Consider the following 40,518-nt stretch of genomic DNA (forward strand, 5'->3'; position numbering starts at 1 on the left):
AGGCCCTCACCGACCCGAACGGTAGCCCCGAACACCCGAAGACCACCCGAAGACTTGCTCCGGAACCCGAAGCGTCGCGCCGGACAGGACACATAGCCTCCTCTTAACCGCGGCCCTGGCCGCGACGATACGTCACAACGAAACCTGCGTCATTGCGATGCAAGAGGTGCTGTGCTTGTTGATCTTGGGAAGCGTGGGAGAGGCCGGTAGGCGCGGGCGGCGGTGGAGACCGCGGCGAGGACAGGGCGAGGCGGCCCGGGTAAGTGTGCAGGTGGGAGGCGGTGCGTGGCGACCGGGCGGGAAGTGGAAGCGGATAGTCGCTCCGTTGCCCGGCGGCGCGGCGACGGCCCAACGGCCCCCCTGGGACCGGAATTTCGTGACGATACCTTAGTTCATTGTTGTTGATCTTCTCGCAACCGGACCAACGTTCCGTTTCGCGTCGGCGGATTCCCCGCGTCGACCGTCAGGCCGATCTCGCTCTTTGCTGCCGTCTCGTGACGACGCGGGCTCCCTCTCGTCAGTGGGTGGCCATGTTGTCGACGTCGACGGAGACGAGCAGGTCGGCGATCTGGGCGTTGATGGCGGCGAGCCGGGCGCTGGTGTCGCCGATTTCGGCGTCGAGGTTGTCCTGGTATTCGGCGGCTTCGTGTTGCATGGCCAGGAAGCGTTTGTGCAGTTTCGCTACCCGGTAGGGGGCGGCGCCGTCGGTCTTCTCCCGGGTGATGTCGCGGGAGAGCGAGTCGAGGTCTGCGGCGATCTTCGCGTCGAAGGCCTCGGCGACCATCTCGCGTTGTTCGCTGGTGTCGGGCAGCGGGACCCGTGTGATCGATGCTCCGCAGCGTCCGGCCAGTTCGCGTAGCGCGCCGAGTTTCTCGGCGTGTTTGGCGGGGACGAAGTAGACGCCGTTCTGGATGCGGATCGCGCCGAGGCTGGACTCGAGGTAGTCGCGGAGGCATTTCGCGATGCGGGTGCCGGTGATGTGGCTGACGCCGCTCGCGTAGTCGGTTTCGATCTGGGTGATCAGCTCGGTGATCGCGGTTCGCTCCGCCGCCTCCAGCGCCTCGATCTCGGCGTCTTCGGTGGTCAGTTCCATGTCGCCGGAGCCTTCGGGCAGGTCCGCCCGGACCTGCCGGAGGAATTCCGCTTCGGCGAGTTTCACCTCGTAGGAGAGGGTGACGTCGGCGTGGTCCGCCATCTCGCGCACGAGGTGGCGGACGATGCGGGTCTCGTCACGCAGGACGTGGCGCATCATCAGCGTGACGGTCTTGCCGGTGGCGTCGAACTTCTGCTTCTTGCGGCCGGAGGCCGTGGTGCCGCCGAGCGGGTATTTGACCTTGGCGCGGCCGGGGCTGGTGGCGCGCTCGTAGGCGTCGACCTGCCGTGGCGGTTTCGGCAGGAACCTGGTGGCCAGGTTGAGTTCGGTGAACCAGCCGGAGAGTTCGTCGTGGGTGACCGGTTCGACGGTGCCGACCGACAACAGTGCGAGGGCGCCGAGGACGCCCTCGCCGGCGGCGTGTTCGGCGAGGTAGCTGTTGAGTACCCGGGATCGGGTGTGGACGTCCGGCTGCGCGGGCGGTGTCTGGCTGGTGGCCATCGTTCTCTCCTGGTGAAGGTTCGTGTGGCGCGTCAGATCGCGCGGAACAGGTCGGCGGTGGCGTGGGTGTTGGCGAGGTCCTCGATGCCGCGGGCGTCATCGCAGAAGTCGTCCAGCACGGAGTCCGCGACGTCATTTGCCTCGTAGGTCCCGGTCTTCCAGTTCCAGGTGCGGGCGTCTGCTTCGACCCGGAGGCCGAAGCAGCGGAAGCCGAGACGTTTTTTCTCGGTGCGCCACCACTGCAGCCAGTCCTCAGCGAGCATGGCCTCACCGTCGGTGATGAACACGATGTCGCCGCGGGAGCGTCCGACGGTGTTGTATTCCGCGGCCAGCAGTTCGATGGCACGTTCCAGCGGCGGTTCGAAGTCGGTGCCGCCGGCCAGGGGATCTTCGGCCAGCCGGATTCGTTCCAGCAGGTCCACTGGGTGATCGGCTGGAAACCGGAACACTTCGCGGACCGTCTTGGCGAAGGTGATGACCACGCAGTCGCGGACCGGCCGAGCAGCGCGGGCCTGATCCAGCAGCGCCAATGCCATCGCCTTGGCGTACGCCTCGCGGGTAAAGCCGGAGCTGTCACGGTGTTTCATGGAGCCGGAAACGTCGACGCAGGCGATGATCGCGCCTTGCCCTTCGTGTTCCTCGCCGCGCTGTTCGTAGACCATCAGCTGCTTCTCGGCGTAGCGGACAGCGAAGTCGGCGCGCAGTGCCGGAACGGCGAGGTTGACCAGTTCCGCCGGAATGAGGCTGGTCAAGTCGTCGCCGATGGTGACTCCGACGTACTCGCCGCGGGCATGTTCGACCCGGTTCGCCCGCTGGGCGCGGGCCATTTGCGCGAAGCGGCCGATCAGTTCGGCGAACTTCTTCATCTTGTCCGAGCGCAGTTTCTCGGCCAGCCGCAGTCGAGTGTCGGCGTCGAGTCGTTCCTGGACCTGGGTTCCCAGTCCCCATGAGGTCATCGCCGTGGCCTGGTCGGCGATCTCTTCGGCCGCGTCCGCGCAGGCCTGCCGCAACACCGTCCTCGCCTCGAGCGCGGCCTCTTCCCCGGCTGGGTCGTCCTCGCCCGCTTCGGCCAGCGCCGCTGCGGCTGCGGCTTCCTCCTGTTCGGCGGCCTCCGCCTCGGTGATCGCGCGTTGCACATCGACCGTTTCTGGGCGTGGCACCGGCAGTTCGTCGCCAGGTTTCGGCCCGTCGATGTCGACGTCCGCCTCGTTCCCGATTTCCTCGATCTCGTCAGCCTCGTCGGTGCCGCCGTTGCCCGGTTCTTGGCTGTCACCACCGTCCTCAGCATCGTCACTGTCGTCGACATCGTCGTCGGTGGATGGCGGGGTCTCGCCGGGCTCGGCCTGTTCGTCGTCATCGGAGTCGCCGTCGGCGGCTGCCTGCTCGGCGGCGTCCATGGCGTCGCGGACCTGCTGGGTACGCTGGTCGGTCTCGGCTTGGGCTTGTTGCTCGGCTCGTCCCGCTCCGGAGTCATCCAGGCGGGACAGGATCGTCTCGACCTCCGACTGCATCGACAGCACCGACAGCGCCGCCGAGTAGGCGTCACCGGTGGTGGCTTCGCGCAGTTCCCGATGTTCCGGGGTGCCGAGTACCGCGGCCGCAGTCGCGCGCCGGGACCGTTGCCTCGGGGTCACCTCGTCCGGGTCCAGCAGCTGCGGATCGCGGGCGTAGGCGGCCATCCACAGATCCCCGACCAGTCCGGTGACGCCGTAGGCGTCGGTCAGGCGCTGGTCCAGCTTGCGCAGCGTCGCGGATTCGGAGAAGACCTTGTCCCAGACCGCGACATCGGCGCGGTCCGGACTGTCGACTACCGCCCCGACGGGTTCGCGGGCAGGCCGTGACACCCAGGGCTCGGCTTGGGCACGCAGCTGCCCCAGCATGGTGTGCCCGGTCATCAGCGACCCGCCCCGACCGTGGGGACCTGGTCGGCGCCGATTCCCAATGCACCGGTCATCAGCTGCTCGAAGACCTTCTGGGTGCGGGTCAGCGCACGCTCGTGCTCGCCGGTGTTGCGGTTCTCCGCTTCGGCGGTGGCGATGCCGCGCCGCAGCGTCCGGCCGATCTTCGCCAGCTTGACGTTTGTCCGCATTCCCCACTCCTGCAGTGCCTCGGCTATCGGCAAGTCGGGGTCGGCGTGGTGCGCCGCGTTCTCCATGCGTTTGGCCAGGTCGGCGGCGATCTTGTCGACCTCGTCGACCAGGTCGCCGACCTGACGTTGGCCTTCGGAGAGGTAGCCGCGGATCATCCGGGTCACGGTGTGGCGGTTGGCCGGGACGTCCCACAGCACGTGGCCGAGCACCGCGAGGTCGTCGACCACCACCTCGCGCCGGCCGTCCAGCCAGGCGGAGGCCTGCAGGACCCGCACCGCGGCCTTCCACCGGCGGTCCGAGGAGATGATCTCCTTGCCACGCAGGTCCGAACGCAGATCCCGCATCGAGGCGATCACCGCCATCGGCAGCTCAACCGCCGGAACCTCCATGGTGATCGCCTGCTGCAGATCCGCCAGGGTCACCATCGTCCGCGCCGGCGCCTCGTCCCCGGCCGCGACGACGGCCGAGCGCAGCAGCGCGTCGAACGAGTCTGGCTCGGCGAGATAGTCGACCTCCATCCGGATCAGCAGCCGGTCATACAGTGCCGCGGTGGCCTCGTCCTCCCCCAGCTCGTTCGACGCGCACACCGCGCTGATCAGCGGGCACGGCACCGGCGCCCCGCCGGACTCCGGGTGGTAGACCCGCTCGTTGAGGTAGGCCAGCATCGAGTTCAGCGCCGCGCTGGAGCACTTGAAGATCTCGTCCAGGAAAGCGATGTTGGCCTGCGTGGCGTGGCCGTCGTAGACCTGCCGGTAGGTGCCCTGGGCCAGCGCGCCGACGTCGATCGGGCCGAAGATCGCCGAGGGCGCGGTGAACTTGCTCAGCAGGATCTCCCAGTTCACCGCCGTCTCGATCCGCGAGGTCAGCTCCCGCACGATCGCCGACTTCCCGGTTCCCGGCGGCCCCAGTAGCAGCGTGTGCTGTGCCGCGAGGATCCCGATCGTGATCATGCGGGCCTCGACATCCCGCTCGTAGTACTTCTCGGTGACCTCGCCGACGACGGCGTTCAGATCCTTGCGCAACGTCGAAGCAGTCATGTTCCTGTTGTCTCCCAACGGATTCAGCCTGTTCGTCGGCTGGCGATCTCATGTCTTCGCTGGTCACGACACTGTGGCCGCGACACTGACCGCACCGCCATCAGCGAAACTAGCCGCTTGCCTTCAGTACGTCAAACGATTGTTTCCGGTAACCAAGTGAAGTGTACACCCGCCCATACACGGGTATGGGCGGGTGTACACGTTCGGTGGAGCGGCGCGTGCTGGGCCGTCAGGCGGTCGCGGACGCCGCGCAGGCGAGGGCGGCGGTGAGGATCTCGTGGTGGTCGAATGCCAGCTGGTCCGCGTCGAGTGTGGCGACGGGGACCCACTCGGCCTCGCTGGCGTCGTCTCCGGCGGTCGGCTGGGCCGGGTAGTCCAGGACGACGACGAAGGCATCGCTGACGTAGCGGCCGCGGGAATCGCGGTCCGGCCGGTCGAAAACGCCGACCTCGATCAGGGCGGCGTCGGCGATGCTGATGCCGGTTTCCTCGACCGCTTCGCGGGCGGCGGCCCGGCGGGCTCGCTCGCCGAGGTCGACGTGGCCGCCGGGCAGGGCCAGGCGGCCGGGGTGGACCTTGCTGTCGGGGCTGCGCCGGATCAGCAGGACGACCTGCTCGCCGTGCTCGTTGTAGCTGAGCGCCACGACGTCGGCGGTGTAGAACGGGCGCTCACCCACGGCCTGGATGTGCCACGGGTACGACGTCGTCCTGCGGCCGCCGGGCCACACGACCCGGTAGCGAGCGCTGTCCTCATCGGCGTGGATGACGATTCCGCGTTCCCAGGCCGCCACGCACCGGCGCAGCAGCCCGCCATGCCTGGTCACGGCTTCCACGCTGGTGCCGAAGGGGTATCGCGGTGCGCCGGCGGTGTCGATGGTGCTGGTCATGGCTCTCCTTGTCCGAAGCTGGGTGGCTGAGGCGGGGTTGGACCCGGCGAGGTCAGTTGGTGGCCGGGTGCAGCTCGTCGGCCAGGTCGGACAGGCTGGTGTGGGCGCACTGCAGGTTGCGTTCGACCTCGGCGATTTCGTTGGTGCCGCCGGTGAACTGGTCGGCCTGGTCGGTGACGACACCGGCCAGGGTGGTCAGCCGGTCGACGGCGTCGGCCAGGACGCTGACGTACTCGGCGACCTCGCGCTTGCGAAGCTGGTCCAGCTCCTGCGCCAGCGCGTGCGGGTCGAGGCCGGTGGCGGCCAGCAGCACGCGGATCGCGGCCTGGACGCGTTCGATCTTGGTTCCGGGCTCGGTGATGCGGCTGGCGGGGACGCGCGGCTGGGCCTGGTCGGCGGCCGGGGTGGTGACGGTCATGGTCGTTGTCCTTTCGGTCGGTGGCGAATGCAGGTGAGCCGGTCGGCTCCGCCAGCACCCGAGCCGTCTGGCCTGCGGGCCGGGTGCTGGAAGGTCGGCCGGGTCAGTCGAGCTGTCCGGCGGCGAGCGCGCGGATCTCGGCGAGCAGCGCCTGGGCGTGCTCGGCGGTCAGGCCCTGTTCGCAGCGGACGGTCCACCGGTCGGCCAGGCCGTTGAGGCGGGTGACGCCGACGGTGGTGGGTTTTCCGCGCAGCCGGTCGTGCCGGGCGCGCCGCGGACGGGGCACCACGACGACGGCGGACGTAACGTCCGGTTCGTCATCGGCCTGGTACCAGCGGCGGATCGTGGCCTCGCTGACGCCGCAACGGGCGGCGACCTCGGCGACCTTGAGGTTCTCGTCGTCGACGAGCACGCGGACCGCGTATGTGCGCTCGGCGGGCGAGAGCGGCTTGGTGTGCACGCCGGTGGTCAGCATCATCGCCATTGCCTCGGCGTCGGTGCAGGCCGGCGCGATCTCGGCGTTCAGGCAGCGGAGTCCGGCGATCGTGGCGGCACCGAAGCGGCGGTGCCCGTCCAGGATCTGGAAGAAGTCACCGCAGCGCTCGACCTTGATGATCTGGTGCTGGCCGTCAGTGGCCAGTGATTCGGCCAGCTCGGCCAGATCTCCCATGTCGCGGCGGATGTGGCGCGGGTGCACGCGCAGTTTCGCCAACGGGATCCGCCGGGTCTGCATCGGCCGGTGGTCGGCGAGTTCGCGGCGTAGCGCCAGCTGAGTCGCGTTGCTCACGTGGTTCTCCGCTCAGATCGGTGTGGTGGTGATCGGTGGTGAGCCGGTCGGCTCCGCCAGCACCCGGGCCGTCCTGGCCAGCCGGGCCAGGTGCTGGAAGTTCGACGGGATCAGCGGGCGTCCAGGGCGGTAACGGCCGAGGTGAACGGAGGTTGCACGGTGAGTGCCAGGACGGGAGCGGTGGCGAGCGTGGTCATCGTGGGTCCTCCTCGGCGAACAGGACGACACGGCTCAGCGGCTGGCCTGTGAGGTCGTGGGTCGGCAGGACCTCGAAGATCAAGGCCTGATGAGGGTCGTCGAACGGGATCTGCTCGATCTCGAACTCGTAGCCGCATTCGTCCACACAGGACTCGAAACGGCGCTGGAAATGGCCGATGGCCCCGCATTCCGGGCAGGTGGCCTGCCAGCAGCGGCACGGCTCCTGGCAGGCCACGCCCGCCACGATGGCGAAGGCGCCGGCGACGGAGAGGACCCAGCCGTAGTCGCTGCGCACGCGGTCGGCGTGGTCGGCTTCGGCGTCCTCGCGGGTCGGGTGGTGGGTGATCTCCCAGCAGTCGCCGCGGTCGATCCACCAGCACGGCGCGGGCAGGGCGACCGCGACCGGCGCGGCCTGGTGCATGGCGAGGTCGTTCATCGCGCCACGACCGTCTCGGGGAACTCGTCCCAGGTCCGGCCGTCCAGGGTCCGCCCGGCGTGCTTCTTGCTGATCCGGCGCATGATCTGCCGGTGGCCCATCTCGTCCAGGGGCGGGCCGATCAGCCGCTCGGGCGAGCGGAACTCCCCGATCCCCCAACCGGCCGGAGCCCAGGCACCCCATTGCTTGAACAGGAACGCCCGTCCTGCACGGGTGGTGTCGTCGCGCAGGGAGCGTGCCCAGTCCGGGTGCATCGGGCGGGCACCTGCTCCGGATTCGCCCCCGGCGATGACCCAGTCCAGGCAGCCGGGCGCGGCCGCGTAGATGGTGCCGTCGTGGTCGCGGACGTCGCCGGACAGCGCGTCGATCAGCGGGCCGCCGGGGCGGCGCTGCAGCGCGGTCAGGTCGACCGGGCCGAGCAGTGGCTCGGCGGAGACGAACCGGATCCTGGCCGGGGTCTCCAGCAGCGCGGGGATCCGCAGGTTCGCGGTGGCCTGGTCCTCGGCGGAAACGCCGAGCCACACGTTCGGCAGCGGCGTGACCGGGCTCTGTTCGATTCCGTCGCCGTGGATCCAGCGCCGGACGTCGGCGAATCGGCTGGCAGGGATCGGCAGGCCGATGCCGGCCAGGTCGGTGAGCGCGGCGCGCAGCAGCTCCCGCCAGCGCGGCCCGTCGCCGAGCAGGGAGCGCATCCGGGCGTGGCGTTTGGTGAGCAGCTGGTAGATGTGTTGCGGGGTCAGGGCCATCACGGTGTACACCGCGGCGATGAACTCGGCGGGGACCTGGTCGTGGAACAGGTCGCCCATGCTGTTGACGAACACTCGTCGCGAGCCGGACCAGCGCAGCGGGTCCATGAGGACATCGGGGTGGGTGGCCACGCCGAAGCCGGGACCGGACGTCGCCGGATCACCGTCCGTCTGGTACTTGGCCTGTTCGGCTGTCAGCAGGCCCTGCGCGATCCGGCCGGTTTCCATCGCGTTGAGGCGGCGGGCCATCGTCAGCGCGTAGCAGTGGGTGCAGCCGTCGGAGACCTTGTCGCAGCCGGTGACGGGGTTCCAGGTCAGGTCGGTCCATTCGATGGTGCTGGTGCCCATCGTTTCCTCCAGTTCACAAGGGTTCGGGTCAGGCGGCGGCTGGGGGCTGGCCGTAGTCGCCGGTCTCGGCCATGCACTCCCAGCAGCGCCAGGTGGACAGCGGCATCCGATAGGGCCGGGGTTCGTGGCAGCGGCGGCAGGTGCGGCGGGCCTGTTCCATCGCCGCGACGGCGGCACGTTTGGCCGGGGTGACGCGGGCGGCCGGGAGCGTGAGGTCGAGCCGGTAGAGCGCGGCGGTGCGTTTGCCGCGCTTCCACACGATCAGCCCGTATGGGTCCTGGCCGCGGGCGAGCCGACGGCCGGCGGCGTGTAACTGCCGCTTCGTCGCCAGCCCGGATGGCGCCCAGTGCCAGCGCCACCAGGGAAGGCCTTCGCGGTAGCCGTGGCACCAGACGTTGCGTCCGTCCCACAGCTGCAGGTCGACCAGCGCCATCGCCGGTCACCGGCTTTCGGTGTCGCGGTCCTCGGGGGTCCAGTTGGCGGGGCGGGCGTGCCGCGCGGCGGCGACCAGGGTCGCCAGGCCCGCGGCGATGGCCGCCAGGCCGGGCGGGATGAGCCCGGCCGCGAAGAACGCGACAGCGGCGACGGACCAGCTGATCAGGCTGATCAGCAGCATCCTGCGGGCGCGGCGATTGGCGCGGCGTCGGCGGGTCATTGGCCGATCACCTGCTCGCCGATGGCGGTGATCTCGGCGGCCAGCTCGTGGCCGTCGCGATGGGCGCGGGCCTTGTCCCCGGCGCGCAGGAAGGTCAGCCGTTCCCAGGCCGTGGTGGCCACGGCGGCGCGGGTGTATTCGGCGTCGGCGACGGCACCGGCGAGCGCGGCCGCCCTCAGGTGGCCGTGGGACGTGGTGATCCCGGCGGCGACGTGCAGGTGGTAGTCGACGGCGCTGTCGAACGCGCGGTCGTCGAAGGCAGGGTTGTGATGAGACACTGGGGTTCCACCCCTTCTCGGTGTTCTGGCGAATGCAGGGGAATTGCGGTGGAAGCCGGGTGACCTGCGCGACTTTGCTTTGGACGGCGGTTGCGCAGGTCACCCGGTGGTCTATGCGCCGATGGCCTCCAGCATGTCGCGGACGCCGGCGGCGCCCTTCTCCCGGAGCACGGTGGCCAGCTCGGGCAGGCCGTGCGCCTCGAACCGGTCGGCGACCTCGGTCACCTTCGCGTCATCGCCGGACGCGATCGCCGCGGCGAGCTCGGCATCCAGCGCGGTCAGGTTCGCGTTCTTCATCGGGTGCTGGTCTCCTTCGGGGTCTGCTGCTGGGCAAGGGGCCGGAGCAGGATCGAGCCGTCGGCGTGCTGGAACACGCTGTAGCGGGTGCCGGGGGTGGCATCGGTCTGGCCGAGCGGGACCCGGCGCCGGTCGTCGACGGTGACCCGGCCGATCGGCTCGAAAGCGTTGAACTCACTCACCAACCCACCGTAACCCACCTCTGCCCACCGACGTTAGCCCCAGACGAGTGAATACACAGCCCATACTTGCCCATACACGCGTAGTACGTTCGTGGATCTTGGGTAAGGACAGGTGCGGACTTAGGCTTCCGTCATGCGCGTGTATGCCATGGCGAACCAGAAAGGCGGGGTCGGCAAGACGACCTCGACCATCAATCTCGGACGAGCGCTCGCCGAACTCGGCCGGCGGGTGCTTGTGGTGGACTTCGACCCTCAAGGGCACCTCACCGAGGCGATCGGAGCACCGGAGGCGCCGACCGAGGGCGCGAACCTGGCGCGGGCGTTGCTGGGCCAGTGGTCCGGCGAGCTGGTCGACCTGCTGCACAAGGTCTCCGACAACCTCTACGTGCTGGGCACCAGCGACGACATGTTTCTTCTCGAACCGCAGATGTATGCCCGGACCGGGCGGGAGTACCTGCTCTCGCGGTTCCTGGACGCGCTGGCCGACGTGTTCGACGACGTCGTGATCGACTGCCCGCCCAGCCTCGGCGCGATCAACGACTCGGCGCTGGTCGCCACCCGCCGCCGCACCGTCGGCGGCACGAACGAAGTCGACGGGCAGATCATCATCCCGGTCGAGGCCGAGGACTCCAGCATCCGCGCGCTGCGCCTGCTGCTGCGCCAGGTCCGCACGCTGTGCGAGGCGCTGGACATCCAGCTCAACATCGCGGGCCTGCTCGTCAGCCTCTACGACGGCCGGCGTGGCAAGGTCGCCACCAGCACCCTCGAAGCGTTCAAGAACCACCAGCTCGGCGTGCTCGAAGTCATCCACGACCGGGCGAAGGTCCGGGACTCCTGGCGTGAGCACAAGACCCTGCTCGACTACGCCCCGGAATCCGAGAACGCCGAGGCGTTCCGCAAACTCGCTCGCCGGTTGGCCGCCAGCGAAGTTCCCGGCACGGCCGCCGGCGCGAACACGGCGGTGTCAGCATGAGCAAGCGGCAGCCACTTCCGCCGCCGAACATGAGCGGCACCGACCCTGACGCGGTGCTGCGGCGACGCATCAGCATTCCCGACCCGTCCACCGCGCCAGCGCCCGAAGCACCCACAGCACAACCATCCGCACCCGTCCATACACAGGTACACACGGGTGAGACACAGGTGCGGGAAGGTAAGGGCGGCACGCGACCTGACCCGGATGGAATGCGACGCACCTCCCTCTACATCACCAAGGATGCGGCCGACAAGCTCGACGCCGCCGCGGACCAGATCCTCACCACACTCGGCGAGGACACACCCCGGCACGTCGCACTCTCGGCCCTGCTCCTGGCCGGCGCCGAGCAGGCGCCGATGGTCGCGCTACAGCTGGCCGAGGAGCAGGCCGCCGAGCTCACCGCTCGCCTGGCCGCCCTCCGGAACGCCAGCAGCAAGTAGTTCGCGGATCAGGAGCAGCACACCTTTGGTGGTGGGCCCTCGAAGTGAAGGCCCGCCAACCCCCCAGGGGCGGGGGCCCACTTCACAGGGGGCCTGTGTCCGCACCTTCCCCAACACCTCTCACACACGGCCGTACCCCGTCCAAGTCAGTTGTATGGACGGGGTACGGCCGTGTATGGGCACAGTGTGCCTCTCGCTCTCTTCCGCTCGACGTGGCGCCGCACGCGCATCGAAGGGGACTCAGAGCCTCTCTGTCGTGACCATCTCGCGAGCCGGACTGTAGATATGTCTCAAGGCGTTCCAGCGCGTCTCAAGCTCCCTCAGCGCCTCTTTCTCGTCTTGATCTTCACTCAGCTGTTGCGACTTATATTTGTACAATATTATGAAGTGTTTTGACTTCTACTTAAATAAAAATCGCCAAGAAGGGTGGCACCTTCTTCTCGTCAGGCCCCAGAGGCTCTGTCGTTCTCACGCGAGGACACCCCTGGCGAGTTTCTCAGCTGATCTGGCGCGGTAAGCGCTGGCGAGAAACAGCAGCTGGCCCCCGGTCCGCGATGGACCGGGGGCCAGCTGCTGTCCTCGAGGACGGGGGCGTCTACTTCGCGTCCTTGCCCTTCATGGCCTCGGTCAGCAGTCCGCGCAGCTGGTCCACCGTCGCCGCGGCCGCTGTCGCTGCGGCCAGCTCCGTCGTCAGCCGCTCAACCTCGGCGCGAGCCCCGGTGACGTCGCTTTGCAGCCGCTTCACCGTGCGGTTCGCCTCTGAGAGCTGCCCGCCGGTCTGCTCGACCTCGGCACGGGCCTCGGTCAGCTCCCGCTCGGCGGTGTCCGCGCGTCCCTTCTCCGCGGCGGTCTCGGCACGGGCCTCGGTGACGTCGCTTTGCAGCCGCTCTACGGTGCCGTTCGCCTCGGTCAGCTCGGCCTGCAGCTCGGCCAGCCGTTCCTCGGCGTGCGTCGCCGACCTGCGGGCCTCGGCTGCGGCCGCGCGCTCCTGCTCCGCCTCGGCCGCCTTCGTCGTCGCCGTGGCCTCGAACTGCTGGCGGGCCTTCTCGGCGGCCGAGGCTGCGGCTTCGGCCGCCGCGGCCTTGCGGTCAAGCTCCTTGTTCCGCTTCTCCAGCTCCTTGGCCTCCTTGGCCAGCGTGTTGAACCGGTCCGTCATCGCCTTGAGGTTCCCGGAGACCGCTTCCGCCTTCGCCTCGGCCGCGGCCCGCTTGCCCTCGTGCTCGACGGTCTTCCGCCAGGCCGCGCTCACCTCCTGCTCCTGCTTGGTCTCGGCCTCGCGCGCCAGCCGCTTGGCGGCCATGACGTCCTCGCGGGCCTGCGTCACCTCGGCCCGGTCCCGCTCTGCCTGGCGGAGCGCCTTGGCCCGCGCCTCCTCGGCTTCCTCGGCCCGCTCGACCGCTCGACCGGTCGTGTCCTCGGCGTCCTTCATTCGGGTCAGTGCCCCGGACTCCACCCCGCGTACCGCGCCGGCGTGCTCGGCCAGTCGCCCGGTCAGCCCGTCCAGCGCCTCCAGCAGCGGCGCCGAGATCTCCCGGTACGTAGCCAGCGGCACCTCCAGCCCGGCCGCCTGCTCAGCCTGTCGCTCCTCGGCCTCCATCTCCCGGCAGGTCTTGCCGCCCGGCCATCGACGGTCCTTGCAGTACTCCAGCGGCCGTCCCCGGCCCTGCTGGGGCGGCAACGGGCGGTCGCACTTGCGGTATCCGCAGGTACGGACGGGGGTCGAATCGGGTTCGGGGGAGGTCACGGCAGGCTCAGTCATAGCCACCACTCTACGGCGACTTTTATTTGAGTGGAAGTCAAAACACTTCATAATATTGCACAAATATAAGTCGCAACAGCTGAGTGAAGATCAAGACGAGAAAGAGGCGCTGAGGGAGCTTGAGACGCGCTGGAGCGCCTTGAGGCATGCCTACCAGTCCGGCTCGCGAGATGGTCACGACAGAGAGGCTCTGAGTCCCCTTCGATGCGCGCGCGGCGCCACGTCGAGCGGAAAAGAGCGAGAGGCACGCTGTGCCCATACACGGCCGTACCCCGTCCATACAACTGACTTGGACGGGGTACGGCCGTGTATGAGAGGTGTTGGGGAAGGTACGGACACCAGGCTGGCTTCCTGAGGGGGGTGCTGGGCCTCGGGTCAGTCGTCGGCCGCCCGTGCTCGACTTCGCGCTGGAGGCGGGGGGGTTGCCCATCCCCGTCAGCATCCTGCAGGGCCTGCACCGCTTCCTGTCGCGCCGTATATGTCGTTATACGAACATTCCGCACATGGTCCATACCGGAGATCACCCGCCCACAGGCCGTCCATACCTGCGAACATCCGTCCCTCACCCAGGTATGGAGACATGAGGTCCATACCCCTCTCTACACACCCCATGTCCGCCCGCACACGACCCGGATTCGGTTGTCGATGGGGCATGGACGGAGCAGTCTCATCTGGGCTTCGGAGCCACCCCATTTCGGCCCCACTGGGCCCCCCAGCAGCCACCCCAGTCGGCACCCCAACTACGCAGGTGGATCCACATATTGGGGTGTCAGAATTGGGGTGGTTTCCAGGGCGAGATACTGCCCCACTCCTGAGACGTGAATGGGTCCGATTTGGGGTGGTCACCACCGCCCCACCGAGAGACCGCGAATTGGGGTGCGGCACCCCAGGCGCCCTCCTGAAACTGGGGTCCTGCGTGTGGCGGGAGGGCACCCCAGTTGCCACCCCAATCGAGGTGATATCGATGGGCCCCGTGTGGCGCCTGGCGCCTTCCGACACGTCTCCCGGCTTCATCGCTGCCTGGTTGACCCGCCCCCCAGCGGGGCCACCGCGGACGGGGTTCATTGCCGACGTCTCCCACACCAGACCGGGCATCCCCCAGCCGGCCTGCCCCGCACCCAGACCGGTAACAAGCGTTTGCCGTACCCGTTGCCCAGCTCCGTCAGCGCCGGTGCATGAGGTCTGGCGCCGAACGCAGACCTGGCGTCCGTCTGGCCGGGTCCGCGCTTCGTCGCCACCGGAAGTCACGCTCCGTGAGAGTCCGGCCCGCTGGACTTTCGACTGGACTTTGGACTTGACAGGGGTTTCTTCAACATGTACGCGTGCGCGCGCCACGCGTTGGGGTCGGGACGGTCTGTCCGGCCAAGATCCGAACTGGACTCCCGGACTATCACCGGGAGTGATCATTCGGGGCTGGTGGACGGTCGTCCTGGTTGAGCCGCAGTCCGGCCAGCAGATCGCGGCTCCAGGTCCGATCGGGGCCGTGGCCGGTGAGCAATCCGCGCTCGGACAGCCAGGCGAGCACCGGGTCGAGCTGGCGGGCCAGGCGCCGGCGGCGGGGCTTGCCGAGGCAGGCCGGGCCGCATCGGCCGGACAGCAGCAGCGCGTCGATCACCGGCGTCAGCAGGCGAAGCTCGTCGTGATCAGGTTGCTGAGCCTGGATCGCTGTGGTGATCCGGGCGCGCAGTTCGGCATGGTCGCCGCCATGGATCTGGTCGGCGGGGTGGATCGGCAAGGTGTCGGTGACCCGGTGCCACGGCCGGCCATTCACGGAGTCCGGGGTCGCACGGCGCCGGACGGGTTTGGCCGGAATGGTGCCGTGAACCGCCCCGGCCGGGGCGACCACGACCAGCGCGGCCGCGCCGGGCACGCCGCGGGCCGCGGCCCGCTGATAGCTGGCCCAGTCCGGAAGGCCGGTGAAGTCCGCGAGGTCAAGGCCTGCGTCGTGGGCGGCCGCGGGCAGGGCGCCGAGGTTGGGCAGCATGTGCAGCTGCTCCACCCGGAGCGACAGGCGCGCGTCGGCCCCGGCAACGATGGCGGTGATCTTCTGGCCGACACGCAGCTGGGCGACCTGAGTGGCGCGCAGGACGGTGGCGCGCTTGGTGCCGTCGGCGAGCCGCCGGAGCCCATCAGGGCTGAACCGGAGCACGAAACCTTTGTTCACCTGCGGAAATACCTTGTCTCTCGTGGGTCTGATCTTCCGGGCCCTGATCTTCGATGGCCGTCTGAGTGCCCCTGAGAGGCCTGCTGGCGCCGTGCCGGGCGGTCGGGGGCGACTTCGGGCTGTTTGCCCGCTGGAGGCGACGCCAGGCCTCTATTCGGCCCCCTGTGGTTCGTGTGGATCATGACCGGGCCAGGTCGACGAAGCGGCTGTAGTGCAGCTGCTGGCCGACCGTGACCGTCGTCGTCGGCCCGCCGCGATGCTTGGCCAAGATCAGGTCAGCCTCACCGGCGCGGGTCGAGTCGTCCTCGTAGACCTCAGGACGGTGCACCAGAATCACCACATCGGCATCCTGCTCCAGCGCGCCGGATTCGCGCAGGTCAGACAGCATGGGGCGCTTGTCCTGACGCTGTTCTGGGCCGCGGTTGAGCTGGGACAGCGCGATCACAGGAACCTCCAGCTCTTTCGCCAGGACCTTCAGTTTCCGGGAGAACTCGCTGACCTCGACCTGGCGATTCTCCGCCCGGCTGCCGGAGGTCATCAGCTGCAAGTAGTCCACGACGACAAGGCCCAGTCCGTGGCGGGCCTTGACCCGTCGGGCCTTGGCGCTGATCTGCGCCACGGTCGACGTCGCGGTGTCGTCGATGATCAGCGGTCCGCCGGTCTTGATGCGGTCCGCCGCATCGGCGATCCGGTCGTAGTCGCTGGGCTGGAGCGCGTGGGGGGTCTTCAGGTCTCGCAGGCGCAGCTTGCCCTCGGCGGAGATGATCCGGTCCCGCAGCTCGGCCTCGGACATCTCCAGCGAGAAGATCATGCTGGTCTTGCCGTGCTTGACCGATGCGGCGCGGGCCATGTCGACGGCCAGGGTCGACTTGCCCAGGCCGGGGCGACCGGCGATCACGATGAGCTGCCCCGGCTTCCAGCCGCCGGTGACCGCGTCCAGGTCGAGAAACCCGCTTGGCAGCCCGGGCTCGACCCGCCCGGCCTGGACGTCATCCAGTGCGGACAGCCAGTCGTCGTGCCCGTCGGCGAACAGGGTGTACCCGGCGCCGGCCATGCGCTTGTCGGTCACGGCGTCGAGGGCCGCCTGGGCACGGTCCATCAGCTCCTCGACCTCGGCACCGTCGCTGGCGCCGTAGCCGTACTGGGTGATCTTGCTCCCGGCCTCGATGTAGCGGCGCTTGACGGCCTTCTCGGCGACGATGTCGGCGTAGTAGGCAGCGTTCGTCGCCGTCGGAACGGTCGCGATCAGGGTGTGCAGGTAGTCAGCGGTGCCGATGCGCTTCAGCTCGCCACGGCGCTCGAGTTCGTCAGCCACCGCGACCGGATCGGTGGGATCGCCCTTGCCGTACAAGGCGAGGATCGCCTCGAAGATCGCGGCATGGGCAGGCCGGTAGAAATCGCCGACGTCCATCGACTCGGTGACCTCGCCGATCGCATCGGCCGAGAGCATCATCCCGCCGAGCACCGACTGCTCGGCCGCCATGTCCTGCGGCGGCATCGGCGCATTCTCGTAGCCGAAACCAGGGTCGGAAATCATCACGTTGGTCATGCTGGTGTCTCCAGTTCGTGCAGGTCAGAGGGGTGATCAGGCGGCAGCAAGCGGAAGGCAGTCCGGGCAGCGCTGCTCCCGACCGTCGACACCGGTCACGGTCCGGGCACTCGGGTACTGCTCGCCTTCCTCGGAGCGACAGGTCGCGCAGGCCGGCAGCACCGGCTTCGCCGCGACGGTCTCGTCCGGCTCGGCGGCCGCGTCCTTGCCCGGCTTCGCGGGCTTCGGGGCGCTGACCTGCGTCACGGGCACACCGGGAAGCGGCAGCGTGTCCTCGGCCAACGGCTCGGCTTCCAAGCGGCGCAGCCACTCGCCGAGCTTCTTCGGCTCGAACGCGCGCACGACGTACACCGGCCCTTTGGCCTCGGCCAGCGCGTGCCGCGCCACCTCGGTGGCCTGCTCGAGCGTGATGCCGTCCCGAGCCATCGCCGCGCACATTGCGTTCTGGACCTGGTCAGCGTCATGCCGCATGAGCTGGTAGTTCGTCACACCCAGCTTGACCTTCGCCCACTTCTTCCACGGCAGTTGCCGCACCTTCTCGCGCACCGCGGCGACCGTGCTCTCCTCCAAGCCCGTGGCGGGCGGCTCCGCCGTCCCGCCCGGCACGGGCTCGATCGATCCTTCGATCTCTCTTCCAGAGATCGAAGATCGATCAATCTGATATGACCCCCCTGGGGGGAGTATGGGCTGACCTGCGGAAACGTGGCCGTCCCCCCTGGCGGGGGGTTGGGTGGCCGAGTCCATCCCCCCCGGGGGGAGTATGGGCTGACCTGCGGAAACGTCGAACAGCTCGCGGCGGCGGATCGGGATGGTGCGTGGCTTGCTCCGCTTCGTACCGGTGCTGGTGTTGCGCTCATGAGCCAGCTCGGCCTCGGCGAGGTCCTCGGCGATCAGGGCGTCGATCTCGGCCAGGGTTCGAGGCCCGCGGTAGTGAGCTGGCGGCGTCGGGAACACAACGAACTCGTTCTCGACCGGTCGTCCCAGCGCGTCACGACGGGCCTGCCGACGTCCCGTCTTCGGGTTGATCCCACCGTCCAGGATCTTGAGGAAGCCGATCTTCTGGAGGTAGTCCGTCAACCACTTCGCCTTCTCCGGGCGCTCGAACCCACATAGCAGCGCCAGACGGGTCGGAGAGAGCTTCACGGCAAGGTCGCCGTGAACGCGCACGATGGAGGCCATGAGGAACGCCACGGCGGTGCTGACCGTGTTGGCGGCAGCCACCGGCGGCGGATCGAACAGGATGCACGCCGTGATCCACAGCGGGACCTCGCCCGCCGTTGGGCTCTCACCCACCGAGGTGCCATGAGGCGAGTCGGCGGTCGGCTCCAGCGGGAGGTCGAGAACGACGGATTCCAGGTGAGATGCCCTCGTCGCGGTCATTCGCCGGCCTCCCGCTGCTCGGCGGCGAACCGGATGTCGGCCTCGGTGAGGTTGCGCGGGCCGGTGTACCCGGCAGGCGGGTGCAGGCTGATCGCGAAGTTGCCGCCCTCGTGGATCGCGAGGAACCCGATCTGCTGCAACTCGTCCAGGTACGGGTCGAGCTGGGCGGCCTGGTCCAGGCCGACGTGGTAAGCGAGGCGCTCCCGGTCCATCGTTACGGCTTGGTCGCCGCGCACCGCCATCGTGGCGAAGTCGACCAACACCAACGCCACCGCGCAGGCGGTCACGGAAACTCCGCTGTACTGCACCCAGCGCGGCGCCAAGCCGATGCTGGTCGCCGCACCCAAGCCGATGGTGAACGGTTGGCGCGCGTCGGGCTGCTGCCCTGGGAAGTCTGCGCTGCCTTGCATGAGTCGTGCTGCTCCTAGTCGATCATGTGGAGCACCACGTCACCGTGATGGCCGTCCCGAAACTTCGAGGATTGTCAGTCGGGTGCGGTACCATCACACAAAGCCGCGGGCCGCGAGGCCCGACGTGGTGGTTCCCGAAAGGGACGGCTGGTGAGTGGTGATCCACTTCTTCACGGAGCCCTCCGCGCTTCCTGGCCAGGAAATGCACGCGGGGGGTTTCGTTCTGTCTTGGGGGAGTTATCCCGGTGGTGAGACGGTCAACTCCGGTCGATAGCTAGGCCGCCACCTCCTCGGCAAGCCCGTGCTTGGAGACCAACTTGCGGAGTCGTTCCAGTTCGGCTTCAAGTTGGCCGATCCGCTCAGGAGTGACGACACGGCCGAATGGCTTGCCTCGGAAGGTGAGGGTGACCTCGGTGCCGTTGCGAAGCGATCGGCGAACTTCGCCGGGGTTGTCGCTCAGGCGCTCGCTGCTGATCGTGGTCATTGCGACTCCTGTGACTCCTGTGGCTCAAGTTGATCTGTGGTGCGGCCACCCTACCTGAACTCCGGAGTTCACCGCCCGTCGGTGGCTCGGCGTGTCGCAAACTCAGGTGGTTTACGGAAAACGATCGTTTGCTGTTTCAGTGTGTGGCCAAGACGAGCCTCGCTGGGATGAGCGCGTGCTCGGCGGGGCACACTTGGCGCGGTGCCCGATACCCGCATGACGCTGGACAACTTCGAGAAGATAGCCGAACGCTCCCGCGACCGGTTCCGGCTGGAGACCCTGCCTACCTACCTGGTGCCGCAGGAGGTCGACGAGTTCGCGAGGTGGAAGGCAGGGGACCGCACGCTGCGCACTGGTACGGACTGGCACCACAACATCCGCAATACAACTGCCGCCGGTGCCCGCTGGTCCCGAGTGCGGATCCTGGACTACCCGCTCACCGAGTACAGCCGGTTCGAGCTGCACGGCTATCAGGGCAACGCCATGTTCGGGGAGCACATCAACGTGGCCGATCGGGCGTGGTCACTGGAGCTGGGCGGTCTGCGGATGGACTTCTGGCAGTTCGACCGCAGTGCCACTGTGCGCATGGTGTATGACGCAGCTGGGCACTTCCTGTGCCCCGAGTTGGTCGATGACCCAGACGAGGTTGCTCACTTACGTGCGGTCCGGGCGATCGCCGAGCATCATGCGGTGCCGCTCACCGAGTTCCTGACCAACTACGAGCCCGGTCTGATCGCGTGACCACCCGCCCGATTGGGGGCCGTTTCCGAATACCCGGCCGTCTGACTCTTGAATAAAACCGGTCGGCGGTTCACACTCGGCGGCACAGAGCGCTCAGCCAGGCGAGAGGGGAACCACCCGATGCTTACGCTCCTGCGTGCCGCGTGCGGCAGCGGTCGAGACTGCCCCAACGTCAACCGTGCCGAGTCTGGCACCTACGCCGGCAGCTACGTCGTGGTTGGCTACACCACCGATCTGCCAGTCACCGTCCTGGTGCCCGCAGCCCTGCTTCCAGAATGGGACTGCCCAGCCCGCCGCGCTGGGGACCTGATCCGTGTGACTGGCTTGCCCGTGACTGACGCCGCGGCGCTTGCCGAGTTGGATATGGACGAGGGTGAGAGCGCCGTGATGGTGCACCCGGCCGACGTCCCGGCCCTGGCAGGGGTGCTGGTCTGATGTCCGGCACCTTCAACGACCGACTGTCAGTGCAGCAGGTCGGCGAGTACATCGACTCCCGGTTCACCAGTGACCTGTTTCGGCTGGAGACCCGCGACGTGCTGGACGTCCCCGGCGACAACGGCTTGGTGCGTGACTACATCGAGGGCCAGCAGATGCCCGAACACCCGTGGGCTGACGTGGTACGTCGCGAGGTCGCGGACGGCAAAATCACCCGTCGGGTGCTGGCCCTAACCGAGCCCCTGACTGACTACCGGCGCATGTCGATCGAATGGCAGTACCTGCGCAACGTCGCCGCTGGCGAACGTTGCCGCCTGATCAACCGTGCCGACCCGGCAGCGACCGCCGTGGGCGAGCTCGACTTCTGGATGATCGAGTACGAGCACGTGCTGGTGATGCACTACGACGAGGCTGGCCGCTTCACCGGCGCGTCCCCGGTCACCAATCCCGACGAGATCCGGCAATGGCAGGATCGGGCCCGGCTGGCCTGGGGCTTGGGCGTCGACCTCGCAACCTGGTGGGACCAGCATCCGCAGTACCGGCGCGACGACGGTTCCACCCACCACGTCCCCACACCACGGAGCCACGATGACTCGCAGAGCGACCGAACCGACGACACCGCTCGGCAAGGCACTGCGCGCGCTTCGTAGCGACTCCGGGCTAACCGGCAAGGAAGCCGCGGCCGCAGCCGACATCTCCCAGTCGATGCTGTCCCGCTACGAGATCGGTGAGCAGGTCCCAACCCCGCACACGATCCGCAACCTGTGCCGCGTCTACCGGGCGCCGGCAGACGAACGGCGGCAACTGCTCGCGCTCGCGACCGCTACCACTGAAGGCAGCGTTGACGCGGCCGCCGTGCGCAAGCGCGGCGGCTGGCAGATGCAGGAGCGGGTGTCACGCGCCGAGCAGGCAGCGGAGACCATCACCACCTGGTGCCCGTCCTGGGTCGACGGCCTTACCCAGACTGCGGACTACGCGCGCGCACTGTTCGGCGACGACTACCTCGACCCCAGCGACGTCGACCGCGCGGTCGCGGCCCGAGTCGAGCGCCAGGAACTGTTGCGACAGTCTGGGCGTCGATTCCGCATTGCGCACACCGAGGGCGCACTGATGTGGTGCATGGGTTCTGCCTCCGTCATGGTCGACCAGCTCGACCGGCTGATCGAGCTGTCGCACCTGCCGGATGTGTCGCTCGGCGTGGTGCCATTCGGAACAGCGGCCACAGTCCCGCCCATGCACCAGTTCACGATTTTCGACAAGTCGTCTGTCCACTTCGGAACCGGGCACCGGACCGAGTTCGTCGCCGATCATCGGCATGTCTCCCGGTACCTCGACTACTGGACCGAGTTCGAGCCGCTGATCAGATGGGGTGACGAGGCGCGCGACGTGTTCGCGCGGGTCAGGGGCTGGTATGCGACGCGATGACCCCTCGCCCTTTTTTCGGCACTTGAATACCCGCAAGAACGTACCAAGGGTATTCAAGTAGCGAGATCTAGCAGACCGCCTGACGGCTCTGCTCGTTCATTGACAACTCCACAGTGGAAACGGTGCACAGCACGACAGCGGGGTGGCGACCAGCTAATCCTGGTCGCCACCCCGCTGCTCAGATGTATAACGCCCTACACGGCTCCGCCCTGGTTCACGGACGTTTACGCAGCTCGGTGAGTTGTTCTAGGTAGGCCCGTGTGGGTGCGGCGTCGGGTGCGGTTCGGGTGATCGCGGTGGTGAGGTCCTGGGCGACCATCAGCAGCGATGGGATGGAGCGGCGGTCGGCGGCCAGTGCGCGTAGTCCGTACTCGGCGGCGCCGTCGATGTCGCCCTGGCGGGCGGCGACGGTGCCGAGGGTGACGCGGGCTTCGGCGTTGCGCATCACTGAGTGTTCGGTGCCGTCCCAGGAGGTGCCGGCGGCGAGGACTTCGCGTGCGAGCTGCTCGGCGGCGGCGTCGTCACCGGCGATGCGGTGGACGTCCATCCGGTAGAAGTCGTATTTTGCCGGGTCGACGACGAAGTGGTGGTTGAGGTTGGTCGGGTACGGCATCGGCTCCAGCACCCGGCGGCCGCGCTCGAGGGCGCGGCGTGCCTCGTCGGCGCGGGCCATCCGGACCAGCGCTTTGGCTTCCTGCCCGGCCAGCTGTACGGCGACGCTGGAGTGCCCGGCGACCGCGGTTCCGGCCTCGGCGGCGGTGAGCACACCGCGGTAGTTGCCGCTGGTGAGGGCCTGCCAGGCCTCGATTTCGTAGGCCCAGCCCTGGATTTCGGCGTGGCCGGCCTCGTGACCGAGGCTCAGCGCGTGGGAGCGGGTCACGCTGGCCGAGGCGGCGTCACCGCTGTCGTATTGCACGCATGCGACCAGCAGCGCCAGCCACCCAGCCTGCACCTGGACTTCCTGTCGCTGCGCGAGCGTCATCGGCTGACGGATCAGCTGCACCAGGCGGCCGAGCCAGGCGCGGCCTTCGGTGAGCAGCTGCCCGGCCGGGACGTACGGATACTCCGAGCACAGTCGGTCCACGGTGATGGCGATGCCGTGCAGGCTGGCGTCGTCGACGCTGGAGGCCTGCAGTTGCTGGAGCAGCTCGCTGACGTCGCCGGACGGCGGCGCGAGCACCGGCCGCGCCGGCGGGAACAGCGCGCCGGGCACCGACTCGAACAGCGTGGCCAGATAGCGCATGTTGTCCGGGCGGATGCCGCCACCGGCCTCCCAGCGCTTCCACGAGCGCAGCAGACTTTCCGGATCGGCCAGCTCGGTGTCGTGATGGGCGCGGGTGCTCGCCCGTAGCTGCGCGACGGCGTCGGCCTGCGACCACCCGCGACGCTCACGTTCGCGGCGGATCCGCTCGCCCCACTCGATCCGGCCCAGTTCGCTCATGTCTTCATCATCCAGGTGCGCGTGGCTCATGCCGTCCACGTTGCTGCACCAGACCCTATTTCCGCAGGTGACAGCGTGGTGACACCGGAGTGTCCCCATCTTGACACTGCCGAGCACCCCCAGGCCCGACGCAACATCAACACCATCGGGTCCTTGACAAATTCACAGTGGAAACAGGCGCATAAAAGGGGTGGTGACCAGCGAATCAGCTGGTCACCACCCCAGTGGTGGATGATCTCGGCGGCTAGGTCCCGCGCGAGATGGCGGTCTGGATGGCCTGCGCTGCTTCGGCCGGGCACATGAGGCTGGTGTCGAGTGTCAACTGCACGGCGTCGTCGACGAGCTTGGCGGTCTGGTCGTAGGCGGCTATCCGGGCCGCGACATCACCAGTGCCGCGACGACGGGCACGGTCCTCGCAGATATCCCGGCCTGCCCACAGCTGCACCACGGTCCAGTGCTGGCTCGGCACCGCGGTGACGGCCTGGACGGCGGCGACGGATCCGAGATGCACGACGGGCACCAGGTCCTCGTCAGCGAACCGGGTCAGCGTGGAGGCCGAAATGGCGTACCGGGCGTCGTAACGCTCCCAGGCAAATACGAAGTCGCCAGCGGCCGCGCGCTCGGCGAACTCGTTGCAGGTGACCATCACGTAGCCCGTAGAACGTCCCGGTCCGGCTTTGATGACGGGAAACAGGGCGAACCGGCCATCGAGCGCGGTGAGCGCGTCGGTGATCGTGGACTTCCCGACTGCGGGCGGACCGTAGAGCACGAGCCCGGCCGGGACGGCGGCGGTCACTGAGTGACCTTGGTGAGCAGCGTGTCGGCCTGCCGCTGCAGCGGCGGTGCCCCGGCTGAGTTGTCGATGACGAAGTGGTCGATCGCCGGTCGGAAGTTGAGATCGAGCGAACCGACCCACGTCGCCCAGTCGGCGAGCTTGCTCGCGTCCCGCGCGGCGCCGCGCTTGCGGATGTAGCTGAGCATGGTGTCAACATCGCAGGCTACCCACACGAAGTGGGCAGTGCCGCCATGACTGGCGACGAGAGATCGGGTGCGCTCACACCAGGCCGGATCGCCGAACTCGGTGACGAACGGCGCGGTCACGATGCACGACGTGCCGCACTCCAGGTTCTCCTCCAGCCCCATCATCAACGCGTCGTACTCGGCCGGCCGGATCACCGTGCGATAGATGTCGGACTCCCGGTCATTCGCGGACAGGCCGATCGTGGTCAGCGCCGCCTCGACCACGGCTCTGGTCGTGGAGTCCTTATCGAGCATCGGCCAGTGCGTGCGGCGGGCGACGATGCGACCCAGCTCGGTCTTGCCGCTTCCGGCGTAGCCGCCGACAAACAGCACCACAGGCCTGGGACTGGTCTCCTCATCTGCGTCGGTCGGGTAGTTCACTACCCGACCGGACCTGGCTGTGCTGAGCACGATCCCCTCGTCAACCAGCCGTCCGATCGCCCTGCTGATGGTGCTTGCCGAGGCGCCGTACTCCTTCGCCAGCGACTTCGTCGGCGGCAACAGCCGGCCGTGCGGCAACCGGCCGGACTCGATCTCAACGCGGATCTGCCGCGCGAGCCGCTCATCAGCAGTGATCGGTGGTCGCTGGGTCACAGGCATCTCCCAAGAGTCAGATCGAGTCAGGTTGGGTCAGACGGTAACAAGCGGCACCCATACAAGGGCAGGACGCGCGCCACATTCCCCGTTAAGGGGTGATTGAGCGGCTTTTCGACCTGAATCTAAGAGTAACCATTGACACTGTTTGAACCAGCTGGTTACTGTCTGACTCAGCCAAGGTGAAGCCGGTCCGATCCCGACCTCGCCACACAGCCCCCGGTCTGCACCGGTGCGGCACTTGGTCTCGCCGCGAGGCGACGCCAGGTGCGGGGCGAGGCTCCGCCGCCGAGCGTTTCGGTGAATCGCAGAGAACTACACAGCGAGCTATGAGCACCTGGCTGGCCTGACGTCCCGCTCACGAACTGGTGATGGACGTGCTCTGAAAGGCCGGCCCCGCCTTACCCCAAGGCTTCGCCACTGCTTGGTCGTCACGTCCGCTCCTCCCCCCTTGCGGACCTCGACTGGCGTGGCCTTCCGCAGACACCTGTTTCGCGTGGTGTTTGCCGGTCGCCCTCACTTCGTCCCGCCGTCCCGTCGCGCCAGCGCATGGCGCGGCGAGCAGCCGGAGTGAGGGTGTGCCGGGGAACCACCACCCAACCGCCCGTCCCCGATGACCTGGCCCATCGGGGGCGGGCCCACCTCACTCGCCGTTCATACGGAAGGGAGCAGCACGGCATGATCACCACCACCACTGACCACTTCGAGGTCTACGGCGACGCCACCTTTGTCGCCGCGGCCGACCGCTTCGATGACGTGCTCGCCGAGCCCGTCGAACGCAACCGCGCGCTGATGGCGCTGCTGACGCCCTCGGCGATCACCATCCCGCCTGCGGACCTGCCCGCGGCCGACCTGCCCGAGTACGAGCCCACCCTCACCGACCTGAGGGCGATCGAGACATTCGATCACGCCAAGGTCGATGACTGGATCGCCTCGGCGGTCACGCTGGCGGCCTACGAGCACCGCCACCAGGAGCTGCTGCGGGTGCGCGCCGGACTTCCTCCGATGGCCCTGATCGAGGACGACGATGACGAGGACCTGGAGCGTGCGGCATGAGCGACTGGCGACACGACGCGGCCTGCCGCGAGGAAGAGCCGGAGCAGTTCTTCCCGGTCGGCAAGACCGGCCCTGCTCTCGCCGCCGAGGCAGCGGCCAAGGCCATCTGCCACCGCTGCACGGTGGCGTCCGACTGCCTGGCCTGGGCACTGGCCACCGGCCAGGACGCCGGCGTCTGGGGCGGCATGTCCGAGGACGAGCGCCGCGCGTTGAAGCGGCGGCGTACTCACCTCGGAACGGCGGTGAGGGCGTGATGACCACCGCCACCCTGCATCTGAAAGGATTCGACCTCGAACCGGCCTGGCCGCTCCCGTACCAAGCCGCGAGCCTCGAAGCCGAGATCGCCGCCACCCACGTCTACAAGGACGCGGCCGAGCGCGATCGAGACGCGGGCGATTTCCGCGCATGCCATCGAATCTGGGCCCTCGACATTCACCTCGTCGAGCTGCGCCACCAGCTCGACGAGGTGAATGACCGCCTCCAGAACGACCAGCACAGTCACTGACCTGGTGCTCCGGCACCGGGGAAGCACACGCGGACGACGCCGGGGTCTCCCCCCAACCCCGGTGTTCGCGTGTGTTTCCCAGGCCACCGGATCGTCCGATCGCCGCAGCCGAGAAGATCTCGGCCATCTCCTCATCGCATCGCCCACCGCTGCCCCTGGAAGGAGGCCCATCGTGGACGCCATCGGCGCGCACGCCCCCGAGCCCGACGACCGCTCGAAGTTCGACTCGATCGTGGCCAACCTCAAGATCGTGGCCGACCTCGATACCGACGAGCCCGGGATCGAGCAGGCCGACACCGTCGGATCGGAGCCGGGGAACGAGACCGCCCCGGCCGCGCCGGAGACACCCCAGGCCCCGCCGCCCGCTCCCGCGCCGAAGGCAGACCGGGAGCGGGCGGCGGCCCCCAGCCCGGTTCCGCCTCCGCCGGCCACCGCGCCTGCCCCGGTCCCGGCGGTCGAGCCGGTTCCGCTGGCTCCACTGCCGCAGCCGGTGAAGCCGGAACGTCCTGAACTGGTCAAGCCGGACGAGCCGGATCCGCCCCAACTCGGCGCGGCCAAGAACACCGGCCACTATGCCTCGCTCACCGGCTACATCATGTCGGTCGGCGTCGGCGCGTTCGGGCAGATCATGTTCCTCGGGACCTGGCTGGCGAACATGCTGCCGGCGCCGGGCAACTGGATCGCCGCGGCGATCGGCGCGGCCTTCGCCGAGATCGGCATGATCGGCGCGGGCAACTCCTCACTGACGAAGCGAGCAGACGGTGGTCGCTGGAAGCTGCTGTTCGCCGTCGCCTGCTTCGTCTGCGCCGGCGCGGTCACCATGCAGGTGGCGCACTGGCTGCCCAAGGGCTTCGGCGTGGCGCTGGTCTTCGGTCTCGCCTCGTTCGTCGGGTTCCTGATTCACATGACGATCGAGCACAGCAAGATCCGCGACCACGAAGACCGCATGGCCAAGTACGACAAGGCGATGGAGGCGTTCCGGGCCGAGGAACAGGCCCGCTACGAACAGGATCTGGCGGCCTACGAAGCCGCGGTCGCCGAGCAGCAGCGGCAGCGGCGCCAGATCGAGCAAGCCGCGAAGAAGTCCGCCGAGCCCGCCGAGCCGCCCCAACCGGTCGCGAAACCCCCGGCCAAGCCAACCGGTGGCCGAGCCACCAAGGCCGACGCCTTGCGCATCGGGGTCCAGCACAAAGCCAAGACCCCGGCCAAGCTGCGCGACGCGCTGATCGAGGCCGGATACGGACTGCCTGCGTCCTCGACCACGGTCGAGAACTGGTGCAAGGAGATCAAGGCGCAGCTCGACAACGTCCACTGATCCGCCCATATTCACAGCGCCCCGACCCTGAAGAGGGCCGGGGCGCTGTGGGAGTTGGACGGCTCACCTGAGCCACGACATCAGCTGAAGCGGCTCTCGCTCATGTTCCAGCCGTAGGTCGAGCGGGACTGCGCGATCGGGGCCCGTCCCCGGTTCTGGTGCCACACCTCGAGTACGTAGTCGGCCAGGAACGGCATGTCGCGCAGGTCGTCGTAGACCCGTGACTGCTCGGCCGCGCACGCCAGCGGCACGAAGTGCCGGCCACAGAGCTTCTCGAACTCCTCGTTGTCATCGAGGTCGAAGAACTCGATCACCGGCCCCGGATCGTGCAGCAGCCGCCGCCCGTCGAGGCGGGCGATCTGGAGTTCGTAGCGGTCACGACGTCCCATGCCACCGCTCCTTTCCCTGTGTTCTGGCAGCTCAACGGTACCCGTAACCACCGACCACGAAGGAGGAAATCGATCGTGACCACCCCGGTGTCGCTCCCGCAGGCGCCGAAACAACGGCGCCGTGTCCGGGTCGCGCTCGCCACGCTGCGCCGGGTCCGCGGCCAGCGTGAACGGTTCGCCACCGAGTACGGCAAGGCCACCACCGCGCAGGAACGGTTCGCCGCCGCCAGCAACGCGCTGCGCGCCGCGGCGGCCGACGGCGAGCACCAGCCGGACCCGGACGCGGTGGCCCGCCGCCTCGACCGGATCACCGACGCGATCACGACCCTGCTCACCGAGCTGCACGAGACCCAAGAGAGCCAGGCCACCAAGACCCTCCGCGCGGACGAGCGGCGGATCGAACGCAACGAAAGGAGAAGCCGTGATCGAACCCACCCCCACCCCGCACACCCAGACGCCGGCGCCACAGGCCCACCGGCCTGACCTGCGCCTGGTGCCGACATCGGTGCCGCCGGAGACCGACACCGAGATCACCGGCCCCATCCCGGTCATCGTCGACGAACCCGCCGCGGCTCCGGCCGTCGACGTCGACCGGCCCGGCGTCGACGGCCAGGCGGCCACCGCACCGCCCGCGGTGACCCCGCAGGCCCCGCTCGACATCCGGCTGCTGGACACGCTCACCCAGTTCCTCCAGGCCCGGCCCCGATGGTCGGAACGCGCGCCCTCCACGGCCGAGACCTGGGAGTACTCGATGAGCGGTGACTGGACGGCCGAGGAGAAGTCGCTCAAGCGGGTGCTGCACGGCCTCTGCGTTCTGGCCGCCTTCGCCCTGACCTACCCGATCGAGTGGGCGATCCAGATCGCCCGGCAGAAGCCGATCGGGTTCCTGCTCGTCCTCGCCGTGCTCATCCTGCTCGGCAAAGTCCTCTAACCCACCGTCCCGAAAGGACACGTCATGAGTCTCAACTGGTTCATTCCCACGACCATCATCCACCTCGGAGCGATCTTGCTGCTGCTCGGCATCGTCCTGGTCTTCCTGGACGTGCCGGGCAAAGGCGTTCCCTGGGACAAGGTCGGCGCCGGATTCGCCGTCGTCGGCGGTTTCGGCGTCGGCGGCGGGGCCGCCGGATGGCTCGGCCGCACCCTCTTCTCGACCAGCGGCAGCATGCTGACCGCCACGCAGCAACTCACCACCCAGGCGGTCGGGGTCGGCGTCGTCGGCGTGGTCCTCGTCGGGCTGTGCCTGTGGGCCTACGCCCGGCTGCGCGGCAAGGGCATCGCCGCCAAGACGAAGTTCAAGTCCCTGATCGTGGTCTTCGTACTCGCCATCGCCGGCACCACGCTCTCCCTCGTGCCGAAGCTCCACGGCTGGGCCAACGACGCCACCGGCTGGGCCGGGAACGCCGTCATCACCGCGATCCGGTGACGCCCCAGCATCCCGGCAGGGACGGCGCCGAAATCCAGGAACGGCACCAGTCCTGCCGCCAACGTCGGTGGCAGGACTGGTGGGCGGGTTCGAGTCCCGCCCGGCGCACGCACGGAAACACCTACCAGACAAGGAAAGGAGTGGCGTGTGGAACCGTTTCTCATGACCTGCATGGTGATCGCGTTCTTCCTCACCAAGGGCAAAACCGACAGCGCCGCATACGCCAACGGCAAAGAACCGCCGGGAGTGACCAAGGCCCGGCTGCGCCACGACAAGGGCGGCGGTGCCCGGAGTACCTCCGGTACACCGAAAGGCCCCGGCGGGCTCCGGCTGCTGGCCGCCACGAAGTGGGCCAACGCGTGCGAGGCGGCCAAACAGCGTTCCGACCACAAGGCCGCCCGCAACCGCGCCTGGTACGAGGAGAACGCTCCGAAGCGGGACGAGGCGTGGCGGCAGAAGCAGCTGGCGAAGCTGGAGAAGAAGAAGGCTGCCAGCGATCGCTGGGCGAAAGATCGAGGCGTCCTCGACCTGAGCGAGCGTCGTGACCGTAAGGCCGAGGAAGAGGCCTGGAAGGAAAACGAGCGCCGCGACCTCGAAGCCAAACAGAAGGAGCTCGCGGAACTGGAGGCCCCCGAGAAGATCGACTCGGTTCCTCCGACAGCGCCCGACGGCAGCCCGTGGGATCCCGACAACCCCGCGAGCGTCGCGGCCTCGGACGAGGCCAAGAAGAACCCGGCCGGTGACAGCGGCAACGGCTCCACAGCGGAGCCAGCCGCCGGAGAAGCTGACAAGACCGAGAGGCCGGATGTCCCCGCGTGGGCGGGAACGTGTGCCTGGGGCCAGCTCTTCCCGGAAGCCCTGTGCGACGCCCCCGTGAAGAAGGGCAGGGCCTACTGCACGGATCACGAGATGTCGCGCGGCATCTTGCTGTGCAGGTGGAGCCGCGACTACGGCGGCCCGCAGTGCGCCACCCGGCGAGCACGGGGGCACGACTACTGCGAGATACACAAAGCGGCGGATATCGAGCGCACCACCGGCGGCGGCGATTCCCCGCCGCCCCCCGCCGAGCCGGATAGCGCCGCTGAGGCAGCCAGCGCGCCGCCGGCGTCCGCCACCGACACCAGTTCGAACGTCCCCACCGAGGAAGGAACCTCCACCGTGTACGAGCAAGCAGTGACTCGGTTAATCGCCGCGGCCGACCAGGTCGCCGAATACCGCGCCGATCTGGCGGCGTTCGCCGACACCCTGGGCGGCAAGAAGTGGGGCACCGAGGTGACCGGCCCGATCCAGGACATGGACGGCCAGCTGACCGCCCTCGAGGGCGAGTACCGCGACCTCGCCGCCCAGATGAAGTCCCAGGGCGATCAGGGCGCCGCCGCCCACGAACAGGCCCCCTGGGTGCCCGCCGACGACTCGATCCTCGTCTGAGAAGAACGGAGAAACATCGCATGTCGAACATCAACGGCGACGCCAGCACCGACGCCATGGCCGCCGCCCTCAAGGACGCCGCCACCGACCTGGAGACCTTGGCCAACGACAACCTCAAGCTCCAGCACGAGTTCGAGGGCGAGCGCTGGGCCGGGCTGGACGTCCTGTCCGGCGCCGCGACCCGGATCAACACCATCGGCGACAGCCTCGTCGACGTGGCCGACAAGATCGGTGTCGGCGGCCAGATCGTGCGCGATGCCCGCCTGAACAACGACATGATCACCCACGCCAGCAAGGAATCGCTCGGCCAGGCCTGACCGGCTGCTGCCGTCCGGGTCCTGATCAGCCCCCGCCCACATCTTCCCCGGTGGGCGGGGGCTGATCTTTTCCCCGATGCCAGCACCCGACACGCCGCCGACCCCAAGGAAGGACACGACGTGCCCACCAACACCGTCACCCGCAAGACCCGATTCACCAGCAACGACAAGGGAAAGAACACCGTCACCCGCAAGACCCGGTTCCAGAAGCCCGCGAACAAGACCGCCAAGACCACGGTGTCCGATGCCGAACTCGGCACCGCGATCGCGCAGTCCTTGGACGACGCGGTGAGCCAGGCACAGCGCAGGAACCGCACGAAGGGACGCCGCTGGGTCACCGACCAGCACGTCGCGGTCGCTGACAAGATCGGCGGCCGCCGGGGCGCGACAGGCGGCAAGAACGACGTCCCCATCGCGACCGGCCCGTACGAGCTGGAGCGGCGCTGGATGATCCGCGACCGCAACCGCCGGCGCCGCTACCCCTGGGTGCCCGGTCTCGGCGCCATCATCTGGGGTCTGCTGGCCACCTTGATCGCGCAGTTCTTCGCCTGGACCACCAGCGTTCCTGCCGAGGCCGTCGCCGGAGTCCTGGCCGTCGTCCCGCTCACCATGGGCGTCGTCCTGGCGGTGAAGCACCGCCAGGACGGGTGGGCACCCGAACTCGCCGCGGCCGGGCTCGGCGCGGCCGCGATCGTCTTCTGGATCGGCGTGGCCGGGCTGTCCTGGCTGACCGTCCTGATCGTCGTGGTCGCCACGATCATCGGCGGCACCCGCTGGTGGAAGGCCAACCCGATCGGGCCCGGCGTGCCCCGCCTGGAGCCGCCACGGCCGGAGCCCGAACCCGAGCCAGAGCCGGAACCGAAAGCGTCGGTCCCGTCACCGGAGACCGACCCGCTCTGCATCGCCTGGAACGACAACAACGCCTCCGGCGAAGGAAAAGCGAAGGGGTCACGCCTTACCAACCGCCGTGACGACGAGTTCACCGTCACCTACGACGTCGAGCTCAAAAAGGGTGTCCAGTCGCTGAAGAACCTCCTCGCCAACCGCGAGGAACTCGCCGGCGGGCTCGGCGAGGACACCGAGCGCGTTCTGTTCAAGCGGGCACCGCGCGGATCGGGCGCCAACAAGGCCGTGCTGACCATCATCACCAAGGACCCGGTCGCCGAAACCCGCTTCTACACCGGCCCTTGCGTCGAGGACGGCGTGATCAAGAACGTCGCGCGGTTCATCGACGGCTCCGGCGAGATCGACATCGTCATGTGGGACGACGGTGGCATGGTCTGCACGATGGTCGTCGGGTCCACCGGCGGTGGCAAGTCCGGAGCGGCCAATGTGCTCACCACCGGAGCGATGTCGACCGGCGTGATGAACTTGCTCTACGCCGACCCCAAGGGCAACTCCTCGACCGCGCTCGCCGAACGAGCCCGCGTCGCGGTCATCGGCAAGCAGAACGTGCTCAAACTGCCGTACCTGATCACCGCGATCCTCGCCGCCCGTGCCCAGCTGGCCGCCGACCTCGGCGCAGACCAGATCTTCCCCAGCGCCGAGATCCCCGGCTGGCAGTTCCTGCACGACGAGTACTCGCTGATCGCCAACGATCCGCTGGCCCAGCGAGTGTGGACCGAGACGGTCAACATCGTGCGCGCCTACGGGATCTGGGCCGTCGCGCTCAACCAGTCCCAGGGCCAGCCCCAGTGGGGCAACGACCACGCTCGCTCGGCGTTCGCCAGCCAGGTGGTCGCGTTCCGGGTCAACTCCAAGTCCGGCTCCGACCTGGTTCCGGGCCTGAACTTCGACCCGAACGAGCTGCCGGTCGACGACAAGGGCCGGCCGGTGCCGGGCATGGCCGTCCACGCCCACTACGACACCCCGACCCGCTGGGACTTCCTGCCCTCCAGGGCGAACGCGGAGCGCATGGCGGCCAAGGGTGAGCCCGCTCCGCCCTACACCACCGAGGAGGCCTTCGACGCGTTCTTCAACCAGCCGGAACCGCATTGGATGGACGTTCTGGCGATCCAGTCAGTGCTCGGCCCGGCGATCAACGGCCGTTGGCAGGTCGGTGGCCGCGGCTCGACCCACGAGTTCCCCGAGACGTTCGAGGGACTCAGCTCGGTCAAGACGGCGGCCCCGGCCGCTCAGCCGAAGAAGGGCCGGTGGGGCCAGCGCGGCGCCACCAAATCGGCCACGGGCGGCCAGCTGACCCCGGCACAAGCCGAGGTGCTGGCCATCGTCCGGGGCGGCACCGCCAAGGCCGGCGACATCGTCGAGGCCGCGAAGGCTGGCCGCTCCAGCGTCTACGACGCACTGGACACGCTCAGCAGCCTCGGCCTGATCTGCAAGACCAAGGGCGGCGTGTACGAGCCGGTCACCACGGACGCCTGACCGTCCGGGTTCCCCACCAGCCATCCCACGCACGGGCTGGTGGGGTTCCCGATCAGCCAGGCCAGCACGACCAAACCGTTGCTACGTAAGAAGGCACGAGGAGCTCGGCATGGCACGCAAACGCCGTGACAACACCACCGCCGCCGCGATCAAAGTCGGCGACCTGATCGAACCCGACAACAACGGCTTCCGCGCCACCGTGACCAGAAAAGAGGACAACCCGAACCCGAACATTACGGAGCCCCACGTGGCCCTCCACTGGGCCTACCCGGCCGACGACTTCTCCGTCAACGCGAACTTCCGCGGCACCACCAGCGGCAGGTACTTCCGCCTTGGGGACCCGATCACCCGCTGGCTCGACAGCGGCCGAACAGCCACCAGCCTCGCGGAAGCCAAAGAGAAGAAGACCGAGATCCCCGTCGGCATCGCGGGCGTGGACTACCGGCAGGCGGTGACCCGGTTGATCGCGGCGGCCGACCAGGTCGCGGAGTACCGCGCCGATCTGGCGGCGTTCGCCGACACCCTGGGCGGCAAGAAGTGGGGCGTCGAGGTGACCGGCTCGATCCAGGACATGGACGGGCAGCTGACCGCTCTCGAGGGCGACTATCGCGACCTCGCCGCCCAGATGAAGTCCCAGGGCGACCAGGGTGCGGCCGCGCACGAGCAAGCGCCCTGGGTCCCCGACGACGACTCCATCCTGGCTTAACCCATTCGCCAGCACATCCGCGAAGGAGAAGTGCATGACCCGCAAGCCGACCCGCCGCGGCATCCGCCGGCGCGCCACCCGCCACCGCAGCGGCGGCACTGTCTACCAAAACGACGCCAGCCTCGACCGTGCCGCCGACCGAGACCCCGACCAGAGCTGGTTCTGGACACCGCATTGGCAAGCCGGAGAACGTCGCGCCACCCAGGAAATCGCCGCCGACGATCTCTCAACGCACTCTTCGATCGACGCCTTCTTAGATTCGATCGACACCAACGAGCGCTGACCAGCACCCACCTGTCTCTCGATGGGCGGGCTTCCCCAGGACCTGGGGAGGCCCGCCCATCGCCGTTTCTGTGCTCAACCCAAGTGATCGGAGGGAAGTCCTTGCTCGAAGCGTTCCAGCAGCTCGACCCCACCACGCGGTTTTTCGTCGTCCTCACGTTGTTCGCGGGCCTGTACCTGCTGTCCGGCTTCCTCTACCCCTACACCGCCTGCCCGGTCTGCAAAGGACAGAGGAACTACTCGCCCTCCGGCAAGAACTGGGGTGAGTGCGGGCGATGCGGCGGATCCGGCAAGAAAGTCCGGCTGATCTCCTGCCTGCTCGGCCGCGGCAAGGCCAAATGAGCCGCTACTGACACCACCACCTCACCAAACACCACCAACCAGAACGGGTTTCTCCATGCACACCAACGACTTCACTTCCACCACCACTGTCACCGACGACGTCCAGCAGCCCACGGCTCAGCCGACCGGGAAACCCGGCTGGCCTGCCTGGGCTGTGAAGGCACTGGCTCGGCTGACGAAAACTCGTGCGGACGTTCAGCGTTTCGTCACGGCAGACCCCTCGGGAGCCGCGTCGCTCGTCGGGACCGCCATCGGCGTCGTGCTGACCGCCGTGCTTGTGTTCAGCGCACTGGGCAACGTGCTGAAGTGGCTGACGTCCGGGCACGTCGTGCACGACGTCGCCACGCAGCTGCCCGCCGTCCATATCGTCACCGACCCGATCGGACACTGGCTGGCCGTGCACACCGCCGATTTGCCGCTCACCGCGCCGATCGCAGCCTGGGCCTGGGGCATGACCGGGTTCGTGCTGTTCTTCGCCGCCTGCTGGCGCCACCTCGGTGCCCAGCTGCTGTGGTCGGTCTACGGGGCTGCCACCGCGGCGATGGCGTGGTCAGGCACCGCCATCGCCGCCCACCGGCCAGTGGTCGTCGGCCTGCTCGCGATCGCCTGGAGCGTGCTGTCGCTGCTGGCGTTGCGCGGCCGCCGTCGGCCGCAGCGACAGCACGCTCGCATGGCGCTGACTCGCTGACCGATCCGGCCGACCTTCCAGCACCCGGCCCGGCTGGCCAGGACGGTCCGGGTGCTGGCGGAGCCGACCGGCTCGCTGCATTCGCCACTTCGACGAACGGGAATTCCCATGCACACCAACCTGCCCGCGAGGCTGCGCCTGACGGCCAGCCCCGCTGCACGGTCCGGCATCGCCAACGCCGCGCTCACCCTCGCCACGACCGGCCTCACGCTGGCTGTCGCCAGCCTCCGCCGCCGCCGGCGGCTCGCCCGCCTGGTCGAGGAGCGTACGGAAGCCGAGCAGCGCGCCTACGAACACTTCGTGCGCGCCTTCGGGACCGCCAGCGAGCTCAGCGACACGCAACTCGCGGCGCTGACCACCTACCTGTCCAGCCGCGCGGATCGGTACGTCCCGACCGTGGTGGCCGAGCTGCTGCGTGGCCGCGCCTGGAACTGGCGCGACGAAAACGACGACCTGGACGAAGAACAGCCCCGTGTCCAGTACGTCACCGCGGTCGTCGACGGCCTGGACGACGGCCAGCCGTACGCGGCCGACATCGCCGCGGTGACGACGCCGATCACGGAAATCCCGTGGGGCATCCGGACCTGCCAGCGGGAGGCGACCGCCCGTGGCTGAGAAGACCGTCTCCGTCCTGCCCGAAGCACACCTGCTCAAGACCTGCCCGCCCTGCGTCGACGGCGGCGGCTACGGCGACGCCACTCAAGGCACCTGGTACCGCTGCCCATGTTGCCGATGCAGCTGGACCCCGAACCCGAACGGCAAGGTCGCCACCTCCCGGCTCGGGAACTGGTGGCAACGCGTGAAGGTGCACCGGACATCCCCCGCACGAGCTCTGCCCGGTCGCCGCCAGGCGCCGCGGTACTGACCCGGTCGCACTTCCAGCACCCGGCCCGACCACGACGGCCCGGGTGCTGGCGGAGCCGACCGGCTCACCTGCATTCGCCACTGACCACAAAGGACCACCATCGTGACCGCACACGCCGAAATCCGATCGTTCGGCTACCTCCACAATCCGCCTCCGCCGTCCACCATCACAGTCGACCTGCGCGAATGCCTGCGTGATCCGCACGTCGACCCCGCGCTGCGCGAACTCACCGGCTTCGAGGAACCCGTCCGGTTCGCCGTGCTGAACACCCGCGGCGCCACCGGCCTGATCGCGCACCTGGCCATGACCGTCGTCGGCCTGCTCGAACTGGAGATCCCGGTCTCGCTGTCCGTCGGTTGTGCAGGTGGGAAACATCGTGCAGTTGTTGTCTCCCAGGAGGTTGCCGCTCGTCTGCGCCTCACGGGCTGGTCGGTTGACCTGCAGCACCGCGACGTCCATCGCCCGGTCGTGGACCGCCGTCCCAGCGTGCCCGTCACCGGGGAGGTGTGCCCATGACAACCGCGACCAGGCCGCTCGTCGTCTGCCTGTGCGGCTCCACCCGCTTCATGGCCAAGATGGCCGAGGCCAACCTGCAACTCACCGCGGCCGGGTGCATCGTCCTCGCGCCCGGGTGCGACCTGAAACAGCCGCATCCGTTGTGGGACAACGACACCAAGCTCGCCGCGCTGAAGTCCCGGCTCGACGCGCTGCACCGCGCGAAGATCGAGTGGGCCGACGAAGTGGTCATCGTGACCGACCACAGCGGCTACATTGGCGCCTCGACCCAGGCCGAGCTCGCCTACGCCGAGCAGCTCGGCAAGCCGGTGCGGCGGTGGTCGCGATGATGGGCCGTACCCACGCCGCCACCGGTGTACTGGCCGGGCTGCTGCTCGGCCCCGCGATCGGGCTGCAGGGCCTGGCCGAGGTCGGCCCGTTCGCCGCGACCTGCGCCGGATACGCACTGCTGCCCGACCTGGACCATCCCAGCAGCACGATCACCCGCAAACTCGGCCCGATCACCCGCATGCTCTCGGTCGGCCTGCGGCGGATGTCCGCCGCTCTGTACCGGGCCACCAAAGGCCCCCGGGACGAACGATGCGACGGCACCCACCGGCACGCCACCCACACCGTGCTGTTCGCCGTCGCGGCCGGCGCCACCTGCTGGGCGACCACCACGGCCTGGGGCGGCTGGGCGGTCCTCGCCTGGCTCGCCTTCGGGCTGCTGCTGGCCCACGACCGGCTCGGCAAGCTCATGCTGCTCCCGGTCGGCATCGCCGCGGTCAGCTGGATCGCCCAGGTCGACGTCCCCGCCGGATTCGGCCCGGCCGCGCTCGTCGCCCTCGAGGAGTCCGCGGGCTGGCTCGGCATCGCCGTCGCGGCCGGGGCCATCACCCACTGCCTCGGCGACGCGCTCACCGAGTCCGGCTGCCCGTTCCTGTTCCCGCTCCCGATCGCCGGTGAGACCTGGTACGAGCTTCGGCCTCCGAGGTTGCTGCGCTTCCACACCGGCAAGCGGGTCGAGAACTGGCTGGTGTTCCCGCTCGTCGTGCTCGGCTGCGTCGCCGCCATCCCCGGCGTCTGGCCCTACCTCGCCGAGATTGTCCACGGTCCCAGCGCCGTTGCAGCGGGAGCGGTCCGGTGAGCCGGCACCTGGCCGAGCTGGCCACCCCGCTCACCGCCGGACTGCCCAACCAGGTGCGGGACCTGATCGCCGAAGACCTGACCGTCGTCGTCATCGCCATGCGCGAGCAGGCGAACCTCTGGCGGGCCGCTGGCTCGCCCGGTCTGGAAACCGCGATCGTCTCGTTCGTCGACTTCGCCGAGCGCATCCAGCAGCGCGCCCACGCCTACCGGCCCGAATGGTCAGAAGGAGGAACATGTATCAGCAGGCAGTAACCCACTTGATCGCGGCGGCCGACCAGGTCGCCGAGTACCGGGCGGACCTGGCGGCGTTCGCCGACATCCTGGGCGGCAAGAAGTGGGGTGCCGAGGTGACCGGCCCGATCCAGGACATGGACGGCCAGCTGACCGCCCTCGAAGGCGACTACCGCGACCTTGCCGGGCAGATGCGGCATCAGGGTGACCAGGGCGCCGCGGCCCACGAACAGGCCCCTTGGGTGCCGGACAATCTCCTCGCCGAGGAGTGCATCACACACCACGACGCAGGGAGCCCCGTCATGGCGGAGACCGCCGAACCTGAGCCCGTCGAAGAGACGCCAGCAGACTTCGCGACCATCGCCTCGCGGCTGCGCGAGTTCGAGACGGTGGACGAGGGTGCCGCATATCTTGACGCCCAGAACTTGAACAAGGAAGGCCTGCTCGCAGTTGCCGCCCAGATATGGGAGCTGCGCGGTGCGGATCGCCGGCTGAGCCAGAAAGCCTTGAAGGCGAGACTGCTCCACATGCAGATCGGTGCCCGGCGCAAGTTCGAGGGCTTGAGAAAGTGGTGACCATCGCGACCGAGTACCGGCAGGCGGTGACCCGGTTGATCGCGGCGGCCGACCAGGTCGCCGAGTACCGCGCCGATCTGGCGGCGTTCGCCGACACCTTGGGCGGCAAGAAGTGGGGTGCCGAGGTGACCGGCCCGATCCAGGACATGGACGGCCAGCTGACCGCCCTCGAAGGCGACTACCGCGACCTTGCCGGGCAGATGCGGCATCAGGGTGACCAGGGCGCCGCCGCTCACGAACAAGCGCCCTGGGTGCCCGACACTCTGCTCGACGACGAAGCCGTCCCCACAGGACCTGAACTCTCTTTCCCTGCCAACCAACTTGTTCCGAGTCCTCCGACACCAGACAACCCAGGCATGGAAGACACCGAGCCGATCGTCACGTACACGACCCCCGAAGTCTCCCGCAACGACTTCGACGACTATCAGCCTGGCAAGAGCCTGGACAGCGTCCAGGACACGGTCGCTGACCTTCTGGAGACCTATCGGGCCACCGCGGTTAACCCGATCATCACCCCGACCGGGGTCAAGTTCGAGGTCACCGGCCCGCGCCGCTACATCGAACAACTCGCAGGTCTCTACGGCGGGATGCTGCCCAGCGCGGCCGGAAGCCCAGCCGTGTCAGCGAGTGGCGTCAAACCCTCGAGGCTGCCCCGCGGCCAGCTGAGGGTGATCAAGCCCCTCACCCCTGGCATACGCGCCGCAGTGGATCTGGTCCAAGACGCGGACGGGCGCGTGGCGGTCCGTAAGGTATTCCACTCCGACGCCGACGAGAAGAACCCCGCAGACCGCGAGGTCGCTGCGGCGGCGGTGGCTAACGCGGTGGGTATCACTGACCTTGAGGTGCGGCGTGTCGATCCCGACACCGTGCTCATGACGTACTTCGAGGGCCAGACCGGCACAGAACTGGCCTACTCGACCATGTCGCCAGAGGATGTTGCCCTGTTGGATGACGATGCCGCCACCAACGAGCAGGTCGAGGACCCCGAGTGGCTGGCGAGGTGGTCGAAGGCTAACGAGGAGTACCGCGAGAATTTGAAGCGGTGGATGCGGGCGCCAGGGGCCAAGGAGATCGGCCTGTTCGACTACTTGGCTCTCAACATCGACCGCAACTCGTCCAACTGGATCGTTGATGACGCTGGGGTGGTTCACCCGATCGACCACGATGCGACGTTCATCGGCGCCATACAACAGCAAGACGGACTGATTGACTTCGACTCACTGTTTATGCGGACCTGGCTGGCCAAGGACGACGTGACCGGGCACAGACGGCCAAATGCCCTGGCTTCGTCATTCAGCCGGAGTCAATTGGAGCAGGTGATGGAGCGCCTGGAGGATGCCAAGCCAGCGCTGGACAAGATCCCTCCTGTCCGCGGAGTCAGCACCTACGACCTGGTGCGCCAACGGCTCGTGTGGCTGATCGAAGCGTGTGACGCGACGACTTGATCCCGAACACACCCATCACGCAACGTCACAACAGGGAAGGCCGGGCTCCTCGCAAGAGACCCAGCCGTGTCATGACAACCGTGTAAGCCATGGATGGACCAAGATCGGGTCGTCGAACGCGACCCAGAAGGGCTCCATCTGTGACCGAGAACACA

At 68.4% G+C, this 40,518-nt stretch carries 51 protein-coding genes; 28 read left to right on the plus strand and 23 right to left on the minus strand.

From position 1 onward, the window contains the following. Positions 1-517 precede the first annotated feature (517 nt). The 13 genes from ACZ6YV_RS42645 to ACZ6YV_RS42705 form a co-directional block, all read right to left on the minus strand. Positions 518-1,594, minus strand: coding sequence for a DUF6744 family protein (locus tag ACZ6YV_RS42645; protein WP_465515094.1), 1,077 nt, complete (start codon positions 1,592-1,594; stop codon positions 518-520). A gap of 32 nt (positions 1,595-1,626) precedes the next feature. Continuing rightward, the gene (locus ACZ6YV_RS42650; RefSeq protein WP_465515095.1) at positions 1,627-3,489 is read right to left on the minus strand and encodes a VWA domain-containing protein; all 1,863 of its coding nucleotides are present in this window, start codon (positions 3,487-3,489) and stop codon (positions 1,627-1,629) included. After that, complete coding sequence (locus tag ACZ6YV_RS42655; RefSeq protein ID WP_465515096.1) at positions 3,489-4,721, minus strand: AAA family ATPase; 1,233 nt, start codon at positions 4,719-4,721, stop codon at positions 3,489-3,491. The genes ACZ6YV_RS42650 and ACZ6YV_RS42655 overlap by 1 nt, the downstream gene beginning before the upstream one ends. A 229-nt stretch (positions 4,722-4,950) precedes the next feature. Beyond that, positions 4,951-5,607 carry an NUDIX domain-containing protein gene (locus tag ACZ6YV_RS42660; RefSeq protein WP_465515097.1) on the minus strand — a complete coding sequence of 219 codons (657 nt, stop codon included), beginning with the start codon at positions 5,605-5,607 and terminating at the stop codon, positions 4,951-4,953. A gap of 52 nt (positions 5,608-5,659) precedes the next feature. Further along, positions 5,660-6,025, minus strand: a complete 366-nt coding sequence (locus ACZ6YV_RS42665; protein WP_465515098.1) for a hypothetical protein — start codon at positions 6,023-6,025, stop codon at positions 5,660-5,662. 103 nt (positions 6,026-6,128) lie between these two features. Continuing rightward, positions 6,129-6,812, minus strand: a complete 684-nt coding sequence (locus tag ACZ6YV_RS42670) for a ParB/RepB/Spo0J family partition protein (RefSeq protein WP_465515099.1) — start codon at positions 6,810-6,812, stop codon at positions 6,129-6,131. Positions 6,813-7,005: 193 nt separating this feature from the next. Next, on the minus strand, positions 7,006-7,446 hold the full coding sequence (locus tag ACZ6YV_RS42675; protein WP_465515100.1) for a hypothetical protein: 441 nt from the start codon (positions 7,444-7,446) through the stop codon (positions 7,006-7,008). After that, positions 7,443-8,540, minus strand: coding sequence for a DUF5131 family protein (locus ACZ6YV_RS42680; RefSeq protein WP_465515101.1), 1,098 nt, complete (start codon positions 8,538-8,540; stop codon positions 7,443-7,445). Before ACZ6YV_RS42680 ends, ACZ6YV_RS42675 begins: the two co-directional genes overlap by 4 nt. Positions 8,541-8,568: 28 nt before the next feature. After that, positions 8,569-8,973 carry an RRQRL motif-containing zinc-binding protein gene (locus ACZ6YV_RS42685; RefSeq protein ID WP_465515102.1) on the minus strand — a complete coding sequence of 135 codons (405 nt, stop codon included), beginning with the start codon at positions 8,971-8,973 and terminating at the stop codon, positions 8,569-8,571. A 6-nt stretch (positions 8,974-8,979) separates the two neighbouring features. Next, entirely contained in the window at positions 8,980-9,195 is a 216-nt protein-coding gene (locus ACZ6YV_RS42690) for a hypothetical protein (protein ID WP_465515103.1), read from the minus strand. Then, complete coding sequence (locus ACZ6YV_RS42695; RefSeq protein WP_126737295.1) at positions 9,192-9,473, minus strand: hypothetical protein; 282 nt, start codon at positions 9,471-9,473, stop codon at positions 9,192-9,194. The genes ACZ6YV_RS42690 and ACZ6YV_RS42695 overlap by 4 nt, the downstream gene beginning before the upstream one ends. A 111-nt stretch (positions 9,474-9,584) precedes the next feature. Beyond that, complete coding sequence (locus tag ACZ6YV_RS42700) at positions 9,585-9,770, minus strand: hypothetical protein (RefSeq protein ID WP_465515104.1); 186 nt, start codon at positions 9,768-9,770, stop codon at positions 9,585-9,587. Next, a complete protein-coding gene (locus ACZ6YV_RS42705; RefSeq protein ID WP_465515105.1) occupies positions 9,767-9,952 on the minus strand; it encodes a hypothetical protein in 186 nt (61 codons plus the stop codon). The genes ACZ6YV_RS42700 and ACZ6YV_RS42705 overlap by 4 nt, the downstream gene beginning before the upstream one ends. 133 nt (positions 9,953-10,085) lie before the next feature. On the opposite strand from ACZ6YV_RS42705, the gene ACZ6YV_RS42710 reads away from it, so the two are divergent. Together ACZ6YV_RS42710 and ACZ6YV_RS42715 are read left to right on the plus strand one after the other, a co-directional pair. After that, entirely contained in the window at positions 10,086-10,925 is an 840-nt protein-coding gene (locus tag ACZ6YV_RS42710) for a ParA family protein (RefSeq protein ID WP_465515106.1), read from the plus strand. Between the two features lie 209 nt (positions 10,926-11,134). After that, complete coding sequence (locus ACZ6YV_RS42715; RefSeq protein ID WP_465515107.1) at positions 11,135-11,365, plus strand: hypothetical protein; 231 nt, start codon at positions 11,135-11,137, stop codon at positions 11,363-11,365. A gap of 595 nt (positions 11,366-11,960) precedes the next feature. On the opposite strand, the gene ACZ6YV_RS42720 is transcribed toward ACZ6YV_RS42715, so the two are convergent. The 6 genes from ACZ6YV_RS42720 to ACZ6YV_RS42745 all read right to left on the minus strand — a co-directional run bounded on the left by ACZ6YV_RS42720 (position 11,961) and on the right by ACZ6YV_RS42745 (position 19,111). Beyond that, positions 11,961-13,124 carry a hypothetical protein gene (locus ACZ6YV_RS42720; protein WP_465515108.1) on the minus strand — a complete coding sequence of 388 codons (1,164 nt, stop codon included), beginning with the start codon at positions 13,122-13,124 and terminating at the stop codon, positions 11,961-11,963. Positions 13,125-14,514: 1,390 nt separating this feature from the next. Beyond that, a complete protein-coding gene (locus ACZ6YV_RS42725) occupies positions 14,515-15,288 on the minus strand; it encodes a hypothetical protein (protein WP_465515109.1) in 774 nt (257 codons plus the stop codon). A 178-nt stretch (positions 15,289-15,466) separates the two neighbouring features. Next, positions 15,467-16,837: a replicative DNA helicase gene (gene dnaB, locus ACZ6YV_RS42730; protein WP_465515110.1), complete on the minus strand. Its 1,371-nt coding sequence runs from the start codon at positions 16,835-16,837 to the stop codon at positions 15,467-15,469. Positions 16,838-16,873: 36 nt separating this feature from the next. Then, a complete protein-coding gene (locus tag ACZ6YV_RS42735; RefSeq protein WP_465515111.1) occupies positions 16,874-18,217 on the minus strand; it encodes a hypothetical protein in 1,344 nt (447 codons plus the stop codon). Continuing rightward, on the minus strand, positions 18,214-18,627 hold the full coding sequence (locus ACZ6YV_RS42740) for a hypothetical protein (RefSeq protein ID WP_465515112.1): 414 nt from the start codon (positions 18,625-18,627) through the stop codon (positions 18,214-18,216). Before ACZ6YV_RS42740 ends, ACZ6YV_RS42735 begins: the two co-directional genes overlap by 4 nt. Positions 18,628-18,901: 274 nt before the next feature. Further along, positions 18,902-19,111: a hypothetical protein gene (locus ACZ6YV_RS42745; RefSeq protein WP_465515113.1), complete on the minus strand. Its 210-nt coding sequence runs from the start codon at positions 19,109-19,111 to the stop codon at positions 18,902-18,904. Between the two features lie 201 nt (positions 19,112-19,312). On the opposite strand from ACZ6YV_RS42745, the gene ACZ6YV_RS42750 reads away from it, so the two are divergent. From ACZ6YV_RS42750 to ACZ6YV_RS42765, 4 genes are all read left to right on the plus strand, one after another. Further along, positions 19,313-19,852 carry a DUF6879 family protein gene (locus tag ACZ6YV_RS42750; RefSeq protein WP_465515114.1) on the plus strand — a complete coding sequence of 180 codons (540 nt, stop codon included), beginning with the start codon at positions 19,313-19,315 and terminating at the stop codon, positions 19,850-19,852. 120 nt (positions 19,853-19,972) lie between these two features. Continuing rightward, on the plus strand, positions 19,973-20,287 hold the full coding sequence (locus ACZ6YV_RS42755) for a hypothetical protein (RefSeq protein ID WP_465515115.1): 315 nt from the start codon (positions 19,973-19,975) through the stop codon (positions 20,285-20,287). Further along, positions 20,287-20,937, plus strand: coding sequence for a DUF6879 family protein (locus ACZ6YV_RS42760; RefSeq protein WP_465515116.1), 651 nt, complete (start codon positions 20,287-20,289; stop codon positions 20,935-20,937). The genes ACZ6YV_RS42755 and ACZ6YV_RS42760 overlap by 1 nt, the downstream gene beginning before the upstream one ends. Then, positions 20,876-21,712, plus strand: coding sequence for a helix-turn-helix domain-containing protein (locus ACZ6YV_RS42765; protein WP_465515117.1), 837 nt, complete (start codon positions 20,876-20,878; stop codon positions 21,710-21,712). Before ACZ6YV_RS42760 ends, ACZ6YV_RS42765 begins: the two co-directional genes overlap by 62 nt. A 214-nt stretch (positions 21,713-21,926) precedes the next feature. On the opposite strand, the gene ACZ6YV_RS42770 is transcribed toward ACZ6YV_RS42765, so the two are convergent. The 3 genes from ACZ6YV_RS42770 to ACZ6YV_RS42780 form a co-directional block, all read right to left on the minus strand. Beyond that, a complete protein-coding gene (locus ACZ6YV_RS42770) occupies positions 21,927-23,153 on the minus strand; it encodes a hypothetical protein (RefSeq protein ID WP_465515118.1) in 1,227 nt (408 codons plus the stop codon). Positions 23,154-23,397: 244 nt separating this feature from the next. After that, positions 23,398-23,949 (minus strand): kinase, encoded by a 552-nt coding sequence (locus ACZ6YV_RS42775; protein WP_465515119.1) that lies wholly within the window; start codon positions 23,947-23,949, stop codon positions 23,398-23,400. Next, complete coding sequence (locus ACZ6YV_RS42780; RefSeq protein WP_465515120.1) at positions 23,946-24,773, minus strand: GntR family transcriptional regulator; 828 nt, start codon at positions 24,771-24,773, stop codon at positions 23,946-23,948. The genes ACZ6YV_RS42775 and ACZ6YV_RS42780 overlap by 4 nt, the downstream gene beginning before the upstream one ends. A gap of 672 nt (positions 24,774-25,445) precedes the next feature. Between ACZ6YV_RS42780 and ACZ6YV_RS42785 the strand changes: the two genes are divergently transcribed. From ACZ6YV_RS42785 to ACZ6YV_RS42800, 4 genes are all read left to right on the plus strand, one after another. Continuing rightward, positions 25,446-25,823 (plus strand): hypothetical protein, encoded by a 378-nt coding sequence (locus ACZ6YV_RS42785; RefSeq protein WP_465515121.1) that lies wholly within the window; start codon positions 25,446-25,448, stop codon positions 25,821-25,823. After that, positions 25,820-26,077 carry a WhiB family transcriptional regulator gene (locus tag ACZ6YV_RS42790; RefSeq protein WP_465515122.1) on the plus strand — a complete coding sequence of 86 codons (258 nt, stop codon included), beginning with the start codon at positions 25,820-25,822 and terminating at the stop codon, positions 26,075-26,077. Before ACZ6YV_RS42785 ends, ACZ6YV_RS42790 begins: the two co-directional genes overlap by 4 nt. Beyond that, positions 26,077-26,328, plus strand: coding sequence for a hypothetical protein (locus tag ACZ6YV_RS42795; protein WP_465515123.1), 252 nt, complete (start codon positions 26,077-26,079; stop codon positions 26,326-26,328). Before ACZ6YV_RS42790 ends, ACZ6YV_RS42795 begins: the two co-directional genes overlap by 1 nt. A 172-nt stretch (positions 26,329-26,500) precedes the next feature. Beyond that, entirely contained in the window at positions 26,501-27,643 is a 1,143-nt protein-coding gene (locus tag ACZ6YV_RS42800) for a hypothetical protein (RefSeq protein ID WP_465515124.1), read from the plus strand. Positions 27,644-27,723: 80 nt separating this feature from the next. Here the strand turns inward: ACZ6YV_RS42800 and ACZ6YV_RS42805 are convergent, their stop codons facing one another. Further along, the gene (locus ACZ6YV_RS42805) at positions 27,724-28,032 is read right to left on the minus strand and encodes a hypothetical protein (RefSeq protein WP_465515125.1); all 309 of its coding nucleotides are present in this window, start codon (positions 28,030-28,032) and stop codon (positions 27,724-27,726) included. A 75-nt stretch (positions 28,033-28,107) separates the two neighbouring features. Here ACZ6YV_RS42805 and ACZ6YV_RS42810 point away from each other — a divergent pair, with 75 nt between their 5' ends. From ACZ6YV_RS42810 to ACZ6YV_RS42895, 18 genes are all read left to right on the plus strand, one after another. Next, entirely contained in the window at positions 28,108-28,515 is a 408-nt protein-coding gene (locus ACZ6YV_RS42810) for a hypothetical protein (RefSeq protein WP_465515126.1), read from the plus strand. Continuing rightward, on the plus strand, positions 28,454-28,963 hold the full coding sequence (locus tag ACZ6YV_RS42815) for a hypothetical protein (RefSeq protein ID WP_465515127.1): 510 nt from the start codon (positions 28,454-28,456) through the stop codon (positions 28,961-28,963). The genes ACZ6YV_RS42810 and ACZ6YV_RS42815 overlap by 62 nt, the downstream gene beginning before the upstream one ends. 24 nt (positions 28,964-28,987) lie before the next feature. Next, entirely contained in the window at positions 28,988-29,458 is a 471-nt protein-coding gene (locus tag ACZ6YV_RS42820; protein WP_465515128.1) for a hypothetical protein, read from the plus strand. 147 nt (positions 29,459-29,605) lie between these two features. Continuing rightward, entirely contained in the window at positions 29,606-30,886 is a 1,281-nt protein-coding gene (locus ACZ6YV_RS42825; RefSeq protein WP_465515129.1) for a prolipoprotein diacylglyceryl transferase, read from the plus strand. Between the two features lie 20 nt (positions 30,887-30,906). After that, positions 30,907-31,203: a hypothetical protein gene (locus tag ACZ6YV_RS42830; protein WP_465515130.1), complete on the plus strand. Its 297-nt coding sequence runs from the start codon at positions 30,907-30,909 to the stop codon at positions 31,201-31,203. A 120-nt stretch (positions 31,204-31,323) separates the two neighbouring features. Beyond that, on the plus strand, positions 31,324-33,585 hold the full coding sequence (locus ACZ6YV_RS42835; RefSeq protein ID WP_465515131.1) for a hypothetical protein: 2,262 nt from the start codon (positions 31,324-31,326) through the stop codon (positions 33,583-33,585). A gap of 109 nt (positions 33,586-33,694) precedes the next feature. After that, positions 33,695-34,291: a hypothetical protein gene (locus tag ACZ6YV_RS42840; protein ID WP_465515132.1), complete on the plus strand. Its 597-nt coding sequence runs from the start codon at positions 33,695-33,697 to the stop codon at positions 34,289-34,291. Between the two features lie 34 nt (positions 34,292-34,325). Then, entirely contained in the window at positions 34,326-34,574 is a 249-nt protein-coding gene (locus ACZ6YV_RS42845) for a hypothetical protein (RefSeq protein WP_465515133.1), read from the plus strand. Positions 34,575-34,657: 83 nt separating this feature from the next. Beyond that, the gene (locus ACZ6YV_RS42850; protein WP_465515134.1) at positions 34,658-34,915 is read left to right on the plus strand and encodes a hypothetical protein; all 258 of its coding nucleotides are present in this window, start codon (positions 34,658-34,660) and stop codon (positions 34,913-34,915) included. 55 nt (positions 34,916-34,970) lie between these two features. Further along, positions 34,971-35,603: a hypothetical protein gene (locus ACZ6YV_RS42855; RefSeq protein WP_465515135.1), complete on the plus strand. Its 633-nt coding sequence runs from the start codon at positions 34,971-34,973 to the stop codon at positions 35,601-35,603. A 108-nt stretch (positions 35,604-35,711) separates the two neighbouring features. Continuing rightward, entirely contained in the window at positions 35,712-36,218 is a 507-nt protein-coding gene (locus ACZ6YV_RS42860; RefSeq protein WP_465515136.1) for a hypothetical protein, read from the plus strand. Beyond that, positions 36,211-36,468 carry a hypothetical protein gene (locus tag ACZ6YV_RS42865; protein ID WP_465515137.1) on the plus strand — a complete coding sequence of 86 codons (258 nt, stop codon included), beginning with the start codon at positions 36,211-36,213 and terminating at the stop codon, positions 36,466-36,468. Before ACZ6YV_RS42860 ends, ACZ6YV_RS42865 begins: the two co-directional genes overlap by 8 nt. Before the next feature lie 102 nt (positions 36,469-36,570). Next, the gene (locus tag ACZ6YV_RS42870; RefSeq protein ID WP_465515138.1) at positions 36,571-36,984 is read left to right on the plus strand and encodes a RapZ C-terminal domain-containing protein; all 414 of its coding nucleotides are present in this window, start codon (positions 36,571-36,573) and stop codon (positions 36,982-36,984) included. Further along, a complete protein-coding gene (locus tag ACZ6YV_RS42875) occupies positions 36,981-37,313 on the plus strand; it encodes a hypothetical protein (protein WP_465515139.1) in 333 nt (110 codons plus the stop codon). The genes ACZ6YV_RS42870 and ACZ6YV_RS42875 overlap by 4 nt, the downstream gene beginning before the upstream one ends. Beyond that, complete coding sequence (locus ACZ6YV_RS42880; protein ID WP_465515140.1) at positions 37,310-38,110, plus strand: metal-dependent hydrolase; 801 nt, start codon at positions 37,310-37,312, stop codon at positions 38,108-38,110. Before ACZ6YV_RS42875 ends, ACZ6YV_RS42880 begins: the two co-directional genes overlap by 4 nt. Further along, on the plus strand, positions 38,107-38,364 hold the full coding sequence (locus ACZ6YV_RS42885) for a hypothetical protein (protein ID WP_465515141.1): 258 nt from the start codon (positions 38,107-38,109) through the stop codon (positions 38,362-38,364). Before ACZ6YV_RS42880 ends, ACZ6YV_RS42885 begins: the two co-directional genes overlap by 4 nt. Then, entirely contained in the window at positions 38,346-38,918 is a 573-nt protein-coding gene (locus ACZ6YV_RS42890; protein WP_465515142.1) for a hypothetical protein, read from the plus strand. Before ACZ6YV_RS42885 ends, ACZ6YV_RS42890 begins: the two co-directional genes overlap by 19 nt. Then, complete coding sequence (locus tag ACZ6YV_RS42895) at positions 38,915-40,363, plus strand: hypothetical protein (RefSeq protein ID WP_465515143.1); 1,449 nt, start codon at positions 38,915-38,917, stop codon at positions 40,361-40,363. The genes ACZ6YV_RS42890 and ACZ6YV_RS42895 overlap by 4 nt, the downstream gene beginning before the upstream one ends. The last annotated feature ends 155 nt before the right edge of the window (positions 40,364-40,518 follow it).

The sequence above is a fragment of the Amycolatopsis sp. NPDC102522 genome (assembly GCF_055584485.1).

Bases quoted from the DNA above. Each gene is read 5' to 3' on its own strand.
- ACZ6YV_RS42745 (WP_465515113.1), bottom strand. From the start codon at position 19,111: ATGACCACGATCAGCAGCGAGCGCCTGAGCGACAACCCCGGCGAAGTT.
- ACZ6YV_RS42805 (WP_465515125.1), bottom strand. From the start codon at position 28,032: ATGGGACGTCGTGACCGCTACGAACTCCAGATCGCCCGCCTCGACGGG.
- ACZ6YV_RS42700 (WP_465515104.1), bottom strand. From the start codon at position 9,770: ATGAAGAACGCGAACCTGACCGCGCTGGATGCCGAGCTCGCCGCGGCG.
- ACZ6YV_RS42830 (WP_465515130.1), top strand. From the start codon at position 30,907: ATGTCGAACATCAACGGCGACGCCAGCACCGACGCCATGGCCGCCGCC.
- ACZ6YV_RS42740 (WP_465515112.1), bottom strand. From the start codon at position 18,627: ATGCAAGGCAGCGCAGACTTCCCAGGGCAGCAGCCCGACGCGCGCCAA.
- ACZ6YV_RS42845 (WP_465515133.1), top strand. From the start codon at position 34,326: ATGACCCGCAAGCCGACCCGCCGCGGCATCCGCCGGCGCGCCACCCGC.
- ACZ6YV_RS42880 (WP_465515140.1), top strand. From the start codon at position 37,310: ATGATGGGCCGTACCCACGCCGCCACCGGTGTACTGGCCGGGCTGCTG.
- ACZ6YV_RS42710 (WP_465515106.1), top strand. From the start codon at position 10,086: ATGCGCGTGTATGCCATGGCGAACCAGAAAGGCGGGGTCGGCAAGACG.
- ACZ6YV_RS42645 (WP_465515094.1), bottom strand. From the start codon at position 1,594: ATGGCCACCAGCCAGACACCGCCCGCGCAGCCGGACGTCCACACCCGA.
- ACZ6YV_RS42770 (WP_465515118.1), bottom strand. From the start codon at position 23,153: ATGAGCGAACTGGGCCGGATCGAGTGGGGCGAGCGGATCCGCCGCGAA.
- ACZ6YV_RS42765 (WP_465515117.1), top strand. From the start codon at position 20,876: ATGACTCGCAGAGCGACCGAACCGACGACACCGCTCGGCAAGGCACTG.
- ACZ6YV_RS42875 (WP_465515139.1), top strand. From the start codon at position 36,981: ATGACAACCGCGACCAGGCCGCTCGTCGTCTGCCTGTGCGGCTCCACC.
- ACZ6YV_RS42735 (WP_465515111.1), bottom strand. From the start codon at position 18,217: ATGACCGCGACGAGGGCATCTCACCTGGAATCCGTCGTTCTCGACCTC.
- ACZ6YV_RS42665 (WP_465515098.1), bottom strand. From the start codon at position 6,025: ATGACCGTCACCACCCCGGCCGCCGACCAGGCCCAGCCGCGCGTCCCC.
- ACZ6YV_RS42785 (WP_465515121.1), top strand. From the start codon at position 25,446: ATGATCACCACCACCACTGACCACTTCGAGGTCTACGGCGACGCCACC.
- ACZ6YV_RS42840 (WP_465515132.1), top strand. From the start codon at position 33,695: ATGGCACGCAAACGCCGTGACAACACCACCGCCGCCGCGATCAAAGTC.
- ACZ6YV_RS42760 (WP_465515116.1), top strand. From the start codon at position 20,287: ATGTCCGGCACCTTCAACGACCGACTGTCAGTGCAGCAGGTCGGCGAG.
- ACZ6YV_RS42680 (WP_465515101.1), bottom strand. From the start codon at position 8,540: ATGGGCACCAGCACCATCGAATGGACCGACCTGACCTGGAACCCCGTC.
- ACZ6YV_RS42660 (WP_465515097.1), bottom strand. From the start codon at position 5,607: ATGACCAGCACCATCGACACCGCCGGCGCACCGCGATACCCCTTCGGC.
- dnaB (WP_465515110.1), bottom strand. From the start codon at position 16,837: ATGACCAACGTGATGATTTCCGACCCTGGTTTCGGCTACGAGAATGCG.
- ACZ6YV_RS42720 (WP_465515108.1), bottom strand. From the start codon at position 13,124: ATGACTGAGCCTGCCGTGACCTCCCCCGAACCCGATTCGACCCCCGTC.
- ACZ6YV_RS42685 (WP_465515102.1), bottom strand. From the start codon at position 8,973: ATGGCGCTGGTCGACCTGCAGCTGTGGGACGGACGCAACGTCTGGTGC.
- ACZ6YV_RS42675 (WP_465515100.1), bottom strand. From the start codon at position 7,446: ATGAACGACCTCGCCATGCACCAGGCCGCGCCGGTCGCGGTCGCCCTG.
- ACZ6YV_RS42655 (WP_465515096.1), bottom strand. From the start codon at position 4,721: ATGACTGCTTCGACGTTGCGCAAGGATCTGAACGCCGTCGTCGGCGAG.
- ACZ6YV_RS42690 (WP_465515103.1), bottom strand. From the start codon at position 9,195: ATGACCCGCCGACGCCGCGCCAATCGCCGCGCCCGCAGGATGCTGCTG.
- ACZ6YV_RS42780 (WP_465515120.1), bottom strand. From the start codon at position 24,773: ATGCCTGTGACCCAGCGACCACCGATCACTGCTGATGAGCGGCTCGCG.
- ACZ6YV_RS42890 (WP_465515142.1), top strand. From the start codon at position 38,346: ATGTATCAGCAGGCAGTAACCCACTTGATCGCGGCGGCCGACCAGGTC.
- ACZ6YV_RS42820 (WP_465515128.1), top strand. From the start codon at position 28,988: ATGAGTCTCAACTGGTTCATTCCCACGACCATCATCCACCTCGGAGCG.
- ACZ6YV_RS42715 (WP_465515107.1), top strand. From the start codon at position 11,135: ATGCGACGCACCTCCCTCTACATCACCAAGGATGCGGCCGACAAGCTC.
- ACZ6YV_RS42855 (WP_465515135.1), top strand. From the start codon at position 34,971: ATGCACACCAACGACTTCACTTCCACCACCACTGTCACCGACGACGTC.
- ACZ6YV_RS42755 (WP_465515115.1), top strand. From the start codon at position 19,973: ATGCTTACGCTCCTGCGTGCCGCGTGCGGCAGCGGTCGAGACTGCCCC.
- ACZ6YV_RS42650 (WP_465515095.1), bottom strand. From the start codon at position 3,489: ATGACCGGGCACACCATGCTGGGGCAGCTGCGTGCCCAAGCCGAGCCC.
- ACZ6YV_RS42790 (WP_465515122.1), top strand. From the start codon at position 25,820: ATGAGCGACTGGCGACACGACGCGGCCTGCCGCGAGGAAGAGCCGGAG.
- ACZ6YV_RS42860 (WP_465515136.1), top strand. From the start codon at position 35,712: ATGCACACCAACCTGCCCGCGAGGCTGCGCCTGACGGCCAGCCCCGCT.
- ACZ6YV_RS42795 (WP_465515123.1), top strand. From the start codon at position 26,077: ATGACCACCGCCACCCTGCATCTGAAAGGATTCGACCTCGAACCGGCC.